At 68.0% G+C, this 43,213-nt stretch carries 32 protein-coding genes and 1 pseudogene (1 of these 33 running past the window's edge); 25 read left to right on the top strand and 8 right to left on the bottom strand.

Translation table 11 applies throughout. From position 1 onward, the window contains the following. Window positions 1-239: 239 nt before the first annotated feature. The 8 genes and pseudogenes from AB0412_RS30905 to AB0412_RS30870 all read left to right on the top strand — a co-directional run bounded on the left by AB0412_RS30905 (window position 240) and on the right by AB0412_RS30870 (window position 8,900). Window positions 240-863, top strand: coding sequence for a hypothetical protein (locus AB0412_RS30905; RefSeq protein WP_366405890.1), 624 nt, complete (start codon window positions 240-242; stop codon window positions 861-863). Between the two features lie 44 nt (window positions 864-907). Then, the gene (locus AB0412_RS30900; protein ID WP_366405889.1) at window positions 908-2,392 is read left to right on the top strand and encodes a hypothetical protein; all 1,485 of its coding nucleotides are present in this window, start codon (window positions 908-910) and stop codon (window positions 2,390-2,392) included. 112 nt (window positions 2,393-2,504) lie between these two features. After that, window positions 2,505-3,239: a hypothetical protein gene (locus AB0412_RS30895; RefSeq protein WP_366405888.1), complete on the top strand. Its 735-nt coding sequence runs from the start codon at window positions 2,505-2,507 to the stop codon at window positions 3,237-3,239. A 68-nt stretch (window positions 3,240-3,307) separates the two neighbouring features. Beyond that, window positions 3,308-4,270: a hypothetical protein gene (locus AB0412_RS30890; protein WP_366405887.1), complete on the top strand. Its 963-nt coding sequence runs from the start codon at window positions 3,308-3,310 to the stop codon at window positions 4,268-4,270. A 452-nt stretch (window positions 4,271-4,722) separates the two neighbouring features. Further along, a complete protein-coding gene (locus tag AB0412_RS30885) occupies window positions 4,723-5,823 on the top strand; it encodes a tyrosine-type recombinase/integrase (RefSeq protein WP_366405886.1) in 1,101 nt (366 codons plus the stop codon). Next, window positions 5,820-7,445 (top strand): hypothetical protein, encoded by a 1,626-nt coding sequence (locus tag AB0412_RS30880; RefSeq protein ID WP_366405885.1) that lies wholly within the window; start codon window positions 5,820-5,822, stop codon window positions 7,443-7,445. The genes AB0412_RS30885 and AB0412_RS30880 overlap by 4 nt, the downstream gene beginning before the upstream one ends. 30 nt (window positions 7,446-7,475) lie before the next feature. Then, window positions 7,476-8,219, top strand: a pseudogene (locus AB0412_RS30875) (tyrosine-type recombinase/integrase); the annotation flags it as partial. A gap of 117 nt (window positions 8,220-8,336) precedes the next feature. Continuing rightward, window positions 8,337-8,900: a DUF6262 family protein gene (locus AB0412_RS30870; RefSeq protein ID WP_366405884.1), complete on the top strand. Its 564-nt coding sequence runs from the start codon at window positions 8,337-8,339 to the stop codon at window positions 8,898-8,900. A 209-nt stretch (window positions 8,901-9,109) separates the two neighbouring features. On the opposite strand, the gene AB0412_RS30865 is transcribed toward AB0412_RS30870, so the two are convergent. Together AB0412_RS30865 and AB0412_RS30860 are read right to left on the bottom strand one after the other, a co-directional pair. Then, window positions 9,110-10,906, bottom strand: coding sequence for a serine protease (locus AB0412_RS30865; protein WP_366405883.1), 1,797 nt, complete (start codon window positions 10,904-10,906; stop codon window positions 9,110-9,112). Window positions 10,907-10,944: 38 nt separating this feature from the next. Further along, window positions 10,945-11,268 carry a trypco2 family protein gene (locus AB0412_RS30860; protein ID WP_366405882.1) on the bottom strand — a complete coding sequence of 108 codons (324 nt, stop codon included), beginning with the start codon at window positions 11,266-11,268 and terminating at the stop codon, window positions 10,945-10,947. A 133-nt stretch (window positions 11,269-11,401) separates the two neighbouring features. Between AB0412_RS30860 and AB0412_RS30855 the strand changes: the two genes are divergently transcribed. Both AB0412_RS30855 and AB0412_RS30850 read left to right on the top strand, forming a co-directional pair. Beyond that, on the top strand, window positions 11,402-12,031 hold the full coding sequence (locus AB0412_RS30855; RefSeq protein WP_366405881.1) for a hypothetical protein: 630 nt from the start codon (window positions 11,402-11,404) through the stop codon (window positions 12,029-12,031). Between the two features lie 108 nt (window positions 12,032-12,139). Further along, the gene (locus AB0412_RS30850) at window positions 12,140-12,712 is read left to right on the top strand and encodes a hypothetical protein (RefSeq protein WP_366405880.1); all 573 of its coding nucleotides are present in this window, start codon (window positions 12,140-12,142) and stop codon (window positions 12,710-12,712) included. 81 nt (window positions 12,713-12,793) lie between these two features. Here AB0412_RS30850 and AB0412_RS30845 read toward each other — a convergent pair whose 3' ends face one another. Together AB0412_RS30845 and AB0412_RS30840 are read right to left on the bottom strand one after the other, a co-directional pair. Continuing rightward, window positions 12,794-13,693 carry a hypothetical protein gene (locus AB0412_RS30845; RefSeq protein ID WP_366405879.1) on the bottom strand — a complete coding sequence of 300 codons (900 nt, stop codon included), beginning with the start codon at window positions 13,691-13,693 and terminating at the stop codon, window positions 12,794-12,796. 5 nt (window positions 13,694-13,698) lie between these two features. Next, on the bottom strand, window positions 13,699-17,061 hold the full coding sequence (locus tag AB0412_RS30840) for a hypothetical protein (RefSeq protein WP_366405878.1): 3,363 nt from the start codon (window positions 17,059-17,061) through the stop codon (window positions 13,699-13,701). A 591-nt stretch (window positions 17,062-17,652) separates the two neighbouring features. Here AB0412_RS30840 and AB0412_RS30835 point away from each other — a divergent pair. The 4 genes from AB0412_RS30835 (at window position 17,653) to AB0412_RS30820 (ending at window position 21,979) form a co-directional block, all read left to right on the top strand. Further along, window positions 17,653-18,033 carry a hypothetical protein gene (locus AB0412_RS30835; protein WP_366405877.1) on the top strand — a complete coding sequence of 127 codons (381 nt, stop codon included), beginning with the start codon at window positions 17,653-17,655 and terminating at the stop codon, window positions 18,031-18,033. 117 nt (window positions 18,034-18,150) lie between these two features. Continuing rightward, window positions 18,151-19,278, top strand: coding sequence for a site-specific integrase (locus AB0412_RS30830; RefSeq protein ID WP_366405895.1), 1,128 nt, complete (start codon window positions 18,151-18,153; stop codon window positions 19,276-19,278). Between the two features lie 14 nt (window positions 19,279-19,292). Next, on the top strand, window positions 19,293-19,622 hold the full coding sequence (locus AB0412_RS30825; RefSeq protein WP_366405876.1) for a helix-turn-helix transcriptional regulator: 330 nt from the start codon (window positions 19,293-19,295) through the stop codon (window positions 19,620-19,622). Between the two features lie 200 nt (window positions 19,623-19,822). After that, a complete protein-coding gene (locus AB0412_RS30820) occupies window positions 19,823-21,979 on the top strand; it encodes a hypothetical protein (RefSeq protein ID WP_366405875.1) in 2,157 nt (718 codons plus the stop codon). Window positions 21,980-22,068: 89 nt separating this feature from the next. Here AB0412_RS30820 and AB0412_RS30815 read toward each other — a convergent pair whose 3' ends face one another. Together AB0412_RS30815 and AB0412_RS30810 are read right to left on the bottom strand one after the other, a co-directional pair. Beyond that, entirely contained in the window at window positions 22,069-22,413 is a 345-nt protein-coding gene (locus AB0412_RS30815) for a hypothetical protein (protein WP_366405874.1), read from the bottom strand. 135 nt (window positions 22,414-22,548) lie between these two features. Next, entirely contained in the window at window positions 22,549-25,662 is a 3,114-nt protein-coding gene (locus AB0412_RS30810) for a hypothetical protein (RefSeq protein ID WP_366405873.1), read from the bottom strand. A 68-nt stretch (window positions 25,663-25,730) separates the two neighbouring features. Between AB0412_RS30810 and AB0412_RS30805 the strand changes: the two genes are divergently transcribed. From AB0412_RS30805 to AB0412_RS30775, 7 genes are all read left to right on the top strand, one after another. Beyond that, on the top strand, window positions 25,731-26,120 hold the full coding sequence (locus AB0412_RS30805) for a hypothetical protein (protein WP_366405872.1): 390 nt from the start codon (window positions 25,731-25,733) through the stop codon (window positions 26,118-26,120). 672 nt (window positions 26,121-26,792) lie between these two features. Next, a complete protein-coding gene (locus tag AB0412_RS30800; RefSeq protein WP_366405871.1) occupies window positions 26,793-27,140 on the top strand; it encodes a hypothetical protein in 348 nt (115 codons plus the stop codon). A gap of 186 nt (window positions 27,141-27,326) precedes the next feature. Beyond that, the gene (locus AB0412_RS30795) at window positions 27,327-30,347 is read left to right on the top strand and encodes a hypothetical protein (RefSeq protein WP_366405870.1); all 3,021 of its coding nucleotides are present in this window, start codon (window positions 27,327-27,329) and stop codon (window positions 30,345-30,347) included. Further along, window positions 30,344-32,044: a hypothetical protein gene (locus tag AB0412_RS30790; RefSeq protein ID WP_366405869.1), complete on the top strand. Its 1,701-nt coding sequence runs from the start codon at window positions 30,344-30,346 to the stop codon at window positions 32,042-32,044. Before AB0412_RS30795 ends, AB0412_RS30790 begins: the two co-directional genes overlap by 4 nt. Further along, window positions 32,041-33,111, top strand: coding sequence for a hypothetical protein (locus AB0412_RS30785; RefSeq protein ID WP_366405868.1), 1,071 nt, complete (start codon window positions 32,041-32,043; stop codon window positions 33,109-33,111). The genes AB0412_RS30790 and AB0412_RS30785 overlap by 4 nt, the downstream gene beginning before the upstream one ends. A 335-nt stretch (window positions 33,112-33,446) precedes the next feature. Beyond that, a complete protein-coding gene (locus tag AB0412_RS30780) occupies window positions 33,447-33,863 on the top strand; it encodes a hypothetical protein (protein ID WP_366405867.1) in 417 nt (138 codons plus the stop codon). 846 nt (window positions 33,864-34,709) lie between these two features. Next, window positions 34,710-35,195, top strand: a complete 486-nt coding sequence (locus AB0412_RS30775; RefSeq protein WP_366405866.1) for a hypothetical protein — start codon at window positions 34,710-34,712, stop codon at window positions 35,193-35,195. Between the two features lie 113 nt (window positions 35,196-35,308). On the opposite strand, the gene AB0412_RS30770 is transcribed toward AB0412_RS30775, so the two are convergent. Next, window positions 35,309-37,672, bottom strand: a complete 2,364-nt coding sequence (locus AB0412_RS30770; protein WP_366405865.1) for a hypothetical protein — start codon at window positions 37,670-37,672, stop codon at window positions 35,309-35,311. 680 nt (window positions 37,673-38,352) lie between these two features. Here AB0412_RS30770 and AB0412_RS30765 point away from each other — a divergent pair. From AB0412_RS30765 to AB0412_RS30755, 3 genes are all read left to right on the top strand, one after another. After that, window positions 38,353-39,336 (top strand): hypothetical protein, encoded by a 984-nt coding sequence (locus AB0412_RS30765; RefSeq protein WP_366405864.1) that lies wholly within the window; start codon window positions 38,353-38,355, stop codon window positions 39,334-39,336. A gap of 250 nt (window positions 39,337-39,586) precedes the next feature. After that, complete coding sequence (locus tag AB0412_RS30760) at window positions 39,587-40,516, top strand: hypothetical protein (protein ID WP_366405863.1); 930 nt, start codon at window positions 39,587-39,589, stop codon at window positions 40,514-40,516. Between the two features lie 29 nt (window positions 40,517-40,545). After that, the gene (locus AB0412_RS30755; protein WP_366405862.1) at window positions 40,546-40,806 is read left to right on the top strand and encodes a hypothetical protein; all 261 of its coding nucleotides are present in this window, start codon (window positions 40,546-40,548) and stop codon (window positions 40,804-40,806) included. Window positions 40,807-40,994: 188 nt separating this feature from the next. Here AB0412_RS30755 and AB0412_RS30750 read toward each other — a convergent pair whose 3' ends face one another. Further along, entirely contained in the window at window positions 40,995-41,951 is a 957-nt protein-coding gene (locus AB0412_RS30750; protein WP_366405861.1) for a DUF6615 family protein, read from the bottom strand. 917 nt (window positions 41,952-42,868) lie between these two features. Between AB0412_RS30750 and AB0412_RS30745 the strand changes: the two genes are divergently transcribed. After that, on the top strand, window positions 42,869-43,213 hold the start of the coding sequence (locus AB0412_RS30745) for a replication-relaxation family protein (protein WP_366405860.1). 522 nt of this gene lie beyond the right edge of the window; only the first 345 of its 867 coding nucleotides appear in the window; its start codon is at window positions 42,869-42,871; its stop codon lies off the right edge, out of view.

Raw genomic sequence — 43,213 nt, 5'->3', positions numbered from 1 at the left:
CTGCACCATGTCCTCACAGAGCGATCCGCTCTCCAAAGTGAGCAAGGCCCAGCTCAGAGAACCTTGCCCTGCTCACCTTCAAGCGAGCCGCAACACTCCGAGGACACCCCGGACGGCGCGAGCGCCGAGGACTCCGAGGACGCGTCCTGACCTACTGCCCGGGGCGGGACCTGACCGGTCCGGCCCGGGCCCCTCCTCCTTCCCCCTCTCTGTGCGGTGCCCGCCCGGAAGGCCTCGCCATGCTCCGCTCCGAACTCCGCCTCCACGCGCCTGTGTTCGTCGCTCAGGCCGCCGTCAGCAACCACACAGGCCTGATCGCCCGCACCGGGCTCGCCATGCCGGCCGCGCCGTTCGGCACCCCCGCATGGCAGCTGCCCGCCCTGCTCTCCTACCTTCAGCGCCTCCACCAGGACGAGGAGGACCCCTCCCCCGAACTGTGGCGCGCGCACACCGAGCGCCAGACCGGGCCCATGCCCCGGCCGCACATCCGCTACCAGGCTGACGGCCTGCACGACCCGGACGCGGTGTGCGTGCTCGACATCCAGCTCGGCCCGCGCGACAAGGAGACCGGCTGGCCCGCCGCCGACCTCGCCGTCATCGAGCAGGAGGAAGGCTCCTGCCCCTTCGGACGCGTCACCCGCCGCCACGGGGCCGAAGCGATCGCCGCGTACGCCGCCGAGGAACTGAGCGCCGAACGCGCGGCGCTGATGGACCGCGCCCGCCGCCACCAGGACGCCGCCCTCGTGCCCCTCGCCGGACTGGCGCAGCGTGCCGCCGAGTGGGCCGAGAAGGTGCGCGCCGCCGCGCACGCCGATGCCGTCCACGTCCAGGCCGACCGCGCCCGGGCCCGCATCACCCGCTGACCGCCCAGCTCCTCCTGCTCCGAACGCCGTTGGAGGCCTGTGCCATGTACAAGTTCGAGCCCGCCACGCCGACCTACGCCATCTCCGACACCATCGTCGAACACCAACTGCGCGACCGGGACCGCACCCGCGCCGACCTCCCCGGCGGCTACCGGCTGACCCTGCGCACGCGCGAGCAGCACGGCCAGCTTGAGGCCGCCCTGTTCGCGCCGTCGCCCACCGGCCCCGCCCGGATCTGCACCGCGCGCATCAGCGCACACCCGCCCGCCGTCATGTCCCGCTTCCTTGATGCGGCCGCCCGCTACGCCCCGGCCCTGCCCGACGCCCGCGACGCCCATCCGCCGCTGGAAGCTGTTGCCCGCCTGCTCACCACCGGCGCTTTCTTCCGGCGGCCCGGGGAGCGGGGGCTGGTCGTCCGGTTCGGTTATGCGGAGGCCTGGCTGGAGGGCAGGAGGCTCAGCGTCACTCTGGGCAGCCCGGGCGGGCTCAGCCTGGTCCTTGGCGGCTCCTGGGATGCACCGTCCACCGCCCGCCTCACCGCCGTCGTCCTGCATGAGCTGACCGAGGGCGGGCAGCTCGCCGGCGAGGTCGCCTCCCTGCTGGAGCCCGGGCCGTGGCAGGTCCTGTCCGACCAGTGGCATCCGGACGCCGCCCTCGTTCTGCCCGCGACCCGCCGCGCGGACCCGGAAGACCCGCTCGGCCGCCGTATCTCCCGAGCGCTGCGCGAGGTCCAGCACCATCTGGGCACGGCCCGGTCGGACCGGGACTTCCAGGAGCTGATCGCCGTCGAGGGCTCGGCTGTCGCGCTGCGCGCCACCGTGCGCGACCGTGCCGTCCCCCGCCTGGTCCGCACGGTGGTGAGCGACGGCGCGCACGGCCCGGACGAGTTGGGCAACACCCGCACAACGTTCGCCCCCGCCGACCTGACTGCCCTCCCCCACCGCGACCCTGCCCCGCCGTCCCACGAGGTCCCGTCCCTGGACCTCCACGTCGCCCCGAGGAACGAGCGCTACTCGTACGGCGTGAAACTGGAACTCGCCGACCGGGCATACGTCTTGGATGCCCAAGCCTTCGTCTACGGGCCCGGCTGGTACCCCTTCCACGAGCACGTGACGCGCCGGGAGAAGGACCCCACCGCCCCACTCAACGACCGCGAAGTGCCCACCGGCCGCACGGTACCCGCCCGGGTGCGGATCTGTCCCGACGTCGAGGACCGCGCCTGGGGCAACGAGTACGCACAGCTCACCCCCGTCGACCACCGCATCGAGGCGCGGCTGCACCTGTACGCCGGCCGGGAGAACGCCCGCACCCTGGTGCGCACCGTCACGCTGGAGATCGACCTGCGGGCGAGGCGGGTGATGCTCCCCGCCCAGATGCCCGCAGCCCTGCGCCACCAGGCAGAGGTCAAAGGCCGGCGGATCCTCGATCTGCTGCTAGCCGCGCGCCTCGAACGCCGACGAGGGGTGCGCGAGCCGCGGGCCGTCCTGAGCCCTTGGGGGCGTGGCGCCCCACCCAGTGCAGACATCTGACGCGGGCGCCGACACCCGCGGCGCTCCCCGTTTCGCCCCACGTCCGGTCCGGGGCGGCAACCCCGGACCGGCCACCCACCAACCCGACTGCAGCCACCAAGGAGGCTCCCTCGTGAACTCCACCGATCCAACCGCGCATCCGTCCGCCGCCTACGACCACAGCGCTGGTCCCCCCGAACTCCGGATCTCCGGCCAGGTCGGCGGCCGGCCCGCCCTGTTCACGCTCTGTCCCAAGTTCGCCGACTCCACCGACCCCGGTCCGCTGCTGGGAGTCGCCGTGCGCGTCGCCACCCACTTCCGTATCCCGCTGACCTTCACCGCCACCTTCAAGCAGGTCGCCGGCGAGCGGTGGGAGCTGGTCCGGGTCATGTGCAACCAGGACGACTACCTCGCCTCCGTCCGGGCGGTACGCCCGAAGGTCGCGGAGGCCGCCGCCGAGGTGCTGCAGGAGCAGCGCGCGCAGATGGAGCCGCTGTTCGCCGTCGCCCGTGAGCGTCAGGCCGCGTACGCCCTGGCCGAGGTGTACCGGGCGCGAACCGCAGCTGCCGACGCTCACCGCCGGGTGGACGCAGCCGAGGACGAGTTCGGCCTGTTCGAGGTCTGCGAGGAGCGGGCCGCCGAGGTGCTCGGCCAGCTGTCCGGGCGCCCCGGTCCTCTGCCCCACGGCGGTCCTCCGGTCGTGCGCAGCACCTCCTACGGCCGGGTCCTGGTCCTGTGTCCCGTCGGGCACCTGGTGCAGTCCGTCAAGGCCGAGGACTGGAGCGGCTCGCAGCTCGCGGCCCGGTGCGCCGATCCCGCCTTCAACGTGACGTGCCACGGCCAGACCGGCGATCCCCTCCCCCATTGATCCGCCCTGCCGGGCTCGGGGCGGCAACCCCGAGCCCGGCTCCGCTCACCAACTCGAAGGATCCTCCCGTGAACGCTGTACTGACCGCCCCAGCCCACCCGGTGCTGACGCCGCCGGTAGACGCCGAGACGTGCAGGTGCACGCCCGCTGTCCGCTATGCCTGCGGCCACTGCTACCACGACCAGTGCCTGGACTGCGGGTTTTGCACCATGGGCAGCTGCGTCTGCCGCTGTGAGTACGGTCTCGGCTTCCACCCGAGCGACTCGCCGGCCGAGGGGCCGAGGTTCTGGATCGGCGGGCACCATGCCAAGTGGCTCTCCACGTGGGGCGTGCCGATGTGCGTCTCGCGCTCCACGCTGGCCGACCGTGCGACGCTGCCGCGCGCCGCTGAAGCCTGGGTGTGCGACTCGGGTGCCTTCTCCGAACTCGGCGACCACGGCGGCTGGACGGTCAGCCCGCACGCCTACGTCCAGGAGCTGCGCCGGTATCGCGACGAGATCGGCCTGCTGGTCTGGGCCGGGCCGCGGGACTGGATGTGCGAGCCCGACATGATCGCCAAGACGGGCCTGTCGGTGCGCGAGCACATCGACCGCACCGTGGGCAACTTCGTCGACCTGATGGCCGAGGAGCCCGGCGTCGACATCATCCCGACCGTGCAGGGCTGGCACCCGGCCGACTACGAAGCATGCCTGGACCTGTACGACAAGCGCGGCGTGCGACTGGCGGACTACCCGCTGGTCGGGGTCGGCTCCGTCTGCCGCCGCAAGTCGGTCAAGGACGTCGAAGCCGTGCTCGCCACCGTGGCCGCCGCCGGCCTGCGCCTGCACGGCTTCGGACTGAAGACCCAGGCCCTCGAATCCTGCGCCGAATACCTGGCCTCCGCCGATTCCCTCGCCTGGTCGGGCGACGCCCGCTGGTCCGCCCCCTGCCCCAGTGCGAGGGCAAGCACAAGAGCTGCTCCAACTGCGTGCACTGGGCGATGCGCTGGCGCGAACGCGTCCTGGAAGTACTGCACGCCCCCCGTCAGCTGATGCTCCCCACCACAACCTGACCCACCAACCGCTCCGGTCCGGAGGCGGCAACCCCGGACCGGCGCAGCTCACCGACTCACCGCCCGAGAGGACCCTTGTGATGTCTGCGTTCGAACAACCGCCGCTCGATCTCGGCGCCGTCTGCCAGCGGTGGAAGAACCGCCGGCACAGCTGGAGGCCGGCCGGTGAAGGCGGTTTCGACCCCACCCGCTACCGCGTCCGCGAGATGCCGAACGACCTGGTCCACACGGCGAAGGCCTTCGTCCGCGCCCACCATTACAGCGGCTCGTGGCCCGTTATCTTCACCGTGATCTTTCCAACAGCCACGTCAGCCACATGCATGCTGAACTGGCCGGATCATCAGTATCCAAGGGGTGTTCGGCATCACAGGCACGTTTGTCACGTCGTTCCGCGCAGAGCGGGCGACGCTGGCCCAGGACAAGACAGGGTGGGTGATCGTCGGAACTGACGACTACGCCCTCCACCGTGAAGGCTCGCTGTTCCTCGCAGGTCTACGAGACGCCGGCCGGGCCTACAACACAGAGAGGACGTACGCCGGGCGGTCGGCGCTGTACCTGTCGTACTGCAGCTTCCACCGCCTGGACTGGGCGCAGATCACCGTGTGGCAGCTCGCGCGCTTCCTGCACTGGCTGGTGGCAGAGCCTCTGCCTTCACGGGCCCGCGGCGGGGGCGGGCCGGAACGATTCCGCGACGAGAACGCCGCGAACGCGATCGTGGGCACGGTCTGCGAGTTCCTGAGCTTCGGCGTACGCATGAAGTGGGTCGATCCTGAACTCGCCGGGCAGCTGACCGAGCCCCGCTACCTGCGGCATCTGCCGAAAGGCTTCAGCCCGGGCGAGAACGACCAGCACCGTACGGTCCGCTCGCGAATACTCAGGCTCCGGGGCGTCGACTCGGGGATCGAGTGGCTGACAGTTGAGCAGATCGCCCGCCTGATCGACGCGACCCGGCACGCGCGGGACCGCTTCCTGGTGGTGCTCCTGCTGTGGTGCACCGGCATGAGGATCGGCGAGGCGCTCGGCCTGCGCCGCGAGGACATGCACCTCCTGGCCGACTCACAGGCTTTCGGCTGCCAGGTCAAGGGCCCGCACGTGCACGTACGGCGCCGCTTGAACAGCAACGGCGCGTGGGCGAAGTCGCGGAAGCCGCGCGCCATCCCGGTGACCAGCGAGCTCGGCATCTGCTACGCCGACTACCTGCACGAGCGCTCGGCGGTCCCGCAGGCAGACTTCACCGAGCAGGTGCTGGTCAACCTCTTCCGGGAGCCGCTCGGACAGGCGATGACGTACTCCGGAGTCAAGGGGCTGTTCGACCGGCTCGCCCGGCGCGCGGACCTGATCGCCCGGCCCCACATGATCCGTCACAGCGCCGCCACCGAGTGGATCCGCCAGGGCACCGACCGGTCGGTAGTCTCCGACCTCCTCGGGCACACTTCCGAGTCGTCCATGGCCCCGTACGTCCACGTCGACGAGGGATCCCGGCGGGCCGCGGTCGAGCGCGCGGACGCCCGACGCCGGGAGATGGCGCGATGACCATCGAGATGACGGCCGCCGTGGCCGAGCCCCGCGTCGTCACGCTGCCCGTTGACCGCGCAGGGTGGATGGCCTGGCTGATCGAGAACACCGAGCCAGACTGGCGGCCGGACGAATGGGATGCGGCGAACTGGCTGTTCACCGGCGATCCGGACAAGGACGAAACCGCCATATGGCGGTGCAACAGCGCCGGCTGCCACGTCGCGGTCCGCGCGACTCGGCACCTGTGCCGGTCCTGCTACGAGCAGTTCCTTGAAAGCGGACTGAGCCGCGAGGAGTTCGCCACGGTCGGCCGCCGGACCCTGGTTCGCTCCCTGCCGGGGGAACGGCCTCCGTGCACGGTCGAGCGTGACGGCGCGCGCTGCGCCCTGGAGGCCCAGTCGCGTGGCGCGTGCACCCCGCACTACACAAGATGGCGCTACCTCCGGAACAGAGGGAGGACCATTCTGGCGCTTGACGTGTGGCTCCAGGCCGAGGCCGAGCCCCTCCCGCCGGGCACACCATGCCTGGTCGGGGCCTGCGCCGGCAGCGCCCATGGCCGGGTGCCGCTATGCACGTACCACCGTGATCGCTGGCGCCGTCACCGGAACGCGACCGGCGTGAAGGGACCAATCCACGAAGGCCTGGAGGAGTGGGCCGCGGTGCAGCCACCGTGGCTTACGGGCTTCCAGTTCTCGCTCGTCGGCCTGCCCGAACTGCTCCGTCACGAGCTCCACTTCGCACTGGCGGAACGTGACAAGCAGCGCCCGACCCTCAGCCCGGTGGGGATGCGGCTGATGGTCCGGGGACTCAAGTGCGTCTCGTCCATCGCCGAGCTCACGGACAAGAAGCTCGGCGACCTCGGATACCTCGACCGCAACTGCGAGGCCCACTGGAACGACGTCGTACGTCTCGTGCGCGGAGCTTTCGACCGCTTCCGGGGCGCCGACCCGCTGGACCGGCCGGTTTGGGAACTCGGCGACCTCGGACTACGCTCACGCACACGATCCGGTGTCCGCGTGTCCTCGCGCCAGCTGGACGTCACGCAGATCCGACAGGAGTGGCTGCGCCGCCTTCTCGCCGACTGGGTCAAGGAGACCACCCCCGACAACAACGACTTCCGGGTCACCTTCGAGGGCTGCATGTCGGCGTCGCGCGCCCTGTCCGCGCGACCCGGCGGCGGGCATGACCCCGGCGCCCTGAAGGTCACGGACATGGACGCGGTTGTCGCCGCGATCCGCGACCGCAAGCGCCAGGACGGCACCGCCACCCTCGGCTACGGATCCCGCGCCGAGCTCCTCGCGCACTTCTGCCAGCTGCTCGACTTCGGCCGGCGCCTTCAGATCCTCGACCATGTCGCCTCCGTCTTCGCCCGCCACCCGCACCACAAGATCCCGTACGAGGACCCCGCCGAGGACATGGCCGGCAAGGCCATCCCGGAGTACGTCGTCGCCCAGCTCGACGCCCAAATCCACCTGATCGGCGACGACTTCGCCTACGGGGACATGGCGCCCAAGGTGGTGAAGGCTATGCTGCGCACCGTCTACATCCTGCTGCGCGACACCGGCCGCCGCCCGTGGGAAGTGCGCTGGCTCCGGATGGACTGCCTCGAAGCGCAGGACAGCGAGTACATCTTGATCTGAGACAACCACAAGGCCCGCCGCAACAGACGCCGCCTTGAGATCGGCAGGGAGACCGCCTTTGCCATGCAAGAGTGGCTCGCGATCCGCCGGACCCTGAAGGTCCCCGCCCGCTCGAGGACCTTCCTGTTCCCGACCGCGCGCCACGGCTACGACGCGTGCATCGACTCGGACACCGTCGCCAAGATGCTCCGGCGCTGGGTCGACGGCCTGCCGGAACTGCACACCGAAACCGTGGACAAGGACGGCAACCTCCTGCCGTTCGACCGCAGCCGCATCTTCGCCTACGCCTTCCGCCACACCTACGCCCAGCGTCACGCGGACGCCGGCACCAAACTGAACACCCTGCGCGACCTCATGGATCACAAATCGACAGATACCACCATGGGGTACTTCAAAGTATCTATGGAGAAGCGCCGCAAGGCCGTCCAGACGATGCGCCAGCACGTCGTCGACCGGTCCGGCAATCCGGCGCCGACGCCGTCTGCGACCGCGTACGAGGCCCGCTCCGTCGCCGTGCCGTTCGGCAACTGCAACGAGCCGTCCAACGTGAAGGCCGGCGGCGGTAGCTGCCCGATCCGCTTCCAGTGCTCCGGATGCGCCTTCTACCGCCCCGATCCCTCCTTCCTTCCCGCGGTCGAGGACCACATCCGGGCTCTCAAGGCCGACCGCGAGATGGCCAGGGCCCTGGGCACCGCTGAGTTCGTCGCAACTTCAGCGACCAGATCGACTCCTTCCAAAACGTCGTCACCAGCCTTCGCCGCCAGATCGAGCTGATGCCGGAAGACGATCGCCGCCACCTCGAAGAGGCCTCCGCCGTGCTGCGCAAGGTCCGCGCCGCAGCACCCTCACCCGTTCTGCCCGTGCCCTCCATCCCCGCCCGGAGAAGTCCCGATGAGTGAGCCCCGCACCCCCGCCCAGGTCCTGCGCGAGGCGCGGCAGAAGGACTCGCGCGACAAGCGCGCTCGCGTTCTGTCCGTCGTCGACCAACTGATCGCGGACGACGAACCGGTCACCTTCACCGGGGTCGCCCGCGCCGCGAACGTCTCCCACTGGCTCGTCTACGCCGAGGGCGTGCGCGAGCACATCGAGGCCGCGCGGCGCCGTCAGGGACGCTCCGCGACCAACAATGCCCACGCCGGAGCCAAGGCACCGGCTGGATGGAAGGTGGAGAAGCAGCTCCTCCAGGAGGACAACCGGCGCCTACGCCAAGAAGTCGGACGTCTCAAGGGCGCCGTCCGTCGCAGCCTCGGCCAGCAGCTCGACCAGATTGGTGCCGCCGACCTTGGAAGCCGCGTCGACGAACTCACCACCGACAACCAGCGCCTGCAGGGCGAGCGTGACGATGCCTTGGCCCAGGTCAAGGACCTGACCGAACAGCTCAGCGAGGTCCAGGACGATCTGGCCGGCGCGCGGCTCAGCCTGCGCCGCGTGATCCGAAATGAGAACGCGTCGTGAGGCACCCCCGTGCTTCCGCGCGCACTTGCGGCCGCTCAGCACTCGTCGGGATGTCCTCGCCGATGTATCGCGCGGCGACTACCACCCGGCAGTCGGCGAGGCGCCCGGGATCAGCGGCCGGAACGCACTGCGGACGCCGCGGCACCGGAAGTTGGGATTGTGGCAGGTGCTCAACTCCGCACCAAGGCTCCAGAAGATCGCCGTCGGGTTCAGTCGAAGTCGAGTTCGAGAATGACGGATTGGGCAAGTACTGCCTTCCATGGCGCGAGCAGCCGTAGGGCGGCAGCACGTACTCGCGTACTTCTGTCCTGGTTCCACCCCACGTCAAAGGACGTGGCCCAGCCCCTTAGCGGATCGCGGGCCACAGCGATAAGGTGCAGAACGTGGCGGTCCTCGGCAGCGTCCGGGGGCAGCTCATGCAGCGTGTTCTCGGCCCGTGTGCGCAACTCTCTGTCTTGGTGGCCCAGCAGATCGAGAAGTACTCTCGCCGCCGGGATGTCTCCCTGCCCGGCCCGCTGGGCGATCTCTTCGAGCGCGGCCATACGCAGCGAGCGCAGTTCACTTTCCAGCGCAGTTGCCAGCACTGTCATCGATACCGGCGGCGCCCCCGACGCGGCATGGCCAGCGACATAACCGTAATAGGCTCTTGCCGGTGACAAATAGGTGGGTTGGGCGGTGGTGAGCTCAATACTGGCGGCCAACCAGACATTTCCATCAGCCCCTGGTTCGGCGACTTCGCCTTTGTCGGCGTACTGATTAAGCGGGTAAATTAGCGCGGCCAGGGTTTCGCGCACCGCAAGCAGTTCGAGGGAGGCACGCGGCAGACCCGGCCAGCTGTTTTGTACCTGCATCCAACTGCCAGTTGCCTCGGTGGAGTGGCGGTTGAAGGACGTTTCATGCCGTCCCAGGTAGCTGCGGATCGTAGTGAGCATGGCATCGATCGCAGCCCTCACTGACTCTGGCCCTGTGACGACCAGTTCGGTGTAGGCGTCCGCCAGAGCCGTGCGCAGTTCCCGCAACGACCTGAAGACGACTTTCCACATCTCGAAATCCAGATCGTCGTGGAGCACGCCTTTACTGCGCACCATTGCCAGGACGCGTCCCACGGCACGCCGCGTGCCCACCTGATCGTCGCGCGCATGCTGTAACGCCGTCAAAGCCTGCGCGATCTTCGACGTGGATGCGTCGTCCAGCACTGGCAGGCGCTGGTTGGCATCGACGATCCGGCGCAGCATCCGTACGGGGTCGCCGGGATCTGCCGGAGATCGGATCCAGGTATTACCCCAACGTTTCACCCAGGCCATTAGGTGCGGGTCGTCGGCAAAGGCCCTGGCCGGCAGCGCCCACAGCTCTCTTCGCTCGGGATGGCCAGGGGCCTTGTCCGATTCAATGATTCCGATGAGCAGATCGTCGGCGAACAGTGCCGCCCCCGACATGCCGGCCCAGGTGCTGCCGTCACTCGGCTGAGCAAGGCGGGCTCCGCCCTCGATCTGGACGACCCAACGGTCGCTCTTCACACCCGACAGCGGTGTGACGAAGCCCTTGATCTGTCGAGACTCACGTACCCGTCCGTCTACGTCGCCGTCAGGGAACCCCACTGCGGTGACCTCGATCGGATGCACCCCGGTTACATCCGCCCACATGGGCAGCCTGCCAAAGGCCCCGCTGGTCCCGGCCCGCAGGGTCTCCCATCCTGTGCTGTCTGTGATGACTAGCAGGGCCACATCGATCTGTGATGACCACCATGCAACGACAGCGTCGTTGAAACTCGCCTGGCCGCCGCGATGCAACGGCCGGATGCGGCAACGCGGGTAGTCCCCTGCGAGCCCAACCAGCCCGTGCTCCATCTCCCGTCGGGGCGGGGGATTGAGTGGCCCACCATCTGGTAGGGCGCCCTCGACAACATGCCGCGCGGTCAGCACCGTGTAGTCATTGATCAGGTAGCCGGAGCCGACTGAGCCCGTTTGAGGCTCATAGATCTCGACTACCCGCCTCTCGCTGAGCACCGGCTGCCCTTCGTCTCGATATCCGTCGCTACGGAGCGTTAGTCCGGTTCATCTGTTGCTTGGGCGTTGACCTTGACTGATGTGGCCCGACCGTTGCCATCGATGGTGACTGGTGTCAGAGACAGTGACAGCTGGTGGGTAGCCTGGTCGCCGATCTGCCCCTTTGTTCCGAAGGACACCACGCCGAACCGTACCCCGGCGTCCCCCGCGGCTTCTCGGGTGATCGCCAGAGTGACGTTCAACTCCACGGCCCCCAGTTCGAACCGCAGGGCCTCGTTGTGGCCACTGCTCATCGCAGCGGTGAGCTCACTACGGAGCGCCTGGATCGTCTCTGCCAGTCCGGCGGCAATCCGATCATTCATTTTTCCTCCCTGGTTGATATTGACAGCGCAACCCCCTCGGCGCTCGCACTTTAGAAGTTCCTCGTTAGACGTTCTCGTCTGCGTCTGTATCGGCAGCCGTAGCGGTATCGGGGAAGGAGCGCAGGCCCGCTTCGTGAGGCTGACAGAGGATCCCTCCACGACACAGGTGTACTACCGCACGTCCCACCCCCGACGCGTGGAGGCCGTGCGCGCCATCGCCGCGAAGTACCAGTTCGACCTCACCGGCGGCAGAGTGCGCTCCCGCGGGGCCGAGGCAGACCTCACCAACCGGATCCGGGCAGGAGTCGGCTCAGTCCCAGTACCTGCGGGACAGTGCCACGAGATGAACAATGTCCGCGCGGACGGCCGCGGCTGCCCGGTGTACTACCGGTGCTTCTCCTGCAAGTTCTTCACTACAGACTTCACCCACCTCACCGAACTGCGACAGCTGCGCTCCAGCAAGGCCGAGCAACTCGCACGGATGGAGGGCGCCCGACAGCTGCGCTCCAGCAAGGCCGAGCAACTCGCACGGATGGAGGGCGCCTACGACACCGTGCTCACGCCCGGCCCGCTGAGCGAAGCGAACATGGAACTCCTGCGCCAGGAGATCAGGCAGATCGATGAGCTCACCAGCAAGTGCGAGGCGGACTTCGGCTCACTGGCCGCGGAGGAGAGAGACAGTGGAGGCGTGGCTCCACACCAAGGACCGGTTCCTCGCCGTAATCCCCGTGGCCGCCGTCCTCGCTGGGCGGCACCACGTTGACCAACCGACTGTCGATCCGATTCTTCTGGCTGGGGACGCGAATTGACGAGTACAGCCAGCTTCTCCGGGGACCAAGTTCCCACAGGTATCAGGTCCGCTCGTACAGCGGTGCTCGAGGCCGGACGGGCGGCGGCCGCGCGACGTCGGCGTGCCGACAGCGAGCGTTGCCGACAGCGCGTCCTCGATGTCCTGACCACGATGCGCAAGAGCCGAACACCGTTCTCGGACGCGGAGATCACTCGTCGAGCCGAGGTCAATCCGCAGTACCTGCAGCGGCACCGCGACCTCAAGGCCGAAGCCGAGGCCGTACGTGCCCATCTCGCTGGCGATCGGCCGCGAGCCGCCGCCGCAGCTTCAGTTCGCAAAGAAGCAGCCCTGAAGGTCGAAAACCGCATGCTCCTCGAACAGAACGCCGCCCTCCGGCGCAACCTTGCGGAAGCGCGAGCTCAGCTCCGTGCGCTGCGCATCCAAGAACTGGGCGCCCGCGCCCGCGACGGTTTTGGTCTGCCGGTCACGCGGGATGCCGAGCTGGAGGAGCTGCGGAGGCAGCGGGATGCCGCGCTGGCCGCCAGTCAACGGACAGGGGCCGACCTCACGGCTCTCCGCAACGTCAACCAGCGCTTGATGGTGGAAAACAGCCGACTCCTCGAGGCCGCGCTCCGACACGCACCTGCGGAGTAGCCCGCACATGGCTGTCGGCAAGCACACCAGCCCTCGGGACTGGTTAGTCGCATATTGAATAGGTGGGTTACCGGTGATCCTCTACCGGGCGAGGATAGCGTCGTACACGGTGCGCAGCGGGGTCTTGTCGAATGGGCGGGTCAGCGGCAGGCTATCCAGCACCTCTGCATCCAGTGCCTCACGCAGTTCTGACGGCATCCCGGGCGACGCCAGAGGGAGGCCGCTTACGGCACCATACAGCTGCTTGGCCATCTCCTCGTCATATTCCATCCTCACGGACTCGACCGGCTCGGTGAGCTGATCGGCGGGCACCGTTCCCTTGATGACGAGTAAGCCACTTAGCACTACCAGCGTCCGGTACCAGGCAACGACCCGGTCGCCGACGTAGTCCCCCGCCGCCTCCAGGTATGCCGCACGCGGGTTGACTGACTCGCCGCCCGTGACGCGCGCGTCGGCGTAATGAGTGACACCGGCGTGCTCGCGTTCTTGCCATGGGCCGGATTCTGCGACGATCTCCACCATCCACGCGTGGCACAGTTCGTGAAAGATGGTCCCCACTTTGGAGAGTTCGCTTTCCATTGCCCCGCCGATCCCGCTTCCCAACTTGGCAACAAAGGCTGGCGTGTCGGGTGCCAGGCGGATCGCGAGAACGGTGTTTCCCACGTAACGGGTTTCTGCAGCTTCGCTGACAAACCACCCGCTGAAGTCGAAGCGCGTCTTCGCGGTGCGGATGTCGTCGATGACCCGTTCGGGGAGCATCAAGAAATGTGCCTTGGCGCGCAAGAGGCTCAGGAATCCGGCTGAAGTGGAGGCGAGCTGCGTGAGCTGCGGCCGCTGCAGGGGGTCACCGCCGAGAGCGTCCGGCAGAGGGATCAAGGTGCCCGGGGTGCTGCCGAAGACAGTGAGGTCGACGGTCGACTCCAACCGTCGGCCGAACTCTCGGGCGATGGCCCACAACGGGTTGGGCAGGGTTCCTGGCATGCCGGTTATCCTCTCGGCGACGGCCGCGGCGGCGCCCCCGGCTCGCGGCCGTCGCGATCACGACGCTGTAGGTCAGGGCGTTGAAGCGGCCGTATCAACGGCGCGGCGAGCACGGGCCTGCCGTTGACTGGGATGAACGGCCTGGTGCGCACGATAGGGAACCACGGTTCCCGCACTGTAATGAGCACGCTTTGCTCGGAGGGGATGATGACGTACCAGGCGGCTTGTGCCGAGGTCACGCCGACGCCGTCGGTGACGAGGACCACCAGGGCCACCGGTCCAGGAGGCACTGTCACGGCCGGCCTGTTGGGGTCGCTCACCAGTCCGCCCTGTACTGCGTACTGCAGGTGGCCTTCCATTGCCGCGCCATCGTTCCGCCACTGGATGTCGGTGAGGGGAACGAGCCGGCCGTTGACCTGCACCTGGACGCGGCTGATGGCCTCCGCGGGAAGTCCCTCACCACGCGGGTCGACGAAGGTCCACGTTGCGCCCGGGATGCGGAAGACGATTTCGCCCTGGGGCGCTGCGGTACTACCCGGCCGGGGCCCGACGACCTCGACGGACAGCAGGGCTGTTGGCTGTGCTCGGTCCATTGCCGCGCGCATTCGGCTAGCGGTCCCGGCCCGGATCGCGTCGCGCACGGTCTGAAGCGCCGTCCGGGTGGCACGCAGGCTCATTGCGGTGTCATCGAGGGCACGTATCAGAGGCCCGACGCCGACGGCGTCAAAGATCAGTGTGGTGACCACGCCTGCGACGACGTTCGCGGGCAGTGACACGTGCGTGATGTCGATGTGAATCGACGGCAGGATGAACGGCAGCACGGGGTTGGGCAGGTCAATTCCGATCGGTATCTCGACGGAAGGCACCTGGTCACTGCGGAGCAGTGACTCCAGCAACGCCCGCATGCCCACGGCGCTGCCCTCCGGCGACTCGGCCGTCACCCGCAGCGCCTCGGCGCTGACCTGCAACGTGTCCGCCAGCACCCGCGTGACGTGCGATGTTGCCTGAAGAGCTCCTCCGGTATGTGCGTTGACGGCCGCGGTGACGATGGCCCGCAGTCCACCGCGTAGCCACTCGGGCGTCGACGCGGATGCCGGGCCCATGCTCTGCTCGATGAGCCAGTCTGTGAGCGCGGCACCCACCTGCGCATCGAGGGCGCGGATTGTGTCGGCGACCCTGGCCACGCCAGCCAGGAAGTCTGCGGCCAGGCGATCGGTTTCGCGGATCAGTTCCTGCTCGCGCGCCTGCAGTTGCGATGCAGCCTGTTCGGCTGCGATGACTGCTGCCTCAGCTGCGCGGAACGACACGACCGCGGACAGCTCGAGCGCCCGCAGCAGCATGTTCACCGACGCCTCGGACATGTCGGTGAAGAGGTTCACGCTGTCGCGCGCGAGGAACTCAAGACTGCGCGTGACGTGGTCGACGACGTGCTGACCGAACACGGGCAGCAGCTGGCGCTTGTAGGCGGCGATGGCTTCGCGTGTGCCGCTCGCGAGCACGTCGTCTACCAGCCCGTCGGCCAGCAGGAACCTGTCGAGCATATTCAGCTCGCCCGGGAGCATGGTATTCGCCCATTGCTCAGCGGTACGGGAGACATGCCGCAGCAGTTGCGCCGCTGGGAAACCCACCGTAGCGCCCAGCACTTGCCGACCGAGCTCATTCCAGCTGGCTTCGAGGTCAACGGGAGTGTCGCCAGCGTCCAGTTCGTCCGCCAAGGACCGCAGCGCTGGAGGTACGGCCTCGAAGCCACGTGTGGCGACGCTGTGTACCAGGGTGCTCAGCGGACGGCCGATGAGGATGAGGATGCCCGTCGAGACGGCCTCACGCGTTGCGTGCGCGTCAACTGCGTCGCCGTCCACCAGTGCCACGCACAGCTCACCGAGGATGCGGGCTTCCGCCTGCAATGCCCGCACTATGTCCGGCGGCATCACTGTGGCGAGGTAGTCCCACACGCCCGCGTCGGTCAGCGCGGTCGTCACCGTATCCAGCGCTCGCCGCAGCACATCCGCAGCCTCGTTACGCGTCATACCGCCAGATGGCGAGGCCGCGACGGTGGCCACAAGCGATGCGGTGCTGCCCATCAGGTCCGCGAGCCAGTCAGGGACGAGGTCTTCACTGACTAGCAGGTCGTGCAGCTCGTCGAGCAGAACCTGGGCGGCGACCTCACTGAGTGGGCGGCCCGGTGCGCCATCCGCAGCCAGTACCCCGCGCAGGGTTGCTGGATCGCCACTGTCCGGGACGACGAGTACGGTCAGGGCTACCGCGCAGCGGATCGCCGACCGGACGAGCGCCGCGCGATCGGCCGCCACCCAGGGTACTGCGGTCAGCAGGAGCTGCGCTACGGCACCCACTGCGTCGAGTCCGTCGGCCTGGGAAAGGTCATCGAGTATCGCCAGGGCCCGCGTGAGGTCGGCCCAGAACCGCCGTACCGCCGCGACGTCCAGCCCACCGACTTCAGCCAGCAAGAAGTCGAGGGCGAGGCGCAGCAGGCGCGGCGCCAAGATGTCTGCGGCCAGGCGTCGGACTGCCGTGAGCACCGCGTCGAGCAGCGATTCGTGCTCGGCGGGCGACCCTGCGCTCCACTCGTCGCGACACCACGTGACAACCGCGTCGAGTGCCATGGGCAGCACCGTTTGCGCGGCGTCCAGCAGCGGCAGCAGCGGGTCGTCGTCTGCTAGTCCAGCCTGTTCCCGGTATGACGCCAGTGCTCGCGCAAGGTCCGCGCCAGCCTGGGCGGACATCCTCCGCAACATGACTGGTGTGTCGAACCCCGTGTTGACGACAACGCCCCAGCCGCCGCCATACCCCCAGCCGAACCCGTAGTTGAACCATGCCGACACTCCGGCGCCTGTGCCGTCCTGCGGGAACAGCTCGGCCACCGCCAGAAGTTCCGCGACGGCCATCGCGGCAAACGATCCCCGCGCCCAGACCGAGGCGCCGACCTTCGCCTCATCGAGGAGAATCCGAACGTAGGGGCGCGCATCGGCGGGGAAGGCATCCAGCACGAGGCGCTGCAGCTCGCCCAGGGACATCGATGCGCTCACTTTGGCCTGGCCATCGACCGAGGCTTCGAGGCGCAGCCGAGCGATAACGCCCGCCGCTTCAAAGAGGTCCAGAGGTATGCCAGCCTGCAAACGAACGCCAGCGTGAGCGCGCCCTGACAGATCCGCGCCGAGCCGCGCCAAGCCGCCAGCCACTTCGCCGCCGAGCTTGGCGGACACTTGCGCATCGAACTCGGCGGAGAAGTCCAGCCCGTCGTCGGCGCGCAGCGATCCGCTCACCCAAGCGCGCGCGCTCGCCGCGCCATATAACAGGGCGTTCTCTGATGAGCCGGTGCTCGCTGAGAAGATATTGAGCTCGTTGCTCATGGCGACCCTCCGCACGCGCGTAGCTGCAGGAAGGCTAGGGAGGATTTAGGGTGGGCCGCTACGAATCGGACTAGTGTCACCCACGAGGTGACCTCATTCCAGTACAGCCTCCTAGACACAATGACGGCCTACTCACGCTGAGCTTTGTAGATCGCATACGCTGGCCAGGCTGGCCGGATAGATCCAGGTGGCGGCGCCGAGGTCGCGCAGCAATGCGTCCAGCTCCTTCAGCTACCTCACCAGCCGCACCAAGATGCGCGCGGCCACGAAGCCCGGCTCCCGTTTGCTCTTCCCCTGACCGCCGAGCGCGACAGCCGACTGAGGCGGCACGCTCCGCCAACTCGCCCTGGAATGCCCACCGCCCCTTCGTCGTGAACCACTCGGATATCACCACCTCACCACCACCCAGTTCGCGAGCCAGGTGGGAGGGAGGTGGATCCGGTGCGCGGCCACCACACACGGTCACCAGCAGGCTGGGAACTGACGACAGAACACCGAGGGCCGCACCTGTGGGTCATGCCATTGCCTCACAGGCAAAAGACCACCTGACCTGCGGGTAGTGCGCTCAACGGTGCACAGAAGGTCCCGTACGTGGACTCGCTGGAGCTGAACCGTCTGGTGTTGCGCGACGAGGTGCCGGCGAACGCCGAGACGTGGTTCCAGGCCCGTGCCTTCCGGCTGGCGGCCGCCCGGGGCATCCGCGGAATCGTCGCGCACAGCGACCCCGAGCCGCGGACACGCCTCACCGCCCACGGCCCCGAGATGATCTTTCCCGGTCACTACGGGACGATCTACCAGGCCAAAGGGATGGACTACCTGGGCAAGACGCGCCCGCGGCGCCTGACCATGCTGCCCGACGGCTCGGTCCTCCATAGTGGAATACGCACGGGTTCCCGTCGGACGACTGACAGTCGCGAAGCCGCATCTCAGCAGGTAGATCGCCGCTTGGGTCCGGCTGCGGTCCTTCCCTGAGATCTCCGCAGTAACTCGCAGAATCTGCGAGTGATTGCTGTAATGTTTGGCTTCGTGGCAGATTCCGAAAGTCGCGTGCTGACGCTCGTACGCCCCGTGCCGGAGCCGGCCGTCCCGGTGGACCCGGCTTCGGTGTCGGTCGAGACCGGGCTCGCAGACGTCGTCACTCTCCAGCGGCGCCGTCAGGCCCGCATGTCGGCGTACGACGAGGAGAGCTTCTTCCTCGACACGCTCTCGGAGTACCAGTGGGCGCGCGACGCGGCCGGCCTGGCGCCGACGACACTCGACGGACTGATCAAGCCGGTGATCGAAGTCTGTGAGTACTACGGCACGGTCCCCTGGCAACTGACGCCCCGGGAGGTCGACAAGTACTTCGCGGGCCCCGGCAAGCGGGCACAGTCGACACTGCGCGGAAAGATCAACAAGATCGACGCGTACTTCGCCTTCCTCGAGCAGCGGTACGCGGGCGACATCATGCGCCGCTTCGGCGCCACCGTCGAGTCTCCGATCGACCCGTTCAACCGGCCGCGCCACCGCGGGGACTTCGGGCTACGCATCCCGCCTTCCCAGACTGCATTGAAGGACTTCTTCGCCCGTTGGCGTGAGGACTTGCCGCACACACGGAAGTACGCAGTCGCCTGCCGCGACTACGTGATGACGAAGATCGCTTACCTGTCTGGAGTGCGCGCGGCGGAGCTGTGCGGGGTCTGCCTCGGCGACGTCCACTGGGAGCACGGCCAGTGGGGCCGGTTCGTCGTCCTCGGCAAAGGCGCCCGCGGCTCGGGGCCACGGCCGCGCGAGGCTTACCTCTTCCAAGAGGGCCGTGCCCTCCTGTGGTGGTACATCGAGGAGATCCGGGGCGAGTTCGGGGACGACGCCGAGCACCCGCGGGCGCCCCTGTGGCCTTCGGAGCGCAAGTCAAAGGCGATCACCGACCTGAACGTGCCGATCGCGCCGGCGATCGTGCCTTCGACGTTCCGGAAGGCGTTGCACACCGCGGCAGCGCACTACCTGACCGGTCCGATCACCGACCTGTTTCCGCACCTGCTGCGGCACGCCTGCGCGACCCACAACTACGAGCGCGGCATGACACTTTGGGAGGTCCAGAAGGTCCTCGGACACGACTGGGCAACTACGACTCTTCGATACATGGCGACTGCACATGCTGACCCGGAGCTCGCGAATCTGGCGGCCAGCTCCCGGGCAGCCCAGCGACTGGTGATGGACAAGGGGAACCTTCGGTGAAGTGGAATCTGCGGATGGTTGCCGCCCAACGGGACCTGTGGCGGCCGACCGAGGTGCTCGCCGCCTTCCAGCAGGTCGGGTTCAACCCGTCGCTGAGCAAGGTGGCCGCACTATGGAGCGGCACGCCGGTCACGGTACGCCTCGATGACCTGGACAAGATGTGCGCCGCGCTGAACTGCACGGTCGCCGACCTGCTCCAGGCCGAGCCGCTCGCGGCGGGGCAGGCCGCGCCGAAGTCCGGTCAGCGCGCGGTCGGCGCAGAGGAAGGGCCAGGCGCAGGCCCGGTACGGCCCGTGCCGCGCGGTCGTCGTGGTGCCGGTCCACGCTCGCTCCCGCCGAGCTGAGGGGTTGGCCGGTGACGGTGGGCCGTGGGAAGGGGCTAGCGCGGAGCTGCCCGGTGGGCCTGGGTTGGCTGGTGGTGCACTGGTATCGGGTGTGCGACGGGTGCCGGCCCTGGGCGAGGACGTACCCCGAGCGCGGGGTGTGCCCACGGTGTCGGCATGAGGCACACCTGAATACGGACGGGCTGTGCAAGCCGTGCCTCATGGCGATCCGAGTTGAGGAAGACGCCGAGTGGGCTCTGGGCCTTGAGGAGGCGCGGCCGCGGCCGGTCCAGCTCACGGTCGGCGGCACGTACGGCGACCGGTCGGCGTCGGCCCGACCACTGCGCCGTCCCACCAAGAACGGACTGAGCGTCGGGGTCGAGTGGTGGACCAAGCTCCGCCAGCACCACGCCGCTCCCGCCGCGCCGCCGGTGCTGGAGCCGCAGGTACACGGCCAGATCCCGCTCTTCACCATGCCCCGCATGCTGGGCGACGCCACAGTCAGCGCCATCGTCGGCCGGCCGGTCGCTGGATGGGAGAAGGCCCGGCCGGTGATCGAGGCGATGGAGGCCGAGCACGGGTTGACCGCGGGATGGCGCTACAAGGTCGCCGAGATGGTCCGCCTCGCCCTGGCCGTGCGTGAGGCCGAGGGCGCCGAGCGGCTGCCCGAGGCCATGCTGCGGGACCTTCCGACTAACGGGGACGCGGTCCGCCTGATTTTGCTGCGGGCCGGACTCTTGGACGAGGCGCCCGAGCCCATGCGCTTCTCCATCTCGGACCAGCCAGCCCGTACTCCGTACATCACCGCTCCGACGCCGCTACCGCCCCCGGCGCCCCGCCAGTGCACCGACTGCGACGCCTGGATCCCCGTCGGCCGACGGGCAGGATTTGTCTGCGATCCGTGTCGGCACTGGCGGGAGCGGGCGGGGCGCGGCCGGTGCTGCCGCTGCGGCCGCGACGGGTTGGCCCTGCGCGACGACCGCTGCCGCAGCTGCCACCCCTACCGCCTCATCGACCAAGCCCGCCCGGCCTCCCGGCGTTTCACGCAGCTGGTGATCGCGCTGCCGACCGGCAAGGGCGGGCCGTTCGAGGCGTTCCCGGTCGCCGACGACCAGGCGCCCGACTACGACGAGCGACGGCCCGCTCTCCACACGAGCCGCGGACAGGAAGCACTGTTCACCCTTCGGCGCGACTGGGCCCCGGTGCTGGCCCGGTTGCGGAGCATGCCTCCGGGAGAGCCGCCGCTGACCGAGACCGCCCAGTACTTGCTTGAGGAGTTCACCCGCCATCGACCGGGACAGCGGCCGGACTACCGGAAGAACACCCGCACGCTCACGATCCTCCTGTACTGGCTCGGCGCCGAGACGGCCGTCTTCGAACGCGACGTGCACGACCTGGCCCGGATCGACGCGAACCTCGCTGCCAAGCCCGTTTGCCAGTTCCTACGCGACCGCGGCCTGCTGGTGGAGGACCCCGACCTGCATCGGAACGCGGATCTGGTGTGGATCGAGTCAACCCTCACCACCCTGCCGGAGCTGGTCGCGAGCGAGGTCGGCACCTGGGTGAAAGTCATGCGCGAGCAGGGCCGCCGCGAAGGCGAGCCCCGCGGGTACGACGGCATCCGCCGCTACCTCACCACCCTCCAGCCCACCCTCACCGCCTGGACCACGACGGCCGGCGTGGACTCACTGAGGGAGATCACGAAGGAGCAAGTCGAGAACGCCGTGGACGGCTTGTCCGGCTACGCCCGTCGAGGACTGGCCATAGCCCTACGCAGCCTGTTCCGCGCACTCAAACGCGAACGAGTGATCTTCCGCAATCCCGCCCAGGACCTCCCGGCCGGCGATCTCAAGGGGATCCCGAAGTCCATCCCCTCCGACGTCCTGATGGGGTTGCTCGACCAGGCGACAACGCCGCTCGGCCGCCTCGTCGTCGCTTTGGCCTCCATCCACGCACTGCCCGGACACGAGATCCGAACCCTGCACACCACGGGCCTCGACCTCTCGCGCGGCACCCTCGAAGTACAGCGCGGTCTGCTGCGGCACACCCTCTACCTGGAGGAGCTCACCCACCAACTCGCCGCCGACTGGACGACCTACCGCCACCTGCGGTGGCCCGCCTCGGCCAACCCCCACCTGCTGGTCAGCCAGAAGACCGCTGTCGATCCCGACCACCCGGCCGTCAGTATCGGCACTCTGCGCGCGACCCTCCCCAAGGGCCTGACGCTGGCCGGCCTGCGCCAGGACCGGATCCTCAACGAGGCGTTGGAGTGCGCCGACCCGCTCAAGCTGATGCGGCTGTTCGGCATCACCGAGCAGACCGCCATGCGCTACGTCACTGCTGCCCACCCCGAGCGCACCGCCAAGCTGCCCCGGTAGTCGGAGTGGTGAGCCGTGTCAGCAGCAATGCCAGGGCAGTGGCCGCGACGTTCAGCGCCATGTTCCTGCCCGAAGACACCATCCCCTACCTAGGGCCACGTTTCCGTGCACGCGTCCGTCGCCTGGCGTACGGCCGTCGGCTCGGCCCACAGCAGTGTGGGCAGGGCCCTCGTCCACTCCCCATGGTGCAGCGCGAGGCGGAGCCATCGGCACGCCTCGTCCCAGGGGGCGTGCTCCGCGAGGAGGAGGTACGCCTCGATCGCCCGATCGCCGCGAGCGTCGATGCGTACGGCCTGCGCGGCGGCCCGGTCCAACTCCCCGATGAGGACGTACTCCTTGACGAGGGCCAGTCGCGACCAGTCGCGGTCGTCGGAGCGGTCCATGGCGTCGACGCGCTCCTCGATCTCGTCGTAGCGACCCAGGTCGAGACTCACTCCGGCTAGGTCCCCGAAGCAGTTCGTCAGCGTCAACAGCTCGGGGGCGGCATCGAGGTCCGTCTCCGTCTGGGCGAGCCAGCGCGCGGCCGGATCCCGGTCGCCGAGTGCGATCCGAGCCCGCGCGACGGCGGCCTACGCCCACACGGCCGCAGCCCGCCAACGGGATGCCGTCTCGGTATCAACCGCATCGGCGCCACGGGCCTTCATCAACTTCAGCGCCTCCGCCTCGACCGCGTCGGCGTCCGCAGCGGCGATCTCCAGCAGGTGTGCCGCCCAGGCGCGGTCGTGCTCGTCGCCCGACTCGGCCAGGGAGCGCACGATGCGTCCCAGGGCCACGCAGCACCGGTCGACACCTGCCATCCGTTTCACCGCCTCGACAGCCAGACCGTAGTCCCCCCGCTCTGTGGCCTCCTCGGCCACGTCAGGCCACGCCCACTGACGCTCCTCCTCATCGCAGCCCTCCATGAGGGTGAGGAGACGTTCCGAGTCGCCTGCCCTGATCATGCACCGGGCCAGGTCCGCCAAATGCAGGCCTCGCACGAGGGCATGCTCCGCTTGTCGGGCTAGGGCAACCGCATCCTCGTACCTCCCGAGCGCGGCCAGTGCCGTCGCTTCCTCGCCCTCCCCTAGGGGGTCCTCAGGAAGGGGCCGGGGCGGCAGGGCAGCCAGCAGCGCCCGTGCCTCCTCCAGCCGTTCGTCGTCGGCGAACGCTGTGATCGTGCGGCACACCATGGTCCGCTGCTCACGGATGGAGTCGCTGTCCTGTCCCACGAGCGTGAGGTCGTGCAGGAGGCTCTCGGCCTCCTTCCGCCGCCCCGCGCGCCACAGGGCGACGGCCACGCTGATGAGCAGGTCCACTCTGAGGGACGGCTGTTGCGCGGACCGAGCGACCCCCTCGGCGCGGGCGAATTCGCCCGCGCACAGCAACCCGCCGACCACCTGGCCCAGTTCCCGCGGCCAGGCCTCCTCAACGGCGACGTCAACGGCCCGTTCGAACTCACCCGCCTCCACCAAAGCGCCTACGAAACTCTGCCGGGCATCCATTTTCGCGCCCTCAGTGCTGAGTGTGCGCAACAGGAGTTCCGCCCGGTTGTATGCGCCATCCTCGGCGAACGCCCGGAGCATGCCCTCCCGGATACGGTCCCCCTCCTCGGGATCCGTTCGGGCCGCAGCCAGCGCCTCCGCGCGTTCGTGCTGTCCCGCCAGCACCAGGGCGCAGCCCAGCTCTCTCCAAGACCGCGCCGGGATCGGGCTGGTCGCCGCCCGTGAGGCGAGCGCCTCGGCACGGTCGAACATCCCGGCCCACGCCAGTCCCTCGACAACATGGCCCCGGTCCTCGGCGGACTCGGCCACGCACACCGCCTCGTCGAACAGAGCCAAACCGGACGGCTCTGCGCCTGCCTCGCGCCTGGCGTAGGCAACCTCGACGAGGCCAGCCGCCCGGCCGCGTCCCTCGATGCTCCGTGCCAACGACTCAGCCCGCTCGTACTCACCTCGATCGGCCAGGGCGCCCACCACTTCCGCCACAGCCAAGGTCTTCGGTTCGGCGTCACGAAAGGCGGCCAGCACGGACTCGGCTTCGTCGACGACCCCCAACCGGACCAACTGTTTGACCAGAAGCTCCAGTTGCCCATCGCGCAGCCACCACTCCTCCCCGGCATCGCACACCAGGGAAATGGCCCGGTCGGTCTCTCCCAGCGTGACCCAGGCGTGCCGGATCGTACTCAGCGCGGAGGGGTGCCTGATTCTGCCGTCCCGGCTGTCCGCACGAGCTGCGCGTTCCGCGTCGGCCAAGAGCCGCCATGCCTCCTCCCGCTCTCCCGCCGTCCCTACCTCCAGGGCGATCTCCCCCAGGGCCACGGATCGCCAACACAACAGGGGCAGGCTGTGGGCAAGTGCCTCGGCACGGTCGGGGCAGCCGATCTTCGCCCATGCGACGGGAAGGCCGACCGCGATGCCCCGGCCACGGCGCTGTAACTCGTCGCGGCGGATGGCCAGCGCCATCATGTCCGGCAGGGCCGCTTCATCGTCGACCTCGAGCAGCGCCTCCTGCGCCGACCGGATCTCCGCGAGGGCCGCCGCATTGCCGCCCGTGGCCTCCCAGAGCCGGGCCTGCCGGTCCCGGTCCAACGCGAGTGCCGTCATGCGAGCCGCGTCCCCGATTGACCGGAGCATCGCGAAGTAGCCGCGCAGCAGATATTCCGGCGTGTCCGCGGGCCAGCCACGCCGGCTGTACTCCTCCGCCCAGTCGTGCAACCGCTCACGCCGTCTGTCGAGTTCGCGGGCGCCCAGCATCTCCTCCGCGCGTTCCCTTAGTGCGTCGTGCGCGAGTAGATACAGGCCACCCCTGGTGGCGAAGGTACGCCCGGTGCGGGTGCGCAGCGCGTCGGCCACCCGGAATGGCACGGCTTCGGTGAGAGCGGTCAGGTCGCCCGCCGACAGGCCCCCGCCTGCGGCCGTGACGAGGGCGAGCAGGTCGTACTCCAGCCCGGGAGCTTCCAACAGGTGCTTCAGCTCCCGCTCGGCGTCCGTACGGATCGCCCGCGCGGCCGGCGAGACGGCCAGCTGCCGGACCACGTCCGGCGCACGCAAGGGGTGGCCGCCAGGGACGTCCAGGGGCAGCGGCGGATTGAACCGCCCTGAGACGACCACCCGCATGCCAGCCTCGGGAGCCCCGGGCAGCAGGCTCGCGATGCTGTGGGCGCCGGGGCCGGTCGTGACACCACGGTCCTCATCCAGCCCGTCCACCAGGAGGATCAGGCGTTCACCGCGCCCGGAGCAGGCGCGGGCCGCCTCCCCGTACAGGCGGAGCAGGTGCGCTTCCCGGGTCGCCTCGGTCAGGTACGCCGGAAGACCGGCACCCGTCAGTTCCACCAACTGTTCAAGTACGACGTCGACATAGGCGACGACGTCGTTGTGGGTGCCGAGACGGCCGGTGACGAAGAATGGCACGACTCGCACTCCGGGCGGCGGATGGAGCGCGAACCAGGAGAGCAGGGCCGTCTTGCCCGCCCAGGCATCCGCTCGCCACCAGACGTGGGACGGGCCCGACTCCGCACAGCAGAACGCCGCCAGCTCGGCTAATTCCGTCTCGCGGCCGACGAGTCGGGCCGGCGCGATCCGCCTCACCTGTTCGCCGTACGACGACCGGACGACGGGCGCAAGGACGACGTGATTGTGATCCCCCGTGACGGCGACACCGATGTCCCCGGCCGCCGTGACCGACCGCTTCCCCGTAGCGCGCATGCCAGCATGGTGCCCGTCGCCGTGCCGCCATACCCGTAAGCGCCGTCGGAGCGGGGAAGGATGCCGTCATGAAGGCCTTGATGTGGACCGGTGTCGCGCTGTGCGGGCTGGGCGCGGCGGCGCTCCTGGTGGGCGGGGTCCTGGACGTCTCCGCGGCCGAGCCCTGGGCGAGCGTGGGTGGAGGGGCTGCCGGACTGGTCGGTCTGGCACTCACCCTCTACGCGGCTCTTGGCCCACGTGCCGGCGCTTCCGGCTCGCAGGTCCGCGCCGAGGGCGAACGTTCGGTCGCCACCGGCGGAAACATCGGCTCCGTGACGACCGGCGACGGCGCATCACCGCCCGCTTCCCCGAGGATGCCGCCGTCGTCGTCCGCGCCGACCGGTCCGGTGAGCGCGTCGAGTGACCGTTCGGTCGCTGCGGGCGGCGACATCGGAATCGCCTCAACCGGTGAGCACTGAGCGACGCCGACTCGACCGGTCACCACCGCACAACGCAGCCCGCGCCCATGGCACCGTCGGAGATCGCTCCAGGTCCCACACACTGGGAGGATCCGCAGAAGGAGGCGATGCATGAGAACCGTCGAGCGCCAGCTCACCTCCCCGTAGCAGCGTTCCGGCATCGGGGCGCTCGCGGGCGCGCTGCCGGTACTGGCCACACTTTTCATCCGCCGTCCGTGGCCCTCGTTTCACCCGTTGCCGAGACCTCGATCCGGCCTCATAGGCAGGACGCGAACGCCTGGTACGGGAGCCCCTCCAAAGTTGGACGCGATGCCGCCAAGAACCCGCTCCCCTCCGCGGGCAGAACGGCAAACTGGCGCGCGGGTTCCGGCCTCAGCACGCTCAGGAATCTGCGAACCTGCGCGCTTCCGACCGGGCGCTGTCCAAAGTCCGCAACGGCGAGCGCGGCGCCGCCGGAGTCGAGCGGCGCCTGATCACCCTCGGCGCCCGTCCCCGTGCCGAGGGCGAGCCCGGCCGGGCATGGCTGGAGGAAGCCCTGCAGGCCGTCGGCGCCAGGGTCGTGTCGCACGGCGGCAACCACCGGTACGCGGCCTACATCGGGCCGCGCACCGGCCGTCGGCTCACCGCCACCTCCTACCCGTATCCGAAGGCCGACCAAAGGGGTGTGGTCGCATGACTGCCGCACTCCGCCCTGGCGGCGAAGGGGTCGATCTGGTCATTTCCTTGGGTTTGGGCGTCGACTCGACCGCGTACCTGGTGAAGATGCTGGACGACCCGGCCGCCCACGGAGTGGACCTGGCCCGCACTATGGTGATCCACCAGCTCACCGGGAGCGAGTGGCCGACCACCCGTGCCCACGCCGATATCGGTAAGTCCGGCTATCGCAAGGTGAGGAATGACCCCCTCGACCCCATTCGAGGCGCGAGCGGTTACCTCAAAACGCCCCGCAAGCAGCTCAAGTCCCTTCTGGAAGAGGATTCCGCTGCGCAGTCACGCATCCGCGACGCCGGGCACGGTTGAGGCGAGGACCGTACGGTCGCCTCCAAGTGCTGCTGAACCCGTCCAAGGGCCGATCCATCGTCGAGTCGTGCTTCCTTCTACGCAGTTCGGCTGCCCGCTTCTCCTCAATTGTGTCGGTCGCAACGGACTCGCAGCCCCTACCTCACCACGGGCACCCACCATGGAGGCAGGGGCGAAGGGGGACGTATGCCGGACGATCCGCAGGCAGCCGTCGAACCAGTAAAGGTGCCGGTCGTGGAGTTCATGGTCGTGCGGCCACCGGAGACGGTGACCGCATCCGCGTCGTACCGCCAGTTCGTCCGCGACGAGATCGCCCGGAAGCCTCCGCGCACGCATGTGCCTCCGCCGGATGCCCACTCGGTGACCCGGGTGTCCCCGATCGGCAGGCTGATCTACGAGTTGGTGTTCTGCGGCGACCAGTCCGACGCCGAGTTCCCTGACACGCTCAAGCAGCGTCTGCTGGAGCTGCTGACCCCGCGCACCCCCCACTGCGAGGACCGCGAGCCCGATCCGGGCCCGAACCGCCTCGTCCTGGAGGACCTCGAACGCCACGCGTACCTACGGGAGGACGGCCGGTACTACATCCTGCCGGACAGCCTGGAGCAGTTGACCGAGCATCCGCTCGTCACCGACCTGATCAAACTGGCCCCGGTGGTCGAACGGGCGCGCCAACAGCAGGAGACGGCCGCTCTCCTGGCGGACGTGAACACCACGCTGGGCAGGCCGGTCGAAGAGGTGGTCTTCACCGACGGGTACACCTCGTCCGACTTCGCGGCAGCCAAGCGCGCCCTCTTCGACGCCCTCTACCTGCTGTATCTGCTGCGTCGCTGGACCCGGGTCAACCTTGCGGGCGTCACCGCGGGGCTGCGGCTGCTGCATCTGCTGGAGGCGCTCGCCTACGACGTCGTCTACGCACGCGTCCTGGCGGGCGGCACGCAACACATCCACCTGTTGGTCCTCAACCACCTCGCGGCCCATGTTCCCGGCCTGACCGGCTGGGACCGAACAAGCGAGGTCAGCGGTCTGCCCCTGGTGGCCGGCGCGGAGGACCTGGAGACGCTGCTGTCGGCGACGCCCGTCATCCATCCCCTGTTCTCCCGGCTCAACCGTTTCACCCGGCCCTTCAACGACCTCAAGCCGATCGGCGTCGGCGATCTGAAGGTCGTCAAACAATGGCTGCGCGGCTACACCGTCGGGGAGATCGCGCATGTCGACAACGTCCTGCGCAGCGAGTTCAAGTCGAGGGTGCACCGACGGCTGGACAAGAGCGAGGACGTCCTGGCGTACACCAGCGAACAGCAGAGCGACTCCCAGCAGGACACTCAGACCACCGACCGCTTCGAGGTCAAGCGCGAGGTGGAGGACGTGGTGAAGACCGACCTCAGCGCCACCGCTGGACTTGGGGTCAACGTCAACTACCAGGGCACCGGGTACAACATCGTCTCCAGCGTGACCGGTGGCTTCGCCTACGCCCGGTCGGCGACCGAGACCGCGAAGATCGCCACCAGCTACGCCCGGGACGTCGTCGACAAGGCGGTCAGCCGCATCCAGAACAAGGTCGTCCGGCAGCGCACCACGACCCGGCTGTTCGAGACGGAGGAGACCAACACCCACACCTACGACAACCGCAAGGGCGAGGAGCACATCTCGGGCCTCTACCGCTGGCTCGACAAGAACTACCGCGCCCAAGTGCACAACTTCGGCCGCCGGATGATGTTCGAGTTCGTCGTCCCGGAGCCGGCCGCCTTCCTCGTGGAGTCCAGGCTCCGGGCGTTCGAGGCCACCCTGGAGATGCCGGTGCGCCCCGGCGAACCACCCGCGGTGACCCTCCCGAAGTCCGTGCTCGACCTCGACCCGGCGAGCATCGACGAGACGAAGTTCCGCGAGCTCTCCCGGGTGTACGACCTCACCGAGTTCACGTATCCGACCGAGCGGATCAAGGCTGCCTTCGTCGACGCGGCCAGCGGCCGGGACTACTTCAGCGACAAACAGGTCGACTCGAACACCTGGCAGGCCCGCACCTACCAGTGCCGGCTCAACGCGAAGAACTACGTCATCGACGAACTCGTGGTGAACGGCTACATCTACTTCTGGGGAGCCAACGACACCAGTGCGTGGTTCAACGAGGAGAACACCTTCGAGGTGTACGTCGACGGTCACCGCTACGGACGCGACGTCAACAACGCGGCCGAACGCTGGTTCCTCACCCCTAGCGTCTACCCGGGCACCGGTGCTCCGGTGCTGCGCGAGGACCAGGTCTCGCTGCTGCTCGGGTTCTGGGACGTGGCGCAGTTCGACCTCAGCGTGTTCGCGCACCTGGAGTTGTCCGACGGGGCCCTCGCAGACTGGCGGGCCAAGGTGCACCGCCGGATCGTCGACATCGAGCAGAAGCGCGTCGACGCGGCCAACACGCTGCGCCGGCAGACCTACGAAAGCGAACTGGCCGCCTACCAGGAGCGGTTGGCCGAGGTCCGCTCCCTCGCCGTCAACGAAATCCTCCAGGGCCAGTCCGAGTCCGCCAACCGCCAGGTCATCCTGCGGGAGCTGAAACGGCTCTGTCTGGCCATGCTCACCAAGGAGTTCGACTCCAGCGAGGGCGACAACGTGCTCACAGGCCTCGACGACACCGGTGTACTCCCGGTCGGCACCGAGTTCCGCCGCTTCGCGGTCACCGAGACACCAGACGACCACGGCGTCCCCCAGCCGTGGCCGTCGTACGAACTCGACTCCAAGCGGGTGGACTTCCCTGTCCCCGTGCTGGACATCGCCCGGCGCAAGGGCCGTTACGTCCAGTTCCTCGAGCAGGCCTTCGAATGGCATCAGCTCGCCTGCATCTGTTACCCGTACTTCTGGGCGACGCCCCCGCGCTGGGTGGAGCTGATGAACCGCAGCGACCGCGCGGACCCGTTCCTCAGCGAGTTCCTGCAGGCCGGTTCGGCGCGGGTGCTGCTGGCGGTGACACCCAAGTACGACTGTGCTGTCATGCACTATCTCGACACCGGCGAACCCTGGTTCGGGGACGACGCCCCGGTCATCGGCGACCCGCTGTTCATCCCGCTCTTCCAGGAACTGCGCCGGCAGCAGGACGACCGGGCGGGAGCGGTGCCGGACGGCGAGCACTGGGACTTCACACTGCCGACCTCCCTGGTGTACCTGGAGGACAGCAGTACTCCCCTCCCGCCGCTGACCGACGAGGAGCCGCGGTGAGAGAGGCCGAACGGGACGGCGTCGTCCTCGTGCCGGAACCCAGCCGCTATGCGGACGACGCGGGCCTGGTCTCCGCCACGGTCCAGCGCGACGCCACCCACGAGGGCCAGGCTGCGGGCCGACGCCTGGACTGGGCGCGTCAGGTAGCCGCGTACGAGGCCCGCCTCGCCGACGGCTACCGGCGCGTGCGCGCGGGCTCCCTACCCGTGCGCCCCCGCCCGCACCACCCGGTCACCGCCGACGGCCGTACCGTCGAGGTGGTCTACGACGCCGCCCTGGACCAGCAGTTACTGCGTCTGTACACCGGGCACGGCTGGGCCGGCATAGAGGCCCTGTGGGCCGGGCTGGACAAGGCCGCCGAGAAATTCCCCAGCCGCGTGCTGCACCCCTGGGACGTGGTCAGGGAGTTCGCCGAGGCTGCGATCGCCGGGCTGGCGACGCGCGTGCGGGCCGCGCTCGTCGAGATCGATCTACGGTCCACCGAGGACCTCGTCGTCCAGCTGAACCTCAGCGCCAACCTCGTCAACGCGGCCTGGAAGACCCTCGGCATCGAAGTGAGCGACACGGACGAACACGGCCGGCGACAGTACACCCACGAGCCGGGTGTCTCCTGGGACACACCCGAGCGGATCCCGCGCACCTTCTACCGGCTCACCAAGCCCCAGCCACTCGCCCGCCTGATGGAGTCGATGCCGGAAGCCGTCGCGCTGCGGCGCCGGCTCGGCGAGATCAAGCTGAGCCGGGAACAGAACGCCCAGGCCCTGGCCTGGGGGCCCGTGGAGTTCAGCGGGGCCAACTTCCCCGGCGACGCCACTACCACCCTGCGCGCGGCGGAACTCGAGGCGGAGGCCGAGCGGACCCCGCTCGAGCTGGAGGAACTGCTCAACAGGATCCATGCCGTCACCCCCCTCGCGGCCCTCGCCGTCACGACCTTGCAGGAACCGGTCACCGAGTGGCAGGTGCAGCAGGCCGTCGGCGCCTGTATCGCCGCGTTCCACGGCCATTCGGAGCGCATCGTCAACGCCCTGCCCCGGCACGGAGGCTGGGTGGCCAAGGCCTTGCCGGACTGGGCCCCGGGCAGCCCCGTGCCCGCCGAGTACGCCGAGGGCGGCTCGCCCGAAACCCGGCTGCTCGACCTGGCGTTTGCCGAGGGGCAGGGCGGCGCCCGCTGCCTGAGCATGCTCAGCGAGCGGACACTCGACCGGCTCGTCACCGAGGGCACCGTGACCAAGGACAGCTTCACCTACGTGGTCTGGGGGCACTACCGACGGCAGCTGATGATCAGACTCACCGCCGAGCACAAACGCCGTGAGTTCAACGAGCAGCTGCAGAGCCTGCTCACCAAAGCCGCCGCCCTGCTCTCGCTCGTGGTGCTGAGGGTTCCCGCCGCGTCGACGGCCTCTCGCCTCGTCGGCATGGGGCTGCTGGCCTTCCAGTGCTACACCGTGCTCGACCACCTCGCCCATGTCGACGCCCAGCTGACAATGGCGGTCGCCGCCGTCGACCGGCGCAGCGCGTCCGAGATCGCCCACATCGGTGAACTCCTCACGGCCCGCAGCGACTTCCGCGACCAGCTCACCGAGTCGGTCGTCCTGGAGATCGCCCTGATCACCGCGGCCGGCGCCTGGCCGCTGTTCCGGGAGCTGATGCACGTCCGCGGCTTCTACTACGACCTTGAGACGCTCCTCGAGCCATGAACGCCCTGTCGAAGGCCGACCTCTCGGCGATCGGGAAGCACGTCGGCGGCGCCCTGTCCGCCAAGGTCGTCAAGGCCCTCTCCGACCACGGCGCCCCACCGGGCGCCGCCGCCCACGCGCTGGCACTGAAACCGGTGTCGGCCCCGCAGCGCCGTAAACTGGTGTTCGACCTCCTCACCAGTAACCCCGAGACGACGGCCCGGCTCGCGCTCCTGGCCAGGGTCGACACCATCCTTCGAGTCGAGGTGCCACAGCGGATGGCGAAAACGCCCCTGCGGCCACGCCACTTCGGGCTGCAGACCCCCGACCAGCTCCCCGCTCTTCTCTCCGACCGGCTGGCTCGCATGGAGACCCGCGCGGGCTCCCTCGCCGAGTTCGAGGCCGGACTCAGCGGCTGGCTCAGCAACATCGCCGGCAACGTGATCTTCGAACGGCTCGCCAAATACGAGCCCGGTCTGGTCCGATTCGTCGACGACCTGGGCACCGACCTCGTCGCGCTCCTGAACGCGGACCTCGCCGTCCGGCCACGGGCGCTCCTTGGCATCGACGGCACAGCACGCACAGTGTCGCAGGCTTTCGACGCGCCCCAGCGCGTGGTGAAGTTCTCCCTCGAAGGGCCGGACAAAGTGGTCCGCGAGTTCACCGATTTCGGCCGACTCGCACCGAACCCGGAGGGCTGGTGGGGCCTGCTGCCCGTCGAGGTGAAACTGGAGCGGGCAGCCGGCGGGGTGTCGGGCCAGTTCAGCGAATTCATGCCACGCCTCGCCGAGTCCAGGAAGCTCATCGCCGTGGTCCTGGAAGGGAACACGGAAGTGGAGCGGCACATCCTTCCGTCCCAACTGCTCTTTCTCCGCCATGACCTGGGGCAGACCGTGATCACGCCCGTCACGAAGAAGCTGATCACGCGCATCGAGCAGCAAAAGCCCGTGCCGGTCGGGGACGTCGCCCAGGTGACCGAGTTCGGACCGGCCTTCAGCCAAGTGCACCAGACGACGTACTACCGCGCGCGGGTGCTGGTCGCCCGCAGATGGCTAGACGAGCTGATCAAGCCGATCGTAGGGCTATAGATCGGCCCGACACCCCCATGCGTCAACAGGAGGAGCGGCGGGTTGGCTGAACGGATCCGGCTATCCAAACCTGCTGAGACCCCGAGCAGAGATATCGAGAGGTCCATGCCCCCACGTCCGGCTCAGGGGCCTAGCACTGTCGAGGAACGACGTCAACACCGATACTCATGGGACGAAGGTTACCAAACGCCCCGGAATGGTTCAGGTGGCGACCTTCAACTCGCTCAGGCTACGCTCAAACTACGCCCTCAATCGCAGTCTGACGTCATTGACTTCAGTACACGCTCCCATTACTTATCTGCAGAAGAGCGCTTCAGACACGGAGGGATTGATCCATGCCGGATGCAGAACTCGAACGACTTACTCAGGAAATTGCCGCATCACCCAATGACCCAATTGATGAACCTCCTGAGACCGCACTCGAATATCTAGCATCCCTGAACCTCTCTGATGACGATCTTGAAATTCTGCTTGGCGATGTCCCCGGCCTATCCTTCGCTGACGTGAAGCAGAACGCTGCTGCGCTGTATTTTAGAATTCGTCAGGTTATTGCCAGCCTGGTTTGCTCTGACGGCAACCTCAAAGAGTCGATCAAGCAGGCAATCACCGTGGGAGTGGAAGCAGTATGGTTGGCGCTACTATCCGTCTTGGGTATTACACCGGAGACTCTCGCAGCGGCAGCACTAAAACCCCTGGCAGGCGGGTTGGCGGCTTCTGGGGTAGACCGGCTTTGCGTGACCCCCCACCCATAAGAGGGCGGAGGGCGCCCCATGAGATCTATGTCCTACCATCGGTTGCTGAGCGGAATAGACTACGACCCTTTGCTGGGATCATGGCCAGATCCGTCCATAGATCAGCGCCTTCTCGCGGAGTCACCCCCGGCCGCTCGATATATCCTCAGGCTCGTCTTGATGGATCAATACGGGTCAGACGATGAGGGCGTTCAAATTGCCCTGATGGGGTTAATATTTCTTTCCCACGAAACCCGGCATCACCTTGACACATACGCCACTCCGACAGGATGGTCACAACTTCTCACTATTGCCGGAGAGTACTCTCTACTTAAAGCCTTATCAGAATCTCGCAAAATGGGGACGCGAGACACTCTCCTAAAGCGGGTCAGGCGACATCTTTCCAACCACGATAATCTATTCGGCAATGTTTCTTCTTTCCGTAGAGCCGAGTACTCTAACGTTCCGTTTGCTGAAAAGGTCCTGCCGGATGGCCGACTGAGGATCAGAGTAGGACTCGAAGATGCGACGCGCTACGTCACTACGGTCCAGGGGAACGACGGAATTGAGCGGGGCATCTCTCTTAGCGCTCTGCTTGAATGTCGCGCCATATTGGAGACTGCGGGGAACTGTTCGGGAAAACTACGGGCTGCCGGGGCGAGTGAGAGCTCGATCAGAAAGGCAGTGAGGCTTCTACTGCATCTTGGCGTCGACCCCGAACGAGACGACTATTGGTGCCTCTTGTCCACCTGTCTCCCTGCTCGAAACTTGGAAGAAGCAGCCATTAAGGTAGCCTCAGAAGGCCCCAGGAAGGGTCGGATGATGCTTGCTACATGGTTCGGATTGCACGTGCAGCATCCTGGGCACGTGGCTCCAGACTTGAGCTGGAGTCCAACGTTTCGCACGGTCTTCGCTTTAAGGAAGCTGACTGCCATCCCTGATGCCCAATGGGCGAATCCAAGGGTGGACTGGGAAGACGCTTGCGAACAGCTTGGGGGCATGTTCGGCGACTTGCCGCTTTGCGAGTCTCGCCAAAAATGGCTGCAGTCTTTCCAGAATATCGAAGGGTCTATTCTCTCTGGGGACTTTGGCCAGGGGGTGGCGAGTGCTCATCTCACGTGGCTGCTGGAGTGCGCAAAAGCGGGCATCGGGCTTCGCGAATCTGAAATTAAATGGATCGATAAGGTCGGATGGCCGAACCAGGAAGAACCACTGACGATAGGGCCTGAGGCGGACCCGCCGCCTGATGCACGTACGGCATGGTCGCGCCTTCGCAGACTACGTCGACAAATTCGAATGGATATTTCCGGTGAGTCTGTCGTCAAGCTGGCTAATTCGTTGTTCGAGCCATGACCTGAATTGCGGCGACTGGCGGTCCCGGCATGACGATCGTCCCTTCTGTCCCAGATCTACCTGCCTCATATCGAGGTCTGATGCTTTTCCTGGCCTGCAGGTCGTCGGGGGCATCAGCCGTCAGGAGACTGGGCCGCGCTGCTGCGGCGAGAAAGCGCGGCAGCGTAGTCGGCTCGGGCGGACCTGACTTCCTTGGTCCATCTCTCGGCCCGGTTGATGTGCAGTCCGAGGAGGCGGCTGAGGACGACGGCAGGGAGCTCGGCAGAGAGATCCATCAGCGTGGTGTTCCGGGCGGGCCGTGCCTTGATGCCCAGAGCGGTGAGCTTACGCATGAGCTGTCGGCTGCTGATCGGCTGTCCGCCGGCCGTGCCCGGGAAGAGCCAGGGATGATCCTCACTGCGTCCGAGGGTCGAGTAGCCGTACCGCTGCTGGACGAGCTCCAACACGAGGGAGTCCAGCGGGGGCGGCAGGTCGATCGGGTGGGACCCGAGTGTGAGCGTAACGCCGTCCTCCGTGCGGGCGACCTGGTCGAGTCGGATCCGGGAGATCCGACTCAGAGGCTGGGCGAACAGCAAGAGCAGAAGGCCCACGACGGCCCATCGTTGATCTTGCTCGATGAGGGCCATCGACGAGTCCTGAGGCGGGACCGGGATCAGGACGCGGTGAGCATGGCGGTTCCGTACTGACCAAACCAGGAAGGTCCGGGCGAGATAGCGGACCCAGATGTCGGTGGACAGCCAGTCGTCGATGTCGTGCTGAGTGCAGGTGGCCATGCTCGCGTTGCGGGCTCGGAGCCATTCGATCAGCTGGATTGCGGCCTTGACCTCACGGCGGACGACAACCGCTTGGTGCAGCGTGACGGGCTGCTTCTCGGCGTCTCGGCGGAGCCGCCGCAGGTGGTGCCAGGTGGCAAAGCTGCGGACGACCTGGCGCTCGCTGGGGTCCTCGATTCGGGCGACGGCCCGGGGCAGCCAGTGCTCAAGTTCGGCGAGACGCTCGTCCCGAGCCGGAAGAACACTCTCGGCAGCCAGGGCCGCCCGCAAGTGCCGGACCGCTTTGACCGGGTGCTGAAGGCCATCGAGAAGGTCGTGCGTCACGGGCCCCTTCTCGGCGGCAAGAGCGGCCAGCAGGCGCCGTGGAACGGATTCACGAAGCCAGTAGAGAAGCGAGAGGGGATCGCCCCGCTGTAAACACTGGAACACCGGCTCCAGGGCGGGCCGGACGATACCGTCCGGCCCGCCGAGCAGGCCGGTCAACTGCCTTTCGAGAGCACACGAGTTGCAAAGCCCGTGGTGATGGAGCCGTTCGAGAACACCGCACCGGACGCAGTTGCGTCTGGCGATGGGGTGCTTGTCGTAGCAGACCCTGCAGAGTGCTTCCCCGTTCGGGCCGCGTCCGGTGAGCGGCTTGGACCTGCCGCAGATATGGCAGGGCACCGGAATCCGAATGCAGCTGTGGCAGAGAGGCCCGCCGTCGGGTAGCCGGGCCTTCACCGACCGTTCGTTGCCGCAGCGGGAGCACGTCTCGGGTGGCCGCAGCCGGTTGGAACACGCCTCGCAGCGGGGCGCCTCGGTTTGGGCGAAGTAGCAGGGCCGGGTTCGGCCGCAGTCCGCGCAGACGGCTGTCGGTGGCCGGAAGCATCGTCCGCAGAGCCGCTGGTCAGCGTCGCGGCGAACGATGTTGGCGGTGCGTCCGCAGCTGGTGCAGGGCTCGTGGTTGACCAGGTCGGCTCGGGTGCAGGGGTGACACAGCGGCCGGTCGTCGACCGTCCTGGTAGCGACCGGCTTGGTCCGCCCGCAGCGCGAGCAGGGCAGGAGACGGAACTTCTCGTAGCAGGGCTGGCAGGCGCGTTGGCCGTCCAGCGCGTGGCGGAGCTTGCGGTCGGTGCCGCAGAACGGGCAGGTCGGCAGCACAATGTTCCGGGCGCCGCGGGCCAGGAGGTCTTCGATCAGGAGGATGATCTTTTGTGGCCCGTGGGCACCTTCGCCGGTCAGCAAGTGGGGGTTGTCCTCCAGGGCCCGGGCCAGTTGACGCTGGTGGGCCGCCATCTGGCAGGTTGCCCGGACCGCAGCGGCCACCTCATCCCGGGCGAGTCCGGAGTCGACTGCGGCGGCGTGGTCGCAGATGACGTCGACGGGGTCCTGGTTGCCGGTGTCGGGGTGAAGGGCACAGCGGGGCCGGCCGAGGTGGTCGTGGCTGGCGACGTGCGCGATTCGGCCGCAGATGACGCACGGGTTCGCAGCCGCGGCTTGCTTCATTTGGCAGTAGGCGCAGATACGCTGGTCGCCGTCGAGGTTGGGCAGGCGGTGCTGTTTGCCGCAGTGGGCGCATCGGGGCAGCACGACCCGTGTGGCGCCGACCGCCTGCAGGGCCCGTACGAGTTTCTGGATGGTGACGGGTCCCTCGGGGCGGCCGGACGTCAGCAGTTCGGGGTCCCGGCTGAGGGCCTCGGCGAGCTTGCGGTGACGGGACCTCATCGACCTGGTCGTCTGCGTAGTCGAACAGTGCCTGGCATTCCTCACGGGTCATCGGCCGCCGGTCGGCGCTGCCCTCGTACTCGGTGAGGTGGGCGACGGTGTTCCACTCGTGGCAGATCTGGACCGGATGGGTGCCGAAGCGTTCCTCGCAGATCTCCGGCCACTGGTAGTGCGGCGAGGTGATGTAGTCGCAGAACTGCCGGATTGAGCCTTGGTAGTTGCGGATAGTCGACTCGGCCCGGTCGCCCGCAGCGATCAGTTCGGTCATCCAGTCGTCGAGGTCGCCCGCTGACCAAGTCCACGGGTACTCGTTGGCGTACTCCATGAACCGGCGTACCACTGACAGCCGGTCGCCGATCGTCTTCGGCCGCAGCCGCCTGCCGCCCCGCTGCTGCCGCCGCCACCCTTCCAGCATCGCGTCGAACACCGCGTCCTCAGGGTGAAGGAGGGCGACGCCGTCGACCAGGATCATCCGGCAAAGCGGGTCATCCGACCCCGAACGAGCCACTTTGCACCCCTTCCTCTGAGTGCGCGAATCATGCACCACATGCAAGCCATGCCGCAAAGCTGCTGGTCAGCTAACCGAGTTGAAGAAGATGACAAGGGCGGGAAGGATCCAGGTCAGCAGGTCGCGCCGTACGGGATCACGCATCCGATGCAATTCCCCAGGGTTGCAGTTCGTGCTGCCGCTCCTTCGAAAGCACCAAGTCCGGCTCGTTCAAGTCTCCCGATCCAGGCGCGCGTTGGCGATCGCGTTGATGGACGACTCCCGCCAGCCGGAGCGGATTGTCCAGCGCGGACCGTGGGAGCTGTGGGACGAGTACGAGACCAATGGAACCGTTCCCCAGCAGGGCGGCATCCGGATCTGCAGCGTGCACGCCAAGGGCGAGGTCGGCGACGCACTGATCGCCCAGGAGATCGGCAACCAGCCGTTTCGGCACGTGATGGGGTTCAACGCCGACGAGGTCGGCCGCGGCCTCCGGGACGAGGCCGCGAGCAAGAATCCCTTGCGCCAAGGCGTGTATCCCTTGATCGAATGGGGGTGGGGGCGCGAGGAGTGCGAAGCGTTCCTGTACGAGCGGTTCGGGGTGAAGTGGGAGAAGAGCTACTGCACCTTCTGCTGTTTCCCGGTCTCGATGGGCGCTATGGACGCGCACCTGGACCGGATGCGCGCCCACCCGGACATTGCCGGCCGGGTGTTGCGCCTGGAGTACACGTCGGTCAGCCTCAACCCGCAGGCGAAGCTGTTCGGTCGGCACAGCCTGCTGGAGAAGTTCGACCCGAGCCGCCCCGCCGACCGGCCCGTGCTCGCGGCGTTCGAGGAGGAGCTTGCCTACCCGTGGGCGCTGTACCACGTCCGGCGCATCCTGCCCGTCGCGAAGGCGGACCCCACCCGGCGTGGTCGGGCGCTGCGCTCGGTGGAGCGGGTCGATGTGGGCCGGGCGTCCGTTCTCGGCCGGAGGCTGCTGAGCGTCTCGGAGCGGCACGGTGCGCACGTCGAGGTCGACGAGCGCTACGGGCGGGTGCGGGCCTGGGTCCAACGGCGGGGGCCGAAGCTGCCGACCGTGGAGCACCTGATGGTCACCGCCCCGTTTCATGTCCGGGACAAGCAGGTGCCGCACTTCGAGCGGGAGTGGGCGGCGCATCGCCGCAGCCGGTCCTGACGCGGTCTGGGTGCCGGCGAGATTGACAGCCCCCCACAAGAGCGCCATATTGATTACGCGAAACAAGCGGCAAAAGCGGTGGGCGGCGGAAGGCACCCCCTTTTCGGGGGTGTCGACCCAGGGCGGCAACCCCGGCCGTACGTCCCGCCGACCACCTTCACCAACTCGACTCGCCCCCGGCACGTGAGTGCCGGAAGAACAAGAGGAGCAGGCCCTCAGTATAGGGTCGCGGCCGGAACCGGAGCGTGCAATGCCCAAGGCCCTGAACCCGCAGCGCTGCGTCATCGGTGACCGCGCCGTGGTCAACCGCGACTGGATCCGCGAGTTCACCGGCGCCAGCGCCGGCACCGCGGCCCGCTGGTACAAGCTGCGCCTCGAGCAGCCCGAGGAGCACCGTCACCCGGAGAAGGAGCGCATCGACGGGACCGACTTCTACGACGAGCAGCAGTTCCGCGACTTCTACACCTGGTTCCAGCAGGAGAAGGCGAGCAAGGTCCTCAAGGCCGACCCCGAGCTGTACGAGCTCGACCCCGAGGACGTCGTCTCGATCAACAAGGCCGCCGAACTGCTGAGGTTCAGCGGGCCTTCGGTGATCCGCAAGTACCGGCAGGCGAACCCCGGCTACTTCCCGGAGCCCGTCGACGAGCCGGTCCAGGGCCCCACCGGCCGCATGATCCCCGGCTTCCGTGTCGGTGACCTGCAGGACTTCGACCGCAAGCGCACCGGGGACAAGCTCGGCAAGGCCGGCCGCCGCCCCGGGCCGCAGCCCGAGGCGCCCGTCGGCCGGCCCTCCGCCCTCGAGGAGGTCCTCGCGGCCGAGCTGAGCGCCCACGCCGGCAGGGAGCCGCTCACCGCCACGCAGCTCGCCGAGCGGTACGCCACCGAGGCGATCGACCGCGACGGCTACCACCCGGGGCTTGCCGCAGAGCTCAGCGTTCGGTACGGGGGCCCGCAGAGGTCGTGGGAGTACGCCGTCCGCAACGCCCTCAAACACCACCCCGCGGCCGCGCCGCGACGCTCCGAAGCCGACCGGCGGGCGGCCATCGCCCTGTCCGCCCTGCGCGAGCGCGGTGACGTCCGAGGGCTTGCCGCCTCCCTCGCCCGCGAACACGGAGGCAGCCCCGACGTCTGGTCGCGTGCGGTGAACGCGGCACGCAAGCTCGCCGACCCCACCACCTGATCTCCCCGCCAGCAGAAGGAAGGCCACCGATGCCCAGTTATCAGCTCCGCGATACCGCCACTCGCCGGCTCCTCGCACGCGGCCTGGCCGACTACGCCGCGGCCGAGGCCGCCATGGACCGCCTCGACGACGAACTGGAACACGACCTCGCGGCCAACGGCGAAGGCGCCGGACGCATCCGCCTGCGCCTCGACATCGAAAGGGTCACCGCCGGCATTCCGGAGACCGTCGGCCACCACGTGCTCCTCCTCGGCGTCGACGACCCCACCGAGCCGCCGCCCACGCCATAACCGACACACCCCGCCCACGAATGCCGCCGCCAGCCCCCTTCGCCCTCGTGGCACGTCTACGAGATGTCCGTCGCCTCTTGCCCGAGCGGGAGCACGCTTCGAGGACGCGCCGCGCTAGGGGGGCTTTCCCTCCTTACCGGACTTTCATGGGTCAGTGTTCTCGCGGTTGGTGATCGCGACGGCCCGCGTCAAGGGATGCGGGCCACAGCCATGCCAGCCAGGTCCCTGAACTCCGGTCCCTCGGGAGGGCGGTGCGTCTCCAACGTTTCACGCACGTAGGGCGGCAGTGAGCGGCGCATACCCCGAAGAACATGCGGGAAGTGAGGGCGCGGGTAGTGGCCCCGGTCGTCTGGCATCCCGCCGGTGAACACAGCGTCATCCAGGTCAAGGCGGGACTGAGAGTAGTCCGTGACAGTGGCGTATTGGCGCGCTCGGTAGTCCGTAAGGATTTTCAGCAGTCGCCTGGCTACAAGGCGTGCTCCATGCTGAGGCCGCGTCAACAGGTCCCGAACGGCATCGTCCCGCACCACTCCAGCATGGAACCAAGGCTGTTCCTCCCACATCGTCAGGTCTTCGAGAGGAACCGCGGCGTGTAGGGAAGCTGCAGCCAGGTCATTCGGATACAGCCCGTTGAGGTAGGCGGCCAGCATGGCTGGCAGAACACTGACACCCGCTCGCGGGTGGTGCGTACACATCACACCGTCATGAGCCTGATCGCACCACAGCTCCTGCCGATAGACGGGGTCACCGCAATACAAGGCATACACTGCAGGAACGCGCAGCAGATCTGCGGCCCGCAACAGGGAACCGAGCTGGTCGCCGTTCTTGTAGTTGTAGTCGATGTGCCAGCGCTGGCCCTTTTTCTTCAGATTCTTTGCTTGCACGAGGACGCCGAACGCCTCGTGCGACGACGAATCCACGAACCACCATAGCCAGTCCGCCCCCATCCGAGCTTCTTCATACCGGTTGAAGGACACGTAGGACAACTCTGGGTGGACTGCCATGAGCAGAAGGTCCGTCGCGGTCTCCTCCGCCCACGTGACGTTGCCCTGGGAGAGCCACTTCGCGGTGAAGGCATCGACAGCGGTGCGACCGCGAACGAGTGCGGGGCGCACGCCCGGGGCATTTTCTTCGGTGTCGCTCACATCAGTGGGTGTACCGCACAAACCGCTCCGGCAGAAGGTGTTGCAGTCAGGCAGCCCGGGGGCAGAGTGCGCTGCTGTGGACGATGGCGACGGAGCGGTTGAGGCCGCCGAGCATGAAGTTCAGTGTTTGGGTGCTTGGAGGGCGTCGCCCATCATAACCAACGTCAGCAATGGCCGGTGCCGCCAAGCCGAGCCTCAAGCCCGAACGCCTCACCAGACCACGCCTAGCACGCCCGGCTCGAACGGCCTCAGAAGCTGAAGGTGGGCACACAGCCGTTGAGCCCGGATACGAGCCAGTCGTCCCCAGAGGACGTCCCTGGGACTCGCAGCCTTCATGGTGCAGGTCGGATTAGTCGCGTTAGTCCAGTCTGCACGGTTAGTCGAACCGACCAGGGCACCGACCACGCACTTCGAAGCCTCTTCGTGACCGCGGCCGTACCTTCATGGTCGATGGTCGGGTCGGAGGCTGGGCGTTACCTCAGTCAGCAAGTACACGGTCTGACCGAGGAGTTTGGAACATGTCCCCTGACCACCAGGTCCTCAGAGGGTGCGCCGGTGACCGTGCCGTTGGGCAGGGTACTGCCGTCCTTGGGGAAAGCTTTCGGGTGAAGTATCGCCCTCTCGCACCTAGGGTGGCCCTCTCGTCGGCCACACCGCCCAGCGCCCAGCAGTGACCATACGGCGCAGTCCTGCCGCTGGGCAGCCCCAAGGCAAGCAAGAGCATGGCACCAAGCTCCGCCTTCCCCCCATCGACGCCCGAAATGAGCTCCACGACCCGGGATGCTGGCCGTGAGCGCCGCATCCGCAGCGCAGTGCGCGCTGTCTCAGACCTCCGTATACAGGCCACAACCTCCATATGGCTGGGGACACCAGTGACCGCATCCGAGTCCGCGTCGTCCGCACGTACTCCTAGCCCAGTGGAGCCGCTGCCGCATCAGCTGCTGGCTGCGCTCGCACAGCACCGGATGGCCACCACCCACCAACTACACGCCCTGCTCCGTCCTGACGCCGTACGGCAGACCGTCTCCGCGCCGCTGAACAAGTTGCGGCGGCAGGGCCTGGTCGACTACACGGTGCTGCCGGCGTCCCATCGTTCGCGCGCCTGGTACCTCACCGACGACGGCGCCCGCCTCACCCGGGACTTCCCCGCACTGCGCGGCCGGCCGCCGTATCCGATCACTTCGGCGACGGCCGCCTCCCTCAAGACGCCGCACACGCTGACCGTGGTCCGCACCCACCTGGCGTTCGCCGCCGATGCCCGC

It is taken from the genome of Streptomyces sp. NPDC052012 (assembly GCF_040689265.1).
Taxonomy (GTDB): Bacteria; Actinomycetota; Actinomycetes; order Streptomycetales; family Streptomycetaceae; genus Streptomyces.
This window is presented reverse-complemented; position numbering and strand designations above follow the sequence as displayed.

Excerpts from the sequence above, each read along its gene's own strand:
- AB0412_RS30905 (WP_366405890.1), top strand. The coding sequence starts at position 240 with ATGCTCCGCTCCGAACTCCGCCTCCACGCGCCTGTGTTCGTCGCTCAG.
- AB0412_RS30900 (WP_366405889.1), top strand. The coding sequence starts at position 908 with ATGTACAAGTTCGAGCCCGCCACGCCGACCTACGCCATCTCCGACACC.
- AB0412_RS30880 (WP_366405885.1), top strand. The coding sequence starts at position 5,820 with ATGACCATCGAGATGACGGCCGCCGTGGCCGAGCCCCGCGTCGTCACG.
- AB0412_RS30870 (WP_366405884.1), top strand. The coding sequence starts at position 8,337 with ATGAGTGAGCCCCGCACCCCCGCCCAGGTCCTGCGCGAGGCGCGGCAG.
- AB0412_RS30860 (WP_366405882.1), bottom strand. The coding sequence starts at position 11,268 with ATGAATGATCGGATTGCCGCCGGACTGGCAGAGACGATCCAGGCGCTC.
- AB0412_RS30845 (WP_366405879.1), bottom strand. The coding sequence starts at position 13,693 with ATGCCAGGAACCCTGCCCAACCCGTTGTGGGCCATCGCCCGAGAGTTC.
- AB0412_RS30840 (WP_366405878.1), bottom strand. The coding sequence starts at position 17,061 with ATGAGCAACGAGCTCAATATCTTCTCAGCGAGCACCGGCTCATCAGAG.
- AB0412_RS30825 (WP_366405876.1), top strand. The coding sequence starts at position 19,293 with ATGGTTGCCGCCCAACGGGACCTGTGGCGGCCGACCGAGGTGCTCGCC.
- AB0412_RS30820 (WP_366405875.1), top strand. The coding sequence starts at position 19,823 with ATGGCGATCCGAGTTGAGGAAGACGCCGAGTGGGCTCTGGGCCTTGAG.
- AB0412_RS30810 (WP_366405873.1), bottom strand. The coding sequence starts at position 25,662 with ATGCGCGCTACGGGGAAGCGGTCGGTCACGGCGGCCGGGGACATCGGT.
- AB0412_RS30805 (WP_366405872.1), top strand. The coding sequence starts at position 25,731 with ATGAAGGCCTTGATGTGGACCGGTGTCGCGCTGTGCGGGCTGGGCGCG.
- AB0412_RS30800 (WP_366405871.1), top strand. The coding sequence starts at position 26,793 with ATGACTGCCGCACTCCGCCCTGGCGGCGAAGGGGTCGATCTGGTCATT.
- AB0412_RS30795 (WP_366405870.1), top strand. The coding sequence starts at position 27,327 with ATGCCGGACGATCCGCAGGCAGCCGTCGAACCAGTAAAGGTGCCGGTC.
- AB0412_RS30785 (WP_366405868.1), top strand. The coding sequence starts at position 32,041 with ATGAACGCCCTGTCGAAGGCCGACCTCTCGGCGATCGGGAAGCACGTC.
- AB0412_RS30780 (WP_366405867.1), top strand. The coding sequence starts at position 33,447 with ATGCCGGATGCAGAACTCGAACGACTTACTCAGGAAATTGCCGCATCA.
- AB0412_RS30770 (WP_366405865.1), bottom strand. The coding sequence starts at position 37,672 with ATGAGGTCCCGTCACCGCAAGCTCGCCGAGGCCCTCAGCCGGGACCCC.
- AB0412_RS30760 (WP_366405863.1), top strand. The coding sequence starts at position 39,587 with ATGCCCAAGGCCCTGAACCCGCAGCGCTGCGTCATCGGTGACCGCGCC.
- AB0412_RS30755 (WP_366405862.1), top strand. The coding sequence starts at position 40,546 with ATGCCCAGTTATCAGCTCCGCGATACCGCCACTCGCCGGCTCCTCGCA.